This window comes from Nonomuraea sp. WAC 01424 (assembly GCF_003947315.1).
Taxonomy (GTDB): domain Bacteria; phylum Actinomycetota; class Actinomycetes; order Streptosporangiales; family Streptosporangiaceae; genus Nonomuraea; species Nonomuraea spiralis.
This window is the reverse complement of sequence record NZ_QHHZ01000001.1, coordinates 1-57671: the sequence shown is the minus strand read 5'-3', so window position 1 is coordinate 57671 and position 57671 is coordinate 1. Positions and strand designations below refer to the sequence as shown.

General features: G+C 73.1%; 36 protein-coding genes (1 of these 36 running past the window's edge). 27 read left to right on the top strand and 9 right to left on the bottom strand.

Features of this window, described 5'->3' with window-relative positions:
• Window positions 1-1081, bottom strand: the 5' portion of a protein-coding gene (locus tag DMB42_RS00170) for a RiPP maturation radical SAM C-methyltransferase (protein ID WP_125629405.1). The gene continues 809 nt to the left of window position 1, outside the view; the window shows 1081 of its 1890 coding nt (coding positions 1-1081); its start codon is at window positions 1079-1081; its stop codon lies beyond the left edge, outside the window.
• Between the two features lie 516 nt (window positions 1082-1597).
• Between DMB42_RS00170 and DMB42_RS00165 the strand changes: the two genes are divergently transcribed.
• Together DMB42_RS00165 and DMB42_RS00160 are read left to right on the top strand one after the other, a co-directional pair.
• On the top strand, window positions 1598-2782 hold the full coding sequence (locus DMB42_RS00165) for a hypothetical protein (protein ID WP_125629403.1): 1185 nt from the start codon (window positions 1598-1600) through the stop codon (window positions 2780-2782).
• Between the two features lie 71 nt (window positions 2783-2853).
• Window positions 2854-4185 carry an adenylosuccinate lyase family protein gene (locus tag DMB42_RS00160; protein WP_125629401.1) on the top strand — a complete coding sequence of 444 codons (1332 nt, stop codon included), beginning with the start codon at window positions 2854-2856 and terminating at the stop codon, window positions 4183-4185.
• A 461-nt stretch (window positions 4186-4646) separates the two neighbouring features.
• Here DMB42_RS00160 and DMB42_RS00155 read toward each other — a convergent pair whose 3' ends face one another.
• The 5 genes from DMB42_RS00155 to DMB42_RS54020 all read right to left on the bottom strand — a co-directional run bounded on the left by DMB42_RS00155 (window position 4647) and on the right by DMB42_RS54020 (window position 20857).
• On the bottom strand, window positions 4647-4865 hold the full coding sequence (locus DMB42_RS00155) for a hypothetical protein (RefSeq protein ID WP_125629399.1): 219 nt from the start codon (window positions 4863-4865) through the stop codon (window positions 4647-4649).
• Window positions 4866-5056: 191 nt separating this feature from the next.
• Complete coding sequence (locus tag DMB42_RS00150; protein WP_125629397.1) at window positions 5057-6031, bottom strand: threonine/serine dehydratase; 975 nt, start codon at window positions 6029-6031, stop codon at window positions 5057-5059.
• Complete coding sequence (locus DMB42_RS00145) at window positions 6028-14214, bottom strand: non-ribosomal peptide synthetase/MFS transporter (RefSeq protein WP_125629395.1); 8187 nt, start codon at window positions 14212-14214, stop codon at window positions 6028-6030. Before DMB42_RS00145 ends, DMB42_RS00150 begins: the two co-directional genes overlap by 4 nt.
• Window positions 14211-19067, bottom strand: a complete 4857-nt coding sequence (locus DMB42_RS00140; RefSeq protein WP_125629393.1) for a non-ribosomal peptide synthetase — start codon at window positions 19065-19067, stop codon at window positions 14211-14213. Before DMB42_RS00140 ends, DMB42_RS00145 begins: the two co-directional genes overlap by 4 nt.
• A gap of 638 nt (window positions 19068-19705) precedes the next feature.
• Window positions 19706-20857: a DUF4241 domain-containing protein gene (locus DMB42_RS54020; RefSeq protein WP_221761931.1), complete on the bottom strand. Its 1152-nt coding sequence runs from the start codon at window positions 20855-20857 to the stop codon at window positions 19706-19708.
• A gap of 144 nt (window positions 20858-21001) precedes the next feature.
• On the opposite strand from DMB42_RS54020, the gene DMB42_RS00130 reads away from it, so the two are divergent.
• From DMB42_RS00130 to DMB42_RS00095, 8 genes are all read left to right on the top strand, one after another.
• Window positions 21002-21328: a PadR family transcriptional regulator gene (locus tag DMB42_RS00130; RefSeq protein ID WP_125629391.1), complete on the top strand. Its 327-nt coding sequence runs from the start codon at window positions 21002-21004 to the stop codon at window positions 21326-21328.
• Entirely contained in the window at window positions 21325-21681 is a 357-nt protein-coding gene (locus tag DMB42_RS00125) for a DUF1048 domain-containing protein (RefSeq protein WP_125629389.1), read from the top strand. The genes DMB42_RS00130 and DMB42_RS00125 overlap by 4 nt, the downstream gene beginning before the upstream one ends.
• Window position 21682: 1 nt before the next feature.
• On the top strand, window positions 21683-22009 hold the full coding sequence (locus DMB42_RS00120; protein WP_125629387.1) for a DUF1048 domain-containing protein: 327 nt from the start codon (window positions 21683-21685) through the stop codon (window positions 22007-22009).
• A gap of 246 nt (window positions 22010-22255) precedes the next feature.
• The gene (locus DMB42_RS00115; RefSeq protein WP_125629385.1) at window positions 22256-23050 is read left to right on the top strand and encodes an alpha/beta fold hydrolase; all 795 of its coding nucleotides are present in this window, start codon (window positions 22256-22258) and stop codon (window positions 23048-23050) included.
• Between the two features lie 185 nt (window positions 23051-23235).
• Window positions 23236-23916, top strand: coding sequence for an alpha/beta fold hydrolase (locus DMB42_RS00110; RefSeq protein ID WP_125629383.1), 681 nt, complete (start codon window positions 23236-23238; stop codon window positions 23914-23916).
• A gap of 204 nt (window positions 23917-24120) precedes the next feature.
• On the top strand, window positions 24121-26388 hold the full coding sequence (locus DMB42_RS00105) for a helix-turn-helix domain-containing protein (protein WP_125629381.1): 2268 nt from the start codon (window positions 24121-24123) through the stop codon (window positions 26386-26388).
• 83 nt (window positions 26389-26471) lie between these two features.
• The gene (locus DMB42_RS00100; RefSeq protein ID WP_221761930.1) at window positions 26472-29168 is read left to right on the top strand and encodes an AAA family ATPase; all 2697 of its coding nucleotides are present in this window, start codon (window positions 26472-26474) and stop codon (window positions 29166-29168) included.
• 91 nt (window positions 29169-29259) lie between these two features.
• A complete protein-coding gene (locus DMB42_RS00095) occupies window positions 29260-30498 on the top strand; it encodes an XRE family transcriptional regulator (protein ID WP_125629379.1) in 1239 nt (412 codons plus the stop codon).
• Here DMB42_RS00095 and DMB42_RS00090 read toward each other — a convergent pair.
• Entirely contained in the window at window positions 30412-31449 is a 1038-nt protein-coding gene (locus DMB42_RS00090; RefSeq protein ID WP_221761929.1) for a DUF5937 family protein, read from the bottom strand. The two genes, DMB42_RS00095 and DMB42_RS00090, sit on opposite strands and share 87 nt — an antisense overlap.
• Before the next feature lie 56 nt (window positions 31450-31505).
• Here DMB42_RS00090 and DMB42_RS00085 point away from each other — a divergent pair, with 56 nt between their 5' ends.
• Complete coding sequence (locus tag DMB42_RS00085) at window positions 31506-32807, top strand: MFS transporter (protein WP_125629377.1); 1302 nt, start codon at window positions 31506-31508, stop codon at window positions 32805-32807.
• A gap of 115 nt (window positions 32808-32922) precedes the next feature.
• Here the strand turns inward: DMB42_RS00085 and DMB42_RS00080 are convergent, their stop codons facing one another.
• Window positions 32923-33768, bottom strand: a complete 846-nt coding sequence (locus DMB42_RS00080; RefSeq protein ID WP_125629375.1) for a M55 family metallopeptidase — start codon at window positions 33766-33768, stop codon at window positions 32923-32925.
• 96 nt (window positions 33769-33864) lie between these two features.
• Here DMB42_RS00080 and DMB42_RS00075 point away from each other — a divergent pair, with 96 nt between their 5' ends.
• From DMB42_RS00075 to DMB42_RS00065, 3 genes are all read left to right on the top strand, one after another.
• On the top strand, window positions 33865-35082 hold the full coding sequence (locus tag DMB42_RS00075) for a cytochrome P450 (RefSeq protein WP_125629373.1): 1218 nt from the start codon (window positions 33865-33867) through the stop codon (window positions 35080-35082).
• A gap of 86 nt (window positions 35083-35168) precedes the next feature.
• The gene (locus DMB42_RS00070; protein ID WP_125629371.1) at window positions 35169-35744 is read left to right on the top strand and encodes an RNA polymerase sigma factor; all 576 of its coding nucleotides are present in this window, start codon (window positions 35169-35171) and stop codon (window positions 35742-35744) included.
• Window positions 35737-36603 carry a hypothetical protein gene (locus tag DMB42_RS00065; protein WP_125629369.1) on the top strand — a complete coding sequence of 289 codons (867 nt, stop codon included), beginning with the start codon at window positions 35737-35739 and terminating at the stop codon, window positions 36601-36603. The genes DMB42_RS00070 and DMB42_RS00065 overlap by 8 nt, the downstream gene beginning before the upstream one ends.
• 15 nt (window positions 36604-36618) lie before the next feature.
• Here the strand turns inward: DMB42_RS00065 and DMB42_RS00060 are convergent, their stop codons facing one another.
• The gene (locus tag DMB42_RS00060; RefSeq protein WP_260477401.1) at window positions 36619-37209 is read right to left on the bottom strand and encodes a hypothetical protein; all 591 of its coding nucleotides are present in this window, start codon (window positions 37207-37209) and stop codon (window positions 36619-36621) included.
• 376 nt (window positions 37210-37585) lie between these two features.
• On the opposite strand from DMB42_RS00060, the gene DMB42_RS52885 reads away from it, so the two are divergent.
• The 13 genes from DMB42_RS52885 (at window position 37586) to DMB42_RS00005 (ending at window position 57489) form a co-directional block, all read left to right on the top strand.
• Window positions 37586-37726, top strand: coding sequence for an ALQxL family class IV lanthipeptide (locus tag DMB42_RS52885; RefSeq protein ID WP_185844384.1), 141 nt, complete (start codon window positions 37586-37588; stop codon window positions 37724-37726).
• Window positions 37727-38042: 316 nt separating this feature from the next.
• Window positions 38043-40820: a class IV lanthionine synthetase LanL gene (gene lanL, locus DMB42_RS00055; protein ID WP_185844383.1), complete on the top strand. Its 2778-nt coding sequence runs from the start codon at window positions 38043-38045 to the stop codon at window positions 40818-40820.
• Complete coding sequence (locus DMB42_RS00050; RefSeq protein WP_125629363.1) at window positions 40817-42577, top strand: S9 family peptidase; 1761 nt, start codon at window positions 40817-40819, stop codon at window positions 42575-42577. The genes lanL and DMB42_RS00050 overlap by 4 nt, the downstream gene beginning before the upstream one ends.
• A 107-nt stretch (window positions 42578-42684) precedes the next feature.
• Entirely contained in the window at window positions 42685-42837 is a 153-nt protein-coding gene (locus DMB42_RS52880) for an ALQxL family class IV lanthipeptide (RefSeq protein WP_185844382.1), read from the top strand.
• A 156-nt stretch (window positions 42838-42993) separates the two neighbouring features.
• The gene (locus DMB42_RS00045) at window positions 42994-44871 is read left to right on the top strand and encodes an ABC transporter ATP-binding protein (protein ID WP_125629361.1); all 1878 of its coding nucleotides are present in this window, start codon (window positions 42994-42996) and stop codon (window positions 44869-44871) included.
• On the top strand, window positions 44868-46733 hold the full coding sequence (locus DMB42_RS00040) for an ABC transporter ATP-binding protein (protein ID WP_125629359.1): 1866 nt from the start codon (window positions 44868-44870) through the stop codon (window positions 46731-46733). Before DMB42_RS00045 ends, DMB42_RS00040 begins: the two co-directional genes overlap by 4 nt.
• A 203-nt stretch (window positions 46734-46936) precedes the next feature.
• A complete protein-coding gene (locus DMB42_RS00035; RefSeq protein ID WP_125629357.1) occupies window positions 46937-48532 on the top strand; it encodes a hypothetical protein in 1596 nt (531 codons plus the stop codon).
• Between the two features lie 200 nt (window positions 48533-48732).
• A complete protein-coding gene (locus DMB42_RS00030; RefSeq protein ID WP_125629355.1) occupies window positions 48733-50811 on the top strand; it encodes a hydantoinase/oxoprolinase family protein in 2079 nt (692 codons plus the stop codon).
• Complete coding sequence (locus DMB42_RS00025) at window positions 50808-52523, top strand: hydantoinase B/oxoprolinase family protein (protein WP_125629354.1); 1716 nt, start codon at window positions 50808-50810, stop codon at window positions 52521-52523. Before DMB42_RS00030 ends, DMB42_RS00025 begins: the two co-directional genes overlap by 4 nt.
• An 86-nt stretch (window positions 52524-52609) precedes the next feature.
• A complete protein-coding gene (locus tag DMB42_RS00020; RefSeq protein WP_125629351.1) occupies window positions 52610-53965 on the top strand; it encodes an MFS transporter in 1356 nt (451 codons plus the stop codon).
• Window positions 53962-55146, top strand: coding sequence for a glycine C-acetyltransferase (locus DMB42_RS00015; protein WP_125629349.1), 1185 nt, complete (start codon window positions 53962-53964; stop codon window positions 55144-55146). The genes DMB42_RS00020 and DMB42_RS00015 overlap by 4 nt, the downstream gene beginning before the upstream one ends.
• Window positions 55143-55922 (top strand): SDR family NAD(P)-dependent oxidoreductase, encoded by a 780-nt coding sequence (locus DMB42_RS00010; protein ID WP_125629347.1) that lies wholly within the window; start codon window positions 55143-55145, stop codon window positions 55920-55922. Before DMB42_RS00015 ends, DMB42_RS00010 begins: the two co-directional genes overlap by 4 nt.
• A gap of 52 nt (window positions 55923-55974) precedes the next feature.
• Entirely contained in the window at window positions 55975-57489 is a 1515-nt protein-coding gene (locus DMB42_RS00005; RefSeq protein ID WP_125629345.1) for a CoA-acylating methylmalonate-semialdehyde dehydrogenase, read from the top strand.
• The last annotated feature ends 182 nt before the right edge of the window (window positions 57490-57671 follow it).

Below are 57671 nucleotides of genomic sequence, written 5' to 3'. Positions count from 1 at the left end.
ACGTCCTGACCTGCTCGACGGTGAGATTCGCCTTGACCTCGCAATGAATGCGCAGGTCCCAGTCCAGCTCCGCCAGGCGCGGCAGGAACTCGTTGAAATACTTCATGTCCAGGATGTTGTCGGCCAGGGATATGTCCAGCACCCGGTGTCTGCGGACCGCCGCGTCGAGCTCGTCGACGAAGTCTCTCTGTGTCTTGCTGCGGAACTTCATGGCCGAGCCGTTCAGGCCGCAGAAGGTGCAGTGGTGCTTCTCACCCCACCAGCAGCCGCGGGACGACTCCAGCACGAGCTCCGGTTCGACCCAGGCGCCGATGCCGGTCGTGCCGAGCGTTTCGAAATACTCGTCGTACCAGGGGTGTCGTACCGATTTCATGAGCAGCGGCGCGGCCGTGCTGGGATTGGTGACCGACCGGCCGTCTCCGGTGCGCCAGCATAATCCGGGGATCCGCCTGAGCATATTCTCGTCCGCGGCCCGCACAGCCTCGACGAGCTGCCGGAATATATGATCGGATTCGCCTCTGGCGACAATGTCGACGAACGGGAAATTGTTATGGATCGCGGCGCCCTGGGAGCCGTCGCAGTTGGCCCCGCCGAAGATTATCGTGGTTTCCGGCCGGGCCTTCTTGAGAGCGCGGGCGAGGGCCAGGGAAGGCACGTTCTGCATGAACGTGGTGCTGAATCCGATCACGTCGTACGCTTCGGCGGTCAGCCGTTCGCAGAGGTGCTCGACGAAAGCCGGGGCGAGCCGCGCCATCGTGACGAGCAATTCGCCGTCGAGTCCGGAACCGTCGCCGAGATGGGCGAGGAACTCCTGCTCACGCCAGCCCGGGGTCTGGTGCAGCGCGCCGGCGAACACCCACTCGCCGGCTCCGGCGAGGTATCTCTCGGCGACGTCGTTGTAGTCGTCGGGCGTGATCGCACCGCCGGTCTCGGCCAGGAGGAACCGGGCCCACTCCAGATTCGCGTAACACTGCGACATCCGGCATCCGTCGATGTCGCGGCCTATTTGGGTGAGGATCCCCGCGCCGAGGGACGGGCGGTGCAGAGAAGCCCAGGGCATGACGACCAGCAATGCCTTCACGGTATTTCCGCACCACCCTTGCGTCGCACACCCTGGGCCTGTCATCGGCGACCGGCGGTACGGATCAGCCCTGCGCCATGATCGCGTGCGGGGCGACCGTCTCGGTCGTCTCCTGTACCTGGACGATAATGGCGGCGAACTCCGAATTCTGCATGGCTGCCTCCCAAGGCAACTCTGACTGCCATACCACGGGCGTGATTCACCCGGGCATGCTTGAGGTCATCCTGCATGCCATGATCATTGCTGTCAAGGATGTGAAAAGGGAATGTCGAATACTGTGAGTTCGCTCCCCGCTCTGCTACATTACAGCCCGCTCGGGGTTCCAGTCGGTGGAGGTTCGCCATGGACAGCGTCACTGCCGCCTATATCGCAGAGTGTCTCGACCCGGCCGGTCGCCTGCGGCATGTGATGGATCGGGCGCCATTTCCCACTGACCAGATCGCTTTTTATAAAAATAGTCTGCTGGCCCGTCCGCTCTTCGGTGACAAAGCGGAACTCGGCGATTACGCCACAGCGTTGACGGAGTTGCTCAAGCTCCTCACCGAGCTTCCCGACCGGCTCTTCGACGGAGATCTCGACCGTTTCGCCGCGGTCCTGGGAGTGACGGGAGAACTCCGGGAACTCGTACGACGGCTGCCCGGCCCGCCGTCCCTGTACGGCCGCGCCGACCTCTACCACGACGGCACCTCGTTCAAGCTTCTCGAGTTCAACGTCGGCAGCCCGCTCGGCGGCACGCCGAGAGCGGAAACGTGCAGATACCTGCTCAGGGACCGGCACTTCCGCCGGTTCGCCGAAGAGCACGGCCTGACCTACGTCCGCACCGGAGAACACGTGGCCCAGGCACTGCGCGCCGCCGCCGAGCCCGTGACCGGCGCGGCCACCCCCGTGATCGGCATCGTGGAGAGCGCCGGCGGCATCGAGCGGCATTCTGTCAGCTTCCAGGCCATCTCCGGCATGTTGCGGTGGCTCGGGTTCGAGGTGGTGCTCGGGGACGCCGGCCAGGTGACGGAAGACCGCGGTCGAGTACTCCTGCGCGGGAAGCCGATCGACGTGGCGCTGCGCTACTTCACCGGCTACGAGCTGGTCGCCGGCGGGCAGGACGTCGAAGTGCTGCTGCGCGCGCACGAGGAGAAGCGGGTGGTCCTCTGGACGACCATGCTCAGCGACCTGTTCACCAGCAAGGGCTGCCTGGCCCTGCTGAGCGAGGAACGGTGGCGCGGCTCGTTCAGCGAGGAGGAACGGCGGCTGATCGACCGGCTCCTGCCGTGGACCAGGACCCTGTCGTCGGAGCACGTGACGATCGACGGCGCCGAGGTCGATCTCATCGGCCACTGCCTCGCCCACCGGCGGCAGCTCATCGTCAAACCCTTCGCCGAGTACGGCGGGGCCGGCATCGTGCCCGGATGGGAGGTCTCGGCCGGGGAATGGGAACGCTGCCTGAGAGAGTCCCGTGGTGGCGGTTTCGTCGTCCAGCGACGTGTGACCCCCCGTACGGAACCGGTCGTGGACCCGGGAAGCGGCGAGATCCAGGAGTACGAGGCGGTCTGGGGCGTCTTCGTGGCCCCGACCGGCTACGCGGGCACCCAGATCAGGGCGGCGCCCCGGCAGAGCCGGGCCGTCATCAACATGGGCGCCCAGAGAAGCGCGCGGGCCGCCCCCGTGTTCGAGTACCCCGGTGACCGTGAGGGGCAGGCGATGTGAAGGCCCGGCCGACCGCTGCTCCCCCCTCCGATTGCACGCACTCCCGTAGCCACATCACCGATTCCGCCTCCATGGGCTCGTGCTACTCCACCGAGGCCAGCCATCGGATCTTCTGCGACCTGTGCCGCTACCAGCGCTGGCTGGACATCGAGGCGGCCATCGCGAGCACCCAGGCCGAGCTGGGCCTGATCCCGGGCTGGGCCGCCGAGGGCATCGCCCGGCACGCCCGCGTCGACCGCCTCGACCTGGACCGGGTGCACGCCGAACGTCAGCGGACCAGGCACTCGCTCGTCGGCCTGCTGAACGTGTTCGCCGCGTCCTGCCCCGGCGGAGCCGGCGAGTTCGTGCACTACGGCGTCACCACGCAGGACGTCCAGGACACCGGCCAGGCACTGGAGATGCGGGACGTGCTCGACGAACTGGACGGGTTGCTGCGGCTGCTCGTCGACCGGCTGGCGGACCTGGCCGAGCAGCACGCCGACACCGTCGCCCTGGGCAGGACGCACGCTCAGCCGGCGCTGCCCATCGGGTTCGGGCTCAAGGCGGCTTCCTGGGTGGATGAGCTGTTACGGCAGGCCGAACGCCTCGCGGCCCTGCGTACGCGAGTTCTGGCCGTGCAGCTCTTCGGCGCGGTGGGTACCTCGGCCTCCTTCGGTCCCCACGGCCGCGAGCTGGCCCGCGGGCTGGCCGCCCGGCTCGGCCTGGAGACGCCGCTGATGGCCTGGCACGCCGCCCGCGACCGGGTCGCCGAGTACGTCATGACCCTGGCCCTGTGCACGGGCACCGCCGGGCGCATCGCCGACGAGATCCGGATGTTGTCGCGCCCGGAGTTCGGCGAGCTCGAACAGGCGTGGGAGTTCGGCATGGTCGGCAGCAGCACGATGCCGCACAAACGTAACCCCGAGGAGTGCGAGCAGATCGTCGTCATGTCCAGGCTGGCCGCCGGTCAGGCGGTGTCGGCCATGGCGGTCATGGGTGGCGAGCACGAACGGGACTCGCGGGCCTGGCGAGTGGAATGGGCATGCATTCCCGACATTTCGCACTATTGCCTGTGTGCCTTCCAGACCCTGGCAGCGGTCGCCGACGGCATGACCCCCCGTCCCCACGCCATGGCCGCCAACCTCGAACGGGTCAGGGACCAGATCGCCACGGAAGCCCTGATGCTGGCCCTGGCGCCCCACCTGGGCAAGCAGACGGCGTACCGGCGGGTGTACGAGCTCAGCCAGCAGGCGCAGAGCACCGGCCGCGAGCTCCAAGCCGTCCTGCGCACGCAGCCGGACCTGCGATCGCTGGTGAGCCCCGCCGAGCTGGAACGGATCTTCGACCCCCGGTACCACATCGGCGACTCGGCGTCGATGACGCGCGACGTGGTGAAGGCGGCGCGCGACTGGCTGAGCGGGTAGGCCGGTCGTCGTGGAAGCCGACCCGGTGCGTCCTGACACACCTCTTCCCGGCTCGTTCAGGGGCGGCGTGATCAGTGTGCGGGTGTTCCGCTGATGGGTGATGCCGGAGAAGGCCGCAGACGATGAACATGGGGTCGATCGCATGCCGCCACTCCGCCTCGGCTGCCTTGATCCGGGCCTTCGCTTCCTGGCTGCCGTCCGTCGCGCCCTCCAGGATCCGGATCAGCGCGTTCCAGGCTCGCCAGTAGGCGCCGTAGATCGTGCGCCGCTCCTGCCACAACTGCTGGTCGCGCTCGAACCCCCGGGCGTGTTCGGCGTTGCGCGTCTGCCGGCGGTGGGTGAGGGCGGTGGTGGCGATCTTCATGACGGCCGTGGTGGGGCTGGGCGCCCCTGTGCGGACGGCGGTCGGGAACACCCGGCATACGGCGCCTTCGCGGCCTCTTCGGCCAGGTCGGCTGTGGTCAGCGGCGTCTCTCCAGTACGGCAGCCTCGATGCGGAACAGCACGCCGATCACGCAGGCGCCCACCGCCACCACGGCCGGGGACAACGACGGAACGCCGTCTCCGATGAGCGTGGCGAACAGACCGAGCCCGACTCCGAGCGCCAGCGCGGAGTTGCCGAGGACGAGGGCCTGGTCGGCGCGGTTGTGGGACGCGTTCGTTTCCTCTGGCTGTGTCATGGCGGTGAGTGTCGCAGGCGGAAATCAAGATCCGATTGCGGATGAACCTTCTGTCACCCGACTGCCGTTTTGTCGTTCTCATCCCGGGGACATGGCGAAACCCCTGGCGGACAGGGTGATCATCACGATCACGTCCGTCACGACCAGGGGTCTTGCCATGTCGTTCCGTCGGCTGCCGCCGACCGGCGGGATCACGTGCTCCGGGCCAGGGGCTCCTTCCTGGGCTCCGTGGTGATCGCGACGTTGCCGCCGGACAGGATCGCGACCACCGGGCCCGGCGGCAGCTGCGCGTGGTGGGTGAGGTAGGCGGCCGTGGCCACCGCGCCGCTGGGTTCGGCGCGTTCGCCCAGTTCCCGCCGGAGCAGGTCGGCGGCGGCGTCGATGGCGTCCTCGGTCACGGTCACCATGTCGTCCACGTACCGGTTGATGTGCTCCCACGCCAGCGCGCCCAGCACCGGCGCGCGCAGCCCGTCGGCCCGTGTGCGGTAGGTCAGCTCCACCGGCCACGCCGTCCGCGTGCCGGACCGGAAGCTGGCCACGCCGTCGGCGGCCAGCTCGGGCTCGACGCCGATCACCCGGATCGCCGGGTCGGCGGCCTTGACCGCCACCGCGATCCCGGCGAGCAGGCCGCCGTTGCAGACGGGCACCAGGACGGCGCCCGCGTCCGGCAGGTCCGGGCAGATCTCGGCCCCGGCGCTGCCGTGCCCGGCGATGACGTCGAACGCGTCGGAGCCGACCACCGTCGCGCCGAACCGGTCGGCCAGCGCCAGGCATGCCTCCTCCCGCAGGGCGGGCGGCACGATCACCACCTCGGCGCCGAGCCGGCGCGCGGCGCGCACCTTCAGCTCCGGCGCCGTGTCCGGCAGGACGACGGTCGCCCGCAGCCCCTGTTCGGCGGCGGCGTAGGCGATGGCCTGGGCGTGGTTGCCCGACGACTGCGCGATCACGTGCCGGACGCCGTGCCCGGCCAGGCGGCCCACGGCGTTGACCGCGCCGCGCACCTTGAACGAGCGGGTGGGCTGCCGGTTCTCCGGCTTGACCCAGAGCCGTTCGCCGGGCAGTCGCAGCAGCGGCGTGCGCCGCACGTACGGCGCGATGCGGTCGCCGGCCACCCGGATGTCGGCCGCGGTGACGAGCCCCGTACGCGCCGTGTCTTCGGCGTTCATGCGCTCAGCACCCTCTCCTGGATGGCGTCCAGGTCGGCCGCGGCCTCCGACGGCGGCGCGGCGTCCGGGACGAGGTCCTCCAGGTGATGCAGCGGCCGGTGCCGCAGCCCCAGCAGCCCCCACACCAGCAGGAACACGCCGCTGGCGAGCAGCACCGCGCCCGCGCCGCCGCCGGGCCCGCCGGCGAACCCGCCGGCCCAGTCCGCCAGCGGCCCGGCGGCGAGGAAGCCGATGGGCTGCATGGCCGTGGCGATCATGATGTTCACCGCGAGCACCCGCCCCTGCAACTCCGGCCCCACCTTGACCTGGATGATCGACAGCCAGTGCGCGTTGCCGATGCTCATGCACGCCAGCCGGACGAACAACCCGGCCGCGACCAGCCACACGACCGGCCACACGCCCATCAGCACCACGCCGACCCCGGACCCGATCACGAAACCGATCATCCCGGTGGCCCGCCGCCTTGTGCCGCCCCACACCAGCACCACGCCGGTGCCCACTGCCGCGCCGACACCGCCGACGGCGGTCACCAGACCCAGGTCCGCCGAGGTGCCGATGGCCAGGACGACCGGGGTGACGAGCACCCACATCAGCGCGGTGCAGAAGTTCACCACGGCGAAGTAGAGCGCCATCACCAGCAGCGGACGCCGCCTGCGCAGGAACCGCCACCCGCCGGTGAGCGCCGCCGTGAACGTCTCCTCGCGCCGGTGGAACAGCCGGTCGGGGAAGCGCACCAGCAGCAGCGTCAGCACGCCGACCGCGAACGTGGCCACGTCCACGGCCACCACGGCCGACAACCCGAACAGGCCGATCAGCGCGCCGCCCGCGAGCGGCGCGATCACGTTGCCCGCGCCGAAGCCCACGTTCGCCAGCGCGTTGGCCTGCGGCAGGTACGGTTTCGGCACCAGTTGCGCGATCGCCGCCAGCCACGCGGGCTGCTGGAACGCCGACACGACCGAGGTCACGCCCACGATGAGGCAGACGTTCCAGAACTCCAGCCGCTCGGTGGTCAGCAGCAGCACCAGCGCCACCATGGCCAGCCCGGACAGCGCGTCGCAGGCCAGCATGATCCTGCGCCGGTCCACCCGGCCGGCCAGCGCGCCGCCCAGCGGGGTGAGCAGCACGGCCGGGATCTGCGCCAGCATCGTGACCAGCGCCAGATCCAGGATCTCGCCGCTGCGCTGGTAGGCCCACACGCCGAGCGCGAACGAGCTCAGCGCCGTGCCAAGCGCCGAGACGATCTGGCCGCTCGCGACCGTGTAGAAGGGCCGCAACCTGGTGGCTTCGGGCGGGCGTACCGGGTCGGGCAGCGTTCCGGCCGCCCAGCGGGTCAGGTGCGCCAGCACCAGCGCGGCCAGCGGCTCGGCCTGGTGGCGCAGGAAGTAGTGACCGGCCCTCGGCAGCACGGCCCGCTCCACCCGCGGCGCGAACGCCGCCCACTCGGTGTAGCGCTCCTCGTGCAGCTCGGTGGCGCGGTCGCGTTCCCCGACCAGGCTCAGGATCGGGGCGCGCAGCGGCGTCCCCTCGCCGGCCAGCTCGTGGCCGAACCACTCCTGCGCCTGGTCGGCGTCGTGCCGCATGGCGCGTACGGCGGTGCGCTTGGCGGCCTCGTCCATGTCGTCGAGCAGCCCGCCGGAGGCACGCAGCGCGTCGCGGAACATCCGGTCCGACACCCAGCGGTCGCCGCCGAACAGCCGCCTGACCAGCCCGGGAAGCCGGGCCGCCGGGAAGCTCGCGGCGGCGATCACGCCCAGCACGGGAACGCCGTCCGCCTCCAGCCGGCGCGCCAGCGCGACGGCGGGCGCGGAGCCCACGCAGTGGCCGTAGATCGCGACCGGGCCCGACGCGGTCGCCGCCACCTCGGCGGCCAGCACGTCCACCAGCTCCTCCAACGGCAGCGGCAGCTCGTCCGGGCGGGCGGGGTCGTGGCCGGGCAACTCGGCCGACAACACCTCCACCCGGTCGCCCAGCGCCTGGGCCAGCGGCTGGTAGACCGCCGCCGACCCGCCGCCGTACGGCACGCACACCAGCGTGAACTCGGCGGTCCGGCCGCCGCCGAGGCGGTGCAGCAGCCCGCCGGTGTCCTCGCGGCCCAGGAACGCGGCCAGCTCGGCCACGGCGGGCCGGGTGAACAGGTCGATCACCCGCAGCCCGCGGCCGATCTCCTTGACCGCGCGCACCGCGGCGAACGAGTCGCCGCCGAGGGCGAAGAAGTCGTCGCCCGCCCCCACCCGCTGCACGCCGAGCACCCGGGCGAACGCCCCCGCGACCAGCTCCTCGTTCGGCGTCGCGGGCGGCGTGTACGCGGCCTGCTCCGCCACCGGCTCGGGCAGGGCGGCCCGGTCGATCTTCCCGTTCGGGTTGAGCGGCAGCCGGTCGAGGGCCATGACGTGCGCCGGCACCATGTAGTCGGGCAGCCGCTCGCGCAGCGCCGAACGTACGGCCGCGGCCTCCACGGTCGCGGGCGTCACCCATGCGGCGAGCTGCCTGGCCTTCCCCTCGCCGACGGGCAGCACCACGGCCTCGGCGACCTGCGGCAACGCCCGCAGCGCGGTGGTGACCTCGCCCAGCTCGACGCGGTAGCCGCGTACCTTGACCTGGTCGTCCACCCGGCCGCGGAACTCGATCCGCCCGTCGGAGGTGACGCGCAGCAGGTCGCCGCTGCGGTAGCAGCGTCCCTCGGCGGTCAGCGGGTCGGGGACGAACCGCTCGGCGGTCAGCTCGGGCCGGCCGATGTAGCCGCGGGTGACCCCGGGGCCGCCGACGACCAGCTCGCCGGGCACGCCGGGCGGCACCGGCCGCAGGCTCGCGTCCACCAGGTGCCCGTACACGCCGGGCAGCGGGCTGCCCAATGGCACGATGCCGGTCCGCCGGTCGGCGGGGATCTCCTCGGTGTCGCACACCAGGCAGATCATCGTGGACTCGGTGTGGCCGTAGTGGCTCTGGATCCTGAGGCCGGGCCGGGCGGCCCTGGCCCGCTCGACCAGGTCCCACGGGCACGCCTCGCCGGCCAGGATCAGCAGCCCGCGCGGCAGCACGGCGGCCAGGTCGCCGCCCGAGGCCAGCAGCTCCAGATGGCTCGGTACGCACTTGACGACGTCCACCTGGTGCTCGGCCAGGTAACCGGCGAACGCGGCCGGGTCCATCGCGGTCTCGCGCGGCACCAGGTGCACCGTCCCGCCCGTGGTCAGCGCGCCGAACACGCAGGTCAGGCCGAAGTCGGCGGCGGGCGTGGAGACCACCGCGAACGACCCGCCGGGCACGCCGATGCGCGGCAGCATGCCGCCCAGGTAGTTCAGGACGCCGCCGTGCTCGGCCGCCAGCGCCTTGGGCGTGCCGGTGGACCCCGACGTGAAGATCACGTGGTGCAGGTGCTCGGGCCGTACGTCGACCTCCGGACGGGTGTCCGGCAGGGACGGGGGCCGGTCGAGCGCCAGCACCCGCCTGCCGTCCCCGATCAGCGGCGCGAACTCGTTCACCGTCACCACGGCCCGCACCCCGGCGGCCTCCAGCATCGCGGCGATCCGCGCCGCCGGGTACGCCGGGTCCATCGGCAGGTAACCCCCGCCCGACTTCTGGATGCCGAACAACGCGCACGCCAGGTCCGCGCCCGGCTCCAGCAGCACGCCGACCGGCTCGTCGGCCCCCACCCCGGCCGCCAGCAGCCAGTGCGCGATCCGGTTCGCGGCCGACTCCAGCTCCGCGTACGTCAGTGCGCGGTCGGCGCCCACCACGGCCGGCGCGCCGGGGGTCCCGTCCACCCAGCGCTCGATCAGGTGGTGCACCGCCCCGGCGGGCGGCTCGGGCGGCGGCCCGCCGTCCACGGCCGGGCCGGTCACCGGCTCCAGCGGCACCGCGCCCACCGGCGCGTCCAGGTCGGCCAGCAGCCCGTCCAGCAGGGCCGCGTACCAGCGGGTCAGCTTGGCGGCGGTGCCCGGCTCGAACAGGTCGGTCCGGTAGGCGAGCCCGCCGCGCAGCGGCGCGCCCGGCCCGTCGTCCACGACGTGCCAGCTCAGGTCGAACTTGGTGGTCAGCTCCGGCAGGTGGATCTCGGACGCCTCCAGACCGGGCAACTCCGGCCCGGCCCCGCCGGGGATGTAGTTGAGCATCACCTGGAACAGCGGCGTGGCCGCCAGGTTCCGCTCCGGCCGCAGCCGGTCCACCACCCGGTCGAACGGCGTGCCCGCGTGCGCGAGCGCGCCCAGCGCGGACTCCCGCGCGCGGGCCAGCAGGTCGCGCCCGGTCGGGTCGCCGCCCACGTCGGTCCGTACGACCACGGTGTTGAGGAAGCAGCCCACCACGCCTTCGGTGTCCGGGTGGTCGCGGCCGGAGACCGGCACGCCGACCGCGACGTCCGCGCTCGCCGACAGCCGGGCCAGCAGCGCCTGCAACCCGGCCAGCAACACGATGAACGGCGTGGACCGGTAGGCGGCGGCCACCGCCCTGACCCGTTCGCTCAGCCCGGCCGGCAGCTCCAGGTCGAGCGCGGCCCCGCCCGGGTCGGGCACCGCGGGACGCGGCCGGTCGGTGGGCAGGTCGAGCACCGGCGGCAGGCCGTCCAGGTGCCCGGCCCACCAGTCCAGGTCGGCCGGGTCGGGGACCGGCGACACCTCGGCGTACTGCGCCGGGGGCGGGTCGAGCGGGGGGCGCAGGCCGAGGCGGGCGGCGTACAGGGCGGACAGGTCCGACAGCAGCAGCCCGCGCGTCCAGGCGTCGGTGGCGATGTGGTGGAAGGTGAGGGAGAGCACGTGCTCGTCGTCGGCCCCAGGCTCGCCGACGGTGAGCAGCACCGCCCGCATCGGCGGCTCGCGGTCCAGCGCGAACGGCGTCGCCAGGTGCGTGGCCAGCACGTCCTCGACCTCAGGCCGGGTCACGCGCGCGGTGGACACGGGCACCTCGGCGGCGTCCCGTACCACGATCACCGGCTCGGGGCCGGAGTCGTCGACCACGCCGCGCAGCACGTGGTGCCGTTCGGCCAGGTCGCGTACCGCGCCCAGCAGCGCGTCCGCCCGCAGCGGGCCGCGCAGCCGCAACGCCACCGGCACGTTGTAGGCGCTGCTTTCCGGTTCGAGCTGGGCCAGGAACCACAGCCTGGCCTGCACGCCGGACAGCGGCACCGGCCCGTCCACCGGCGCGCGCCGCACACGCGCGGCGGCGGCCGGACGGGGGAGCGCGGCGGCCAGGTCGGCCAGCACCGGGTGCTCGAACAGCAGCCGGACCGGCACCGCCGCGCCCAGCCGCTCCCGCAGCCGCCCGGCCACCCGGGTCGCCGCGAACGAGTGCCCGCCGAGGGCGAAGAAGTCGTCGTCCGCCCACACCTCCGCGAGCCCGAGCACGTCGGCCCAGACCTCGCCCACCAGGCGCTCCCCGGGGGTGCCCAGCGGCACCCGTACGGCGGGCCCCGCCTCGGGCACGGGCAGCGCCGCACGGTCCACCTTGCCGTTCGGGGTGAGCGGCAACGCCTCCAGCACGCCGATGGCGGCCGGCACCATGTAGTCGGGCAGCCGCTCGCGCAACGCCGCCCGCACGTGCGCCACGTCCACCGTGGCAGGCGTCACCCAGGCGGCCAGGCGCCGCTCCAGGCCGTCGCCGACCGGCTGCACGTACGCCTCCGCGACCTGCGGCAGGGCGCGTAACGCCGCAGCGACCTCGCCCAGTTCGACGCGGAAGCCGCGCACCTTCACCTGGTCGTCGATCCGCCCCAGGAACTCGATCAGCCCGTCCCCGGTCATCCGGACCCGGTCGCCGGTGCGGTACCGGCCGCCGGTGAAACGCTCCGCGGTGAGGTCGGGGCGGCCCAGGTAGCCGCGGGCCACGCTGGGGCCGCCGATCCACAACTCCCCGGGCACGCCGGGCGGCAGCGCCCGTCCGGACGGGTCGGCCACCCGGCACACCACGTCGGCCAGCGGCCGGCCCAGCGGCGCCCGGCCCGGGCCCAGCTCGGCCAGAGCCCGGTCCGCGTCGCAGGTCAGCACCGACACCGTGGTCTCGGTGGGGCCGTAGTGGATCTGCACCTCCAGGTCCGGCCGCGCCTCCCGGACCCGCGCCACCAGGTCGGCGGGCACCGCCTCACCGGCCAGGATCAGCAGCTTCCTGGGTAGCGCGGCCGTGCCGAGGAGTTCGAGCTGGCTGGGGACCATCTTGATCGCGTCCACCGGGTGCGCCGCCAGGCGGGCGGCGAACGCGGCCGGGTCGGTGGCCGTCTCGTGGTCGATCAGGTGGAGGGTGGCGCCCGTGGTCAGCGCGCACCACACGTTCGTCATGCCCAGGTCGGCCGCGGCGGTGGAGACCAGCGCGAACGAGCCCATCCCCGCCGGGACGACCTCGGCCACCGCGCCGAGATAGTGCGTGATGTGCCGGTGCTCGACCGCGACGCCCTTCGGCCGCCCGGTCGAGCCCGACGTGTAGATCACGTACGCCAGGTGCTCCGGCCGTACGGCCACGCCGGGACGTTCGCCGGACGCCTCCGCCGCGCCGGCGAGCTCGGCCTCCGTGAGCACGAACCGCGCCCCGGCGTCGGCCGCCACCGCCCGGTTGCGCCGCTCCGGGTAGACCGGGTCGAGCGGCAGGTAGGCCGCGCCCGCCTTGAGCACGCCGAGCATGGCGACCACCAGCTCGGGCCGCCGTTCCAGCAGCACGCCGACCGGCTCCTGCGGGCCTACCCCGCTCGCCAGCAGCCAATGGGCCACCTGGTTGGCGCGGCGGTCCAGCTCCGCGTAGCTGAGCGAGCCGACCGCGAGCGCGTCCGGACGGGTGTCGGCCACCCGCTCGACCAGCGTGTGCAGCGGCACGTCCACCGCCAGGCCGGCGTCCCGGCCGCGCAGGTCGTCGCCGGCCGGCAGCCGTACCGGCGCGTCCGGGGTGGTGAGCAGGCCGTCCAGCAGCTCCAGGTACCAGCCGGCCAGGCGTCGTACGGTGGCCTCGTCGAACAGGTCCGTGCGGTAGCGCAACTCGCCCGAGAACCGGGTGCCGTCGTCGCCGAGCTCCAGGTTCAGGTCGAACTTGGCGGTCGGCGCGGGCGGCGTCCCGGCCACGACCTCCAGACCGGGCAGCGAGACCGGCGTACCGGTGTCGTAGACGTTGAGCATCACCTGGAACAGCGGCGTGACCGCGAGGTTCCGCTCCGGCTGAAGGCGCTCCACGACCCGCTCGAACGGCGTGCCGGCGTGCGCGAACGCGTCCAGCGCCGCCGCCCGCGCCCGCGCCAGCAGCTCCGCGCCGGTCGGGTCGCCCGAGGTGTCGCCGCGCACCACCAGCGTGTTGATGAAACAGCCGACGACCTGCTCGGCGTCAGGGTGGTGGCGGCCCGCGTGCGGCACCCCGACGGCGATGTCGTCGACGCCGGACAGGCGGCTCAGCAACGCCTGCAACCCGGCCAGGAACACCATGAACGGCGACGTCCCCGCCACCGCGCGTACCTTCGCCGACAGTGGCTCGGGCACCTCGATCGCGACCGCCGCCCCCTCCCACGTGGGCACGGACGGGCGCGGGCGGGCGAGCGGCAGGTCGAGCACCGGCGGCAGGCCCGCCAGGTGCCCGGTCCACCAGTCGAGATCGGCGTCCGGCCGCCCGGCCTCCCACGCGGCCACGTCCGCGTACTGCAGGGCCGGGGGAGCGGGGGGCGGTTCCAGGCCGAGGCGGGCGGCGTACAGGCGGGTGAGATCGTCCAGCAGTACGCGTTCCGACCAGGCGTCGGTGGCGATGTGGTGCAGGGTGAGCGCGAGCACGCACTCCTCGTCGCCGAGCCGGAACACCGTGGCCCGCAGGGGCGGCTCGGCGTCCAGCCGGAACGGCCGCCAGGCGTGCGCGGCCAGCTCCCGTTCCAGCTCTGTCCCGTCCACGTCGACCACGGGCACCGGGACGGCGGCGACGGGCCGTACGCGTCCCTCCTCGATGACGCCGCGCAGGATCCAGTGCCGTTCGGCCAGGTCCGCCACCGCGCCGGTGAGGGCGGCGACGTCCACCGGGCCGCGCAGCCGCAGCGTCAGCGGCACGTTGTAGGCGGGCGTGTCCGGTTCCAGCTGGGCCAGGAACCACAGCCGCTCCTGCGCCGGCGACAGCGGCATGTCCGCGGCCGACGTCGCCGGGATGCCAGGGGCGGCGGCCTTCTCCTGCTGCTTCAGCGCGGCGGCGAGCCTGGACCGGACGAGCTCGGCGATCCGGTCCTCACGTACCTCGGTCATCCCTCTCCTCCTTCCATCAGATCGGCGGCCAGCAGCTCCTCCAGCGCGGTGGCGAAGTCGGCGAGCACCGGACGGTCGAACAACAACCGCACGGGCACGGCGACCAGCACCATCTCGCGGAGGCGGCCGGCCACCCTGGTCGCGGCGAACGAGGCTCCCCCCAGGGCGAAGAAGTCGTCGTCGGCCCAGATCTCGGGCCGTTCGAGCACCTCGGCCCAGACGGCGGCCACCAGGAGCTCGGCGTCGGTGGCCGGCGCGACCCGCTCCGGGGCCGGGCCGGTGTCCGGCTCGGGCAGCGCGCCGCGGTCGACCTTGCCGTTGGACAGCGTGGGCAGGGACGGCAGGGCGACCCAGCGGCGCGGCACCATGTGGCCGGGCAGCCGGGAGCGGGCGTGCCGCTCCAGCGCGGCCAGGTCCGCCGTCTCCGGCGCGACGTAGCCGACCAGGTGGGCCTGCGCGTCCGTACCGGCCACGGTCACCGCGGCTTCGGCGAGCTCGCGCAGCACGGCCTCGATCTCGCCCAGCTCGATCCGGTACCCCCGTACCTTCACCTGGTGGTCGCGGCGGCCGTGGAACTCCAGCGTCCCGTCCGGCCGCCAGCGTGCCAGGTCACCGGTGCGGTAGCACCGGCCGCCCGGGGTGAACGGGTCGGCCACGAAGGCGGTTCCCGTCAGGTCCGGCCGCCCCCGGTAGCCGCGGGCCACGCCTGTGCCGCCGAGCAGCAGCTCGCCGACCGCGCCCGGCGGCACCAGCCGCAGCCGCGCGTCGACCACGTACGCCCGCTCGCCCGGCATCGGCGACCCGATCGGCACCCGGTCGCCCTCGTGCGCGCGCACCCGGTGCAGCGTCGAGGTGACGGTGGTCTCGGTGGGCCCGTAGGCGTTCCACAACTCGCCGACGCGCAGCAGGATCTGCTCGGCCAGCGCCGGGTCCAGTGCCTCCCCGCCGGCGACGGCACGCAGCGCCGGGCCGCCCGTCCAACCGGCCGCGATCAGCATCCGGTACGCGGTCGGCACCAGGTCGATCACCGTGGCCGCGCTCGTGCTGATCAGCTCCGCCAGCGCGTGCCCGTCGGTGGCCGTGGCCCGGTCCACCACCACCGACGTGCCGCCGGCGGCCAGGACACTCCACAACTCGGAGGCCGAGGCGTCGAAGCTCAGCGGCGCGACCGCGGGCTGCACATCGGCCGGGCCGAGGCGGAGCGCCGAGATCATCCCGGCCGCGAGGGCGGCCAGGCCGCCGTGGGTGACCTCGACCCCCTTGGGGGCGCCGGTGGAGCCGGAGGTGTAGGTGACGTACGCCAGGTCTCCGGAGCGCACCTCCGGCAGGTCCGCGTGCGGCCCCGCCGCGAGCAGGTCCGCGTCGAGCGTCACCGGCCGGTCGGCGTCGGGTGTCACCGGCCGGTCGGCCTCGGGTGTCACCGGCCGGTCGGCCTCGGGTGTCACCGGTCCGTTCGGGGCGGGGGTCAGCGGTTCGCCGGTGTCGGACGGTGGTGCTGGTTCGAGGGGGGTTTCGCCGCGGGTGAGCACCACGCGGGCGCCCGCGTCCGCGGCCAGCAGGCGCAGCCGTTCGGCCGGGTGCTCCGGGTCCAGCGGCAGGTACGCCGCCCCCGCCCGCCACACACCCAGCAGCACCGCCGGCAACATCCGGTCGCGCGGCACGTGCACGCCGACCACGTCGCCCCGCCGCACCCCGTGCTCCAGCAGCCCGGCCGCGATCCGGTCGGCGCGGTCGTTCAGCTCGGCGTGGCTCAGCGTCGCGCCGTCCGGGCCGACCACCGCGGTGCCCGCCGTGTCCGCTGTGCCTGTCGCGTGTGCCGCGAGCGCCGACGGCACCGGCCGCAGGTCGTCCGGCAGGCGCGGCCCGGCCGCGCGGGCCAGCAACGCGGCGCGTTCGTCCGGGGTGACCGGGTCGAACGCCGCGATCACCAGGTCCGGTTCGGCCAGCGCGCGCCGCAGCAACCACAGCAGCCGGTCCAGGTACGCCCCCGCCGCCTCCCGGCCGAGCAGCGCGACCGCGTACTCCAGGTGCAGCTCGGCACCGGCGGCCGTGCGGTTGACCAGCACGCTGAACTCGTGCACCGCCGCGCCCGAGCCGACCTCGGTCAGCAGTTCGAGGCAGCCGGCGCGGACCGGCACCTCGGCGTGCTGCATGGCCAGCAGCACCGGGGCGCGGGGCAGGTCGGCGGGCGGGACCTCCTGGTGGACCAGCGCCCGCGTGGTGGCCTCCCCGGCCTGCCTGACCAGGTCGCGGAAGGTCGGCGCGGCGTCCGGACGCAGCCGCGCCGGCACCGTGTCGATCAGCGGCCCGACGACCCGGGCCAGCTCCGGCCTGGCGCGCCGCGCCGCGACCACGCCGACCAGCGTGTCCGGCTCCCCGGCGGCCAGGGCGAGCGCGGCCAGGTACACCGCGAACGGGGTCGTGCCGCACGCGCGGGCCAGCGCGGCCACGGCGTCCGTGAACTCCTCCGGCAGCGGCCTGATCACCCGGCACGTCGTCAGGTCGCCGGGCGGCGGCCCCGCCACCGGCGCCCCGGCCAGCTCGCCGCGCCAGAACTCCCGCAGCCGTTCGAGGTCGGGCCGGTCCTCCTGCTCGCGCGCCGCCGCGTCGCCGAGCTGCACCGCCGGCTCGGGTACGGGCTCACCCGCCAGCTCGGCGGCCAGCTCGTCCATCAGCACGCCGACCGAACCGCCGTCGAAGGCGAGGTGGTCGGTCACCAGCACCAGCTCGGCCACGTCGTCCCCGACGGGGCAAAGGCTCGCGCGCAGCAGCGGCACCTCGTTCGTCACGTCGAACACGTGCTCCGCCGCGGCCCTGGCCACCTTCACCGGGTCCGCGCCCGCCGGGTGCTCGACCAGGGGGACGGCGACGGGCGGGTGCACGACCGCGTACGGGACGCCGTCCTCGCCGACGGAGACCGTGCTGCGCAGGGCCTCGTGCCGGCGCAGGACCGCGTCCAGCGCCGGTTGCAGCGGCGCGTTCCCGCTCAGGCCGCGTACGCGCAGCCGGACCGACACGGTGGTGACCGGGCTGTGCGGGTGGAGCTGGCGCAACGTCCAGAGCTCGCGTTGCGCGGCGGTGAGCGGGTGCCGGGTCCGGCCGGTGCGCCGGACCGGCGCCGATCCCGGCTCGCGCAGGCGCGCCGCCAGCCCGGCCGCGGTCGGCTCGATCAGGAACGCCGCCAAGGGCACGGTGTGCCCGAGCCGCCGTGACAACTCGGTCACCACCCGGGCGGCGGCCAGCGAGTGCCCGCCCAGGTCGGCGAACCGGTCGTGCACGCCCACCTCCGGCAGGCCCAGCACGTCCGCGATCACCCCGGCCACCTGGCGTTCGTCGTCCGTGCGCGGCGCGACCGGCGCCGCGCTGCCCGTACGGGCGGCGCCCAGCTTGGGCAGGGCCGCGCGGTCCACCTTGCCCGTGGGGCCGATCGGCAGGTCGCCGGTCACGCCGATCCTGGCCGGAACCAGGTGGTCGGGCAGGCGGTCACGCAGCCAGTCGCGCAGCTCGGGCTCGGTCACGCCGGAGGCGGCCACGTGCGCGGCGAGGTAGGCGATGCCGTCGTCGTCGGCGTGCGCCAGGACGACGGCGCGGCGCACCGCGGGATGGCGGTCCAGCGCCGACTCGACCTCGCCCAGCTCCACCCGGTAGCCGCGGATCTTGACCTGGTCGTCGGCGCGGCCCACGTAACGCAGCTCGCCGTCCACCCATCGGACCAGGTCGCCGCTGCGGTAGACGCGGGTGCCGTCCGGCTCGGCGCCGAACGCCTGTGACTCGTGGCCCAGGTATCCGCGGGTCACGCCGGGCCCGCCGATCCACAACTCGCCCACCTCGCCGTCCGGGACTGGACCGCCGGCGGCGTCGCGCACGCTGAGCAGCGCGCCCGCCATCGCCGCGCCCAGCGGCGGATCGCCCTGCTGGTCGCGGCCCACCTCGAACAGGGTGGAGCCGGTGGTGCACTCGGTGGGGCCGTACATGTTGAGCACGCGGCGCACGCCCGGGTTGGCGTACATGCGCGCGACCAGGGCGGCGGTCAGCCGTTCGCCGCCGGACAACACCATGCGCACGCCGTCCGGCAGCTCGTCGAGGAGCAGCACCGACAGCGCGGACGGGACGCCGAAGACCGTACGCACCTCGTCGCGGGCCGGCAGCGTCGGCAGCGCCAGCACGTTGTCCGCCATGATCACGGTCCCGCCGGCGAACAGCGGCGTGAAGATCTGCGTGATCGAGGCGTCGAAGCAGATGGAGGAGCCGGCCAGCATGCCGCTCAGCTCCTCGGCGGTGTACGCGGACGCCTCCCAGCGCACCAGGTTCAGGGTGTTGCGGTGCTCCACGACCACGCCCTTGGGGCGGCCGGTGGAGCCGGAGGTGTAGATGACGTACGCGGCGTCGCCCGGCTCGGCGAGGGCCTCGGGGCCGTGCGCGGCGGGTGTCACGTCGTCGACGAGCACGGTGCCGGCGCCGGTCAGCGACGCGGTGTCGCGCCTGGTCATGGAGGTGACCACCGCGCTCACGGCGGCGTCCTCGGCCATGAACCGTAATCGCTGGGCCGGGTAGGCCGGGTCCAGCGGCACGTAGGCCGCGCCCGCCTTCAGCACCCCGATCAGCGCGGGCACCAGCCACTCGTCGCGGTCCAGGCAGATCCCCACCAGGTCGCCGCGTCCGACACCCCGCGCGGCCAGGGCCCCGGCGATCCCGTTGGCCCTGCGGTCGAGCTCGGCGTAGGTCAGCCGGTTCGTGCCCGCGACGACGGCGACGCGGTCGGGCGTCCGCCGGCACTGCGCCTCCAACGCCTCGTGGAGGCGTCCGGGCGGGTCTGTGAGAGGGCGGTTCGCGCCCGCCACATCCGTATTCATGTGTCCTCTTTCCAGCAAAGGTCAAACGTGCCCAGGTGGGCGGTCTCGAAGGGGTCCGCTTCCCGGGGCCGGCACACGGGCCCAGGCGAGGTCATCGCTCGGGCACGCGAGGTCGTGCGGGTGGGGGTGTGCGCGCGGGGGTCGTGCGGGGTGGGGGTGTGCGGTGCTTCTGTTCTCTTGGGTCATCTGCTCCCTTCGCCGAAGATCATGGTCGTCCGCTCAACAGCATCGTCGACCCGGCTTGCCACTGACTTGGAACCTGCCATGATCTTGCTTGCACGAGGGGTCGCGGCATCGCCCGATCGACTCGGGACGGAGGAAGACGGCGAGGGAAACGGTCGGGGACGCCCCGGCGCGCAGCGTCGGCCAACGCGCGCAAACCTCCTGGACGGCGACGGGCAGACTCCGGGCTCCGGGCCTTGGGAGAGGCGCGCGCGGACTCCTCACCACTGCCCGGGGGCTCCAGCCCACCATGATCCTCTTCGCCGGTGCCGTCCCGCAAACGTTATCCACGGCGAACTCGCCCGCCTTCCCCGCGCCCCAGCCCTCCACCACCCGCACGCCGCCGTCGAACGACTCACCACCACCACGCCCGAGATCAGGAGACACCGGTCGCCCCCGGTCGCGACGAACTCCCCTCAGCCGCAGCCGTCCGTGACCTGGCTGATCTGGGTCGCCATGAACTCGGCCGTGGCGCCGGGGTTGGTGAACGGTGCCTCGCGTCGGTCGCCGGTCACCGGGGTGAACGGCGGAAGGCAGACGGCCGTCGACGGCACCGTCGGCGGCAGTGCGTCGGCGTCGTTGAGGATGAGCATGTCCGCCACGAACGAGGTGACTTCCCCGTCGGCATCGCGGCCTGTCCACACCGGGTAGCTGCCGTCGCCCAAGCCGCTCGAGTAGGCGATCAGATTGGTGCCGGTCTCCGGGGCGCGGAGCTCAGAGGACGAGAGGTCCTGCCCCGGCAGCAACGCGAGCTCCCAGCTGACGGTCGGCTTGTCGAGGATCCGCACCATCACGGCCGGGGTCTCGCCCTCCCGGTCCGTGCCCTCCCAGCGCATCGAGGCGATCAGTACGGCGTAGTCGCCGGGCGGCACGGTGGCGGTGAAGGAGCGGGCGTCGTCGCGCCCGTCGTCAGAGGCCAGGCGGCTTCCGGGGGTGAAGAGCGCCTCCAAATGCCGGGGGCGCAGCGGCAGCGGGGCCGACCAGGCAGGCGCCGTGCCCGAAGCCGGTCCGTACACCGGGTCCTGGGCCGGGACCAGGGTGATCGAGCCGCTCAGCCCGAGCATCTGCGCATCGACGTAGGCCGTCCACGCACCGAACTCCGCCTTGGCCACCGTACGGTGCTCAACAGGGACGTTCGCCCAGGTGTGACTTGATCCGTCGAGTTCGTGCAGCTCTCGTCTTGCGCGTCCGTCCGGATCGATCGTCATGGTGAAATACCAGCCGCGCTTCGGATGCTCCGGGTACTCCGGGTCGGCGTCGGAGGCGTGGCGCCACTCCTGGTAGCGCATCAGGTGCAGCCGTCCCGGCTCCAGTTGCCGGTATTCCAGCTCCCTGTTGCGCCGTCCGCACTCATCGAACAGGAACAACCCGAGATGGCGGTGATCCCAGTGGATCTGGAACAAGGCCTTCGGCTTCGCCTGGACGGACAGCAGGACGGCGTACTGCTCGCCTGACGCGTCCCTGTCACGGGCCGCCGGCTCGGACATCGGAGCGACGACGGCACGAACCTGCGGATCCCACCCCTCGCAGTACGTGACGTCAACCGCGCGGACGTCCTCCGTCGTCATGCCGTCTCCTGCCCGTGTCCAGCCGCGATCGGATGTTGCCGGGCGCACGCCAGCAACCGGCACCGACAGTCGACGTACTACTCTGTGGTACTGTGTAGCGGTACTTGGTAGTACGAGGTACCTGGCGCGGCGAAGAGGACCACGATGGACGACCTGACGGAGATGCTGAAGGGCACGCTTGAGGGCTGCGTGCTCGAAATCATCGGCAGCGAGGAGACCTACGGGTACGCCATCACGCGCCGGCTGAACGAACTCGGCTTCGCCGACGTCGTCGAGGGGACGGTTTACACCATTCTGCTGCGGCTGGAGAAGAACGGGCTCGTCCAGGTGACGAAACGACCGTCCGGGATGGGCCCGCCGCGCAAGTTCTACGCGCTCAACGACGCGGGGCGCAAAGAACTCGCGACGTTCTGGGCGAAATGGGAGTACGTCACATCGCGCATCGACAAGCTCAAGGAGGGCGGGAGATGAACTTCTGGGAGACGATGACAGGCAGCGATCTCACCAGGGACTGGAAGGCGTTCGAGGTCCGGGCCGCGGCGTTGCCGGCCGACTACCGGGCGGCGTGGGAAGAGATCAAAGGTCACCTTTTTCCGTACGGGGACTTCTCGGGCCGGAACCTGATGCCGATTCTCGACGGCGTTCTGGGGCTGCTGGAGGAGACCGCGGCCGACGGGCAGAGCATTCACGACGTGCTGGGCGACGACATCGGTGGCTTCTGCGCGGCGCTGGCCGGCGGAGAAGGGGCCCGGAACTATCGCGACCGATGGCGCGAGCAGTTGAACAGGAACGTCGCAAGGAAACTGGGCCGGCTGGGAGGCTGACGTGGGCATCCAGGACATCATCGAAGGCAAGAAGCGGTGGCGGGCGCACATGGCGCGGGTCAAGGCGCTGCCGCCGGACTACCAGATCGTCTACAAGGAGATGCAGAGGTACCTCTTCAAGGTCGGACCGGTCGACCTGCTCGGCGGGTCCCTGCTCCCAGGGTTGCTCGACTTCTTCGAGGAGGGCGTCGTGGCGGGCAAGGGGGTTCTGGAACTCATCGGCGACGACGTCGCCGCCTTCTGCGACGACCTGGTCAAGGACTCGCGCACCTACGCGGACCTCTACCAGGAGTCCATCGGCAAGAACCACGGCACGGCCGGGAAGTAACGCCCCAGCCATCACCGCTCGTCCAGCGCCCGTGCAGCCGGGCGCCACGGGACGGATGACGTCCTCGCCCGTCTCGGTCCTCGTGAATCCGCCCCCGACCTCGCGAGACCACCAGCGACATCGCCCTCAAGCGTGCGTACGGCGCGCTCACCGCGAATTCCCCCTCCGGCACCATCCGGCACGGAGAGGTTCTCCTCCATGCCCGGAAGACGCCGAAAGACGCCGAAAGACAGAGGCGAGGAAACCATGACCAATACGAAGTGGACCGGCATGCTGCCGGTCGACGACACGGCGCTGGCCCTGACCGACACCGGCGGCCCCGGCATCCCTGTCGTCTACCTCAACGGCGCCTACGCCGACCGGTCACACTGGCGGCGCGTCATCGCCGACCTCGGCGGCGACTACCGGCACATCACCTACGACGAGCGCGCCCGCGGCAAGTCGAAGCGCTCGGCGGACTACTCGTTCGAGGCGTGCGTCCGTGACCTCGACGAGGTGCTCAAGGCGAGAGGGGTGGACCGGCCGATCCTGGTGGGCTGGTCCTACGGCGGGGTGCTGGGGTGGCACTGGGCCGACCGGCATCCGGACCGTGTCGCCGGCCTGGTCACGGTCGACGCCTTTCCGGTCGGTCTCACCGGCGAGGCCGGCGCGGAGCGGATCCGCAAGCTGTTCCGCCGCATGCGGTTCTTCTTCCCGATCGCCGCCCGGCTGGGCCTGGCCGCGCGGATGAGTGCCGGCCAGCACGCCGAGGTCAACATCGAACTCACCGCCCTGGCCGCCGCCGGCGTGCCGGTCCTCGAACGCCTGACCTGCCCGGTGCGGTTCGTCCTGGCCACGGGTGACAGCCTCGGGAGCGAGAAGGGGGAGATGGAACAGGGACGGACCGTGCTCGACCCGGTGCTCGCCCGCAACCCGAACGTCAAGATCAGCGCGAAGGTCGCGAGCAACCACAGCAAGATCCTGCGCAACGACTCCCACGCGGTCGCCCAGGCCGTACGCGAGCTCGCCGCCATCACGGCCAGGCGGCCGGCCAAGCCGTGACGTACGCCGTCACGATCGACCGCCCGAGCACGGGCCGGGCCGTTCCCGCGACGGGGGACCGCCTGGGCCGCGGTCCCGGCGGACACTTCTGCGTGCTGTTCTGCGTGGCCTGAAGTCACGTCCGCCACTTGGATCGGGCGTACGGGGACAGGCGCCGGGCCTGTCCATCCAGGTCGGGAGTGACCATGACCACCATCAGGAACATCGTGCTCGTGCACGGTGGCTTCGTGGACGGATCCGGCTGGCAGGGCGTCTACGACGAGCTGACCAGGGACGGCTTCCGCGTCCACGTGGTGCAGAATCCGACGTTGTCGCTGGAGGACGACGTCGCGGTGACCCGCCGCGCCCTCGACGCCCTGGACGGGCCCGCCGTACTGGTCGGCCACTCCTACGGCGGCGTCGTCATCAGCGAGTCGGGCACACACCCCAACGTCGCCGCGCTCGCCTACATCGCCGCGTTCGCGCCGGACAAGGGCGAGTCGGTCAGCTCGATCATCGCCGACCCGCCGCCCGGCGCCCCGGTGCCGCCGATCCTGCCGCCCGTGGAGGGGTTCCTGTTCCTCGACCGGGACAAGTTCCACGGCGCGTTCGCCGCGGACCTGCCGGACCGGGCGGCGGCGTTCATGGCCGACTCGCAGGTGCCCTGGGGCGTGGACGCGCTCGGCGGCACGGTCACCGAACCCGCCTGGCGGCACAAGCCCGCCTGGTACCTGGTGGCCACCGAGGACCGCATGATCCCGCCCCCGGCGCAGCGCGCGATGGCCGAACGGGCGGGCGCGACCGTGGTCGAGGTCATCGGCAGTCACGCGGTCTACGTCTCCCAGCCCGCCGCCGTCGCCCAGCTGATCCGCCAGGCCGCGGCCTGACCACGCGCCTCACGGAGTCGGCGGCCTGACCACGTGCCTCACCAGGCCCGCGGCCCAGGCCGCCGGCTGACCGGCGACCTCGCTACGACCAGCCGAAGCCGCGACGACCGGCGGACGGCTCCCAGTGTGTCCGCCCGGCGATGGGCAATCCACGCCGGATTCCTTACGATGAATGATCATTCGGGGTGAGAGAGGGTGACTCGCATGGTCGCTCCGGCCAGCTTCGCAGAGGTGCTGCGCAGCCACCGGCGCGCCGCCCGGATGACCCTGGAACAACTCGCCGAGGCCTCCGGGGTCAGCGACCGGACGCTGTCGGACATGGAACGAGGCCGGAGCACAGGACCCCAGCATCGAACCGTCACCGCACTGGCCGACGCTCTCGATCTCACGGGCGACGACCGCGACCGGTTCCTCGAACTGGCTCGCGAAGGCCGCCTGCGCGACCACTGGACCCGTCCGGCCGGTCCGCGCGACCACCCGGCCCGGGGCCTGTGCGAGCTGCCCTCGCCGGTCGACGACTTCACCGGCAGGGCCGCCGAGCTGACCTGGACCGCCGAACTGGTCCGTCCCCGGCAGGCGCCCGGCGCCGCGGGCGTGGGACTCATCACCGGAGCCGCCGGACTGGGCAAGACGACGTTCGCCGTTCGCGCCGCGCACGATCTGCGGCCGGACTTCCCCGGCGGCGTGTTGTTCCTCAACCTGTTCGGCATGTCGTCCCACCCCGTGCCCGCGGCGGAGGCCCTGGCGCTGCTGCTGCGCGCCCTCGGCGTCGTCGAGCAGAAGATCCCCGCCGACGTCGCCGGGCGCGCGTCCCTGTACCGGTCGTTGCTGCGGGAGCGGCGCGTGCTCGTCGTGCTCGACAACGCGGCCTCCGAGGGACAGGTGCGGCCGTTGCTGCCCGGCGACGGCGTGGGCCGCGTGCTGGTGACGAGCCGCCGGCTGCTCGCCGGGCTGGAGGGCGTACGCAGGCTCAGCCTCGGCCCGCTGCCCCTGCTGGAGGGCACCGAACTGCTGACCGGGATCCTGAAAGGACGCGACGCCTCCGACGACGGTACGGCGATCTCCAGGCTCGTCGAGCTGTGCGGCGGCCTGCCGCTCGCGCTGCGCATCATCGGCAACCGGCTGGTCAGCAGGCCCGGCTGGAAGGCCGCCGAGCTCGCCGCCCGCCTCGGGAACGAGCAAGAACGCCTGGAACAGCTCAAGGCCGGCAACCTGCGGATCGCCAACGCGTTCGCCATGTCGTACGAGCAGCTCACCCCCTCCTCGCGGCAGGTCTTCCGGCGGCTGTCCCTCATCCCCGGACGGGACTTCGACGCCACGCTCGCCGCCGTCGTGGGCGGGGTCGGCATAGAGGACGCCTGGGACGTGCTGGACGAGCTGGTCGATCTCGGCCTGCTCCAGGACAGCGCGGGAAGCCGCTACCGCTTCCACGACCTGGTCCGCCTGTTCGCCGACGACCGCCTCCGGCAGGAGGACACGGTGGCGGGCCGGGAGGCGTTCACCGAGGCGGTGACGTCATGGCTGCTGCGGACGGCCACCGCCGCCGGGAGGTGGTTCGAGTCCGCCGACGGACAGGCCGCCGACGGACAGGTGGCCGGTGGCCTGTCCTCCCCGGAGGAGGCCGACCGCTGGCTGCGCGTGAACGTGGACAACTGGATGGGCGCGTTGCGCACCGCGGCGGGCACGGGCCGGCACGCGGAGGTCCTGGACTGCGCCGAGTCGCTGGACTGGTACTCCGACCGTTGGATGCACGCGCCCCACTGGCGCGAGGTCTTCACCCTCGGCGCCGAGGCCGCCGCCGCCCTGGGCGACCAGGCCCGGCAGGCCAACCAGCTGAACCTGCTCGCCTGGGTCCATCTGGTCCCGCGCGACGACCCGGAGACCGCGCTGCGGTATACAGCCCGGGCGCTGGACCTCGCCGTGCGAAAAGGCGCGCTGAACGAGACGGCCTCGGCCCACCACAACGCCGGAGGCGCGCTCCGCCGTCTCGGACGGCTCGGCGAGGCCGTCGAGGCGGAGACCCGGGCGGCGGAGATGTTCAAAGCCGATGGCGACATCGATTCCTACAGCCAGTGCCTGGGCGCCCTCGGCACCTGCCTGCGCGACGCCGGACGCCACACCGAGGCACTGGAGCAGTACCGCGTCCTGTGGGAGCTGCTGGACGACGACCGGTCGGGGATGAGGCCCGGCGTGGTGGCGTTCACCCGGACCATCGCACTGGCCCGCATCGGCGAATGCCTGGCGCTGCTCGGCCACCGGGCCGAAGCCGTCCTGAAGCTCACCGAGGCCATCGGGCTCATGGAACAGGCCAGGCTGCCGTCCCAGCAGGCCCGTTCCCTGGAGACGCTGGCGGCCCTGCTGGCCGAGGAGGGCCGGAACGACGAGAGCCGCGCCGCGTACGCGCGGGCCGCCGAGGCGTACGAGGAAGTCGGGGACGCCGAGGCGAGCAGGCGTTGCCGCGACCTCACCTGACGGTTCCGCAGGCTCCGGCATCCCGGACGCCACCTGGGGGCCGGCACGCCGGCCCGGGCGAAACCCGGGCGTAAGGTCGGTACGTGGTTGCGATCACAGGTGGTCCGCTGATCGGTCGTGAACGGGATCTCGCCAGGATCGCCGACGCCGTCGGCCAAGGCGGCGCGTTCGTCCTGCTGGGCGAGGCGGGGGTGGGCAAGTCCGCGCTGCTGGAGGCCGCCGCGGGGCGGGCGCTGGCCGCCGGTCACCGCGTGCTGCGCGGCTCGGGCTCCCAGTTCGAGGCCGAGGTGAGCTTCGCCGGGCTCCACCAGGTCCTCTACCCGCTCTTCGACGACCTGCCGCGCCTGGGCCCGGCACACGAGAGAGCGCTCAGCGTCGCACTCGGGCTGGGCGAGGGAGCGCCGCCGGGCCGGCTCCTGGTCGCCAACGCGGCCCTGCTGCTCCTGCGCCAGGCCGCCGCCTCCCGGCCGTTGCTGGTGGTGGTCGACGACATCGCCTGGGTGGACCGTGCCAGCGCCATGGTCCTGGGCTTCGTGGCGCGCCGCCTCGCCGGCAGCCGCGCCGGGCTGCTCGCCGCGTCCCGCTCGGGCGAGGCGGGCTTCTTCGAGTACGGCGGGCTGCCCGGCCACGAACTGCGGCCGCTCGCCGCCGCGGTCGCCGCCGCCCTGCTGAACGCCCGATTCCCCGCGCTCGCCCCACGGGCCTGCCGGCGGCTGCTGGCCGACGCCAGGGGCAACCCGCTGGCCCTGCTGGAGCTGCCGGTCGCCCTGGGCGACTCGCCCCCCAGTGTGCTGCCGCAGGTTCTGCCGCTCAGCGGTCGCCTCCAGGCCGTGTTCGCCGCCCGGATCAGGAACCTGCCGGCCGCCTCCTACGACCAGCTTCTGCTGGCCGTACTGGAGGGCGGCGGTGACGTGGGCGTCCTCGACAGAGCGGCGCTGGCTCCCGCCGAACGGGTGGGTCTGGTCCGGATCGAGGGAAGGCTGCTGTTCCGCCACCCCTTGATCGGCTCGGCGGTGGTGGAGCTGGCCACGGGCGAACAGCGCCGCCACGCGCACCAGGCGCTGGCCGTACTGCTGGCCGACCGGCCCGAACGGCGGGCCTGGCACCTGGCGGAAGCGGCCGAGGGACCCGACGAGGAGGTCGCCGCGCTGCTGCAGGCGGCGGCGCACGCCAACCTGCTACGCGGCGACGGCGTACGCGCCATCACCCTGCTGCTGCGCGCGGCCGAGCTGAGCCCGGACGGCATCGGCCGGGCCGGGCGGCTGGGGGAGGCCGCCTACCTCGGCTCGGTCGTGAACGGCGACCTGCGCGACGCGCCGCGCCTGCTGGAACAGGCCCGCCACGCCGACCGGCGGGGCGAGTCGCTGCCCACCGCGGTCGCGGGCACGTACCACCTGCTCAACGGCGACGGGGACGTGGACAGCGCGCACCGCCTGATGACGGGCGCGATCGGGACCCTGGCCGACGCCCGTGACAAGCCGCTCATCGAGGGCCTGTACACCCTGCTCATGGTGTGCTTCTTCGGCGGCCGCGCCGAGTTGTGGGAGACCTTCCACGCGGTGATCGACCGGCTGACGCCACGCCCTCCCGAACTGCTGGACCTGCTCGGCCGGACCTTCTCCGACCCGGCGCGCCTGGCCCCGCCGGCGCTCGACCGCCTGGACGCCGTCGTCTCCGGGCTGGAACGGGAGATCATCCCGGCGCGCATCTCCCGCGTCGGCATCGCCTGCGCCTACGTCGACCGGCTCGGGCAGTGCCGCGAGGCGCTGTGGCGGGTCGTCCACCACGGCCGGGACGGCGGGGCCGTCACCTCGGCGATCGAGGCGCTGTTCCTGCTCGGCAACGACGCCTTCCTGACGGGCGAGTGGGACGAGCTCCGGCAGGTCGTGGACGAGGGCCTCGCGCTGTGCGACCGGCACGGCTACCGGCTGCTGGCCTGGCCGGGAATCTACCTGAAGGGCATGCTGGCCGCCGCCCGCGGCGACGACGGCACCGCCACGGCGCTGGCCGACCGGATGACACGATGGGCGGGCCCGCGCCGGGCCCGCGCGATCCAGTACTACGCCTGGCAGGTCGGCGCGCTGGCGGCGCTGGGCAGGGGCGACTACGAGGAGGCCCACCGGCAGGCGTCCGCCGTCAGCCCGGCAGGCGAGCTGGCGCCGTACGTCCCCCATGCGCTGTGGACCGTCATCGACCTGGTCGAGGCCGCCTGGCGCAGTGGCCGCCACGCCGCGGTGGCCGCCCACGCCGCCGCCGTACGGCCGCTCGCCGGGGTCTCACCGCGGCTCGCCATGGTCGCCGACGCCACCGCGGCCCTGGCGTCCGGCGACAACCGGCTGTTCGAGGCGGCCGTGGCCACCCCTGGCGCGGAACGCTGGCCGTTCGAACGGGCCCGCCTGCAGCTCATGTACGGCGAACGGCTGCGCCGCACCCGGACCGGCGGCGACGCCCGCGTCCACCTGGTGGCGGCGCTCGGCACCTTCCGCGGCCTCGACGCCCGGCCCTGGCTGGCACGGGCGAGCGCCGAACTACGCGCCACCGGCCGCCCCGCCGGGCCGGGCTCGGCCGAGCTGACCCCCCAGCAGTGGGAGATCGCCGCGCTCGCCGCCACGGGACTGACCAACCGGCAGATCGGCGAGCGGCTGCTCCTGTCGCCGCGTACCGTCTCCAACCACCTGTACCAGGTCTTCCCCAAGCTCGGCGTCACCTCCCGGGCGGCGCTGCGCGACGCGCTGGACAGGAATCCGAGTCAGATGACTCAAGAGAGTCCCCCGCCCTGAGCTCTAGCGTGCTTGGCATGACCACACCTTCCCTCGTCCAGCCCGGCCTGGTGGGGCGCGGTGGCGGGCGTGATCCCCAGGCGGCCGCGCGTTGACCAGTTTCGCGGAGCTGCTGCGCGGCCACCGGCACGCGGCCCGGCTGACCCTCGAACAGCTCGCGGCGGCCTCGGGGGTCAGCGCCCGTACCCTGTCCGACATGGAGCGCGGGCGCAGCACCGGACCCCAGCACCGTACGGTCACCGCCCTGGCTGACGCGCTCGCACTCGACGGCCACGCCCGCACGCGGCTCGGCGAGCTGGCCAGGGAAGGCCGCCTGCGTGACCACGGCACCCGCTCGAACGGCCTGTGCGAGCTGCCCCGGTCCGTCGGCGACTTCACCGGCCGTACCGCCGAGCTGGCCTGGACCAGCCGCGTCGCCCAGGCCGAGGCGAGCCTCATCACCGGCCCGGCGGGCCTGGGCAAGACCACGCTCGCCGTACGCGCCGCGCACGTCCTGCGGCCCGGCTTTCCCGACGGCGTGTACTTCCTGGACCTGCACGGCATGTCCGCCCGGCCCGTCAGCGCCGGTGACGCCCTGGCGCGGCTGCTTCGCGCGTTCCGCGGCGCCGACCGCTCCGCGCCACGGGACGTGGCCGCGCGCGCATCGCGGTACCGGTCGCTGCTGCGGGAGCGGCGGGTGCTGGTCGTGCTGGACAACGCCGGGTCGGAGGACCAGTTACGCCCCCTGCTCACGGACGGGGGACCCAGCAGGGTGCTGGCCACCAGCCGGCGGTTGCTGGCCGGACTGGACGGCCTCCACAGGTTGAGGCTCGGCCCCCTGCCGCCGGCGGAAGCCGTGCTGCTGCTGACCGGGATCCTGGGCGGGCGCGGCCCCTCGGAGAGCGGACCGGCGATCGCGGAGCTCGCCAGGTTGTGCGGCGGCCTGCCGCTGGCCCTGCGCATCGCCGGGAACCGGCTGGTCAGCAGGCCGGGGTGGACCGCCGCCGACCTCGTCGCCCGGCTGTCCGGCGAGGAGCGCCGCCTCGACCAGCTCAGGGCCGGCGACCTCAGGATCGCCAACGCCTTCGGCGTCTCCTACGAGCAACTGGGGGAGGCGGGACGACGGGTCTTCCGGAGACTGTCGTCGGTCCCCGGCAAGGACTTCGACGCCTCCGTCGCCGCCGTCGTCGGCGACACGTCGATGGAGGAGGCATGGCGGGTGCTCGACGAGCTCGTCGATCTGGGATTGCTCCAGGAGGGGCCGTCAGGGCGTTACCACTTCCACGACCTGGTCCGGCTCTTCGCCCGGGACCGGCTCCGGGACGAGTCCGCTGCCGGACCGGAGCCCTGATCCGGTGACGAGGGCGTCGCCGAGTTCCGAGCGCAGATAGAGGACCGAGCGGCCGTGGCGGGCGCTGGCGAGGAGGCCGGCGGCGCGGAGGGTACGGAGGTGCTGGTTGACGGCCGAGGGGGTGACGCCCAGGCGGCCGGAGAGCTCGGTCGTCGAGGCGGGCGTCTCCAGCATGGTGAGCAGGCCCGCCCGGGTGGCACCCAGAAGGTCGGTGAGCACCCCGGGGGAGCGGCGGGGCTCCGATTGCCAGAGCGTGCCGGCGCCGCGGGTGCCGTACATGATCAAAGGGGGCTCGGACGGTGAGATGGGGACGGTCGCGGCCCGGCTGAAGAGGGTCGGGACCAGGGTGAGGCCCTCGCCGCTGGTGGCGCGCCGGTAGCGGGCGTCGCTGATCAGCCGCATGCGTACGACGCCGTCCTTCAGCTGGACGCGATCGCTGAGGTCGCCGAACATCGCGGCCAGCCCGTGGGCCGAGATGACCTGGCCGCGGTGGACCACGTCGGCTTGCAGGACCGCGCGCATCCTCGGCCACCAGGGCGCGAAGCAGGTGCGCCAGTACTCCCGCAGGGCGTCCAGAATGCGGGCCGACGGGTCGCCGCGCAGCGGCTCGGGGAGCCGGGGGTGGACGGCGCGCAGGTCGTCGAGCATGCGGTCCACGGGTACGCGGGCGACCGCGGCGAGTTCGTCGTCGATGCGGGTGAGCGGGGCGTGGGGGCGGGGGTTCAGGAAGTCCGGCGTCCACATGTCGTCGTTGGTGAGCGCCAGCAGCAGGGGCACGTCCAGCGCGGACCGGGCCCGCTCCGTACGGCGCAGCCAGGGCAGGTGCACGGGATAGCGCCCGGGGTCACGGAACGTGCGCAACGACAACGTGAGCTCGTTGAGCGGCGAGATGGCGAAGCGGACGTCGGCCACGTCCATCCCCGCGAGCTCGTACTCGATCAGCCCCGGCATGAAGCCATACGCTACATCAATTGGCCCTAAAGGCCCCGTCGCGGGATAAAGGCCCCGTGATCGAGACCTTTCTTCCGACGGACCGCGTCGCCCGCTCACTGACCGTCAGCACGATGGCGTTCGCGCTCTCCAGCGGCGTCTTCTACGCCGTCAGCACGCTGTACTTCACGCTCGTCGTCGGGCTCGGCACGACGACGGTGGGTCTCGGGCTGGGCATCGCGGGCGGCACCGGGGTGCTGGCCTCGTACGCGGGAGGGTGGCTGGCCGACCGGGTCGGGGCGCACCACGTCCAGACGGTGGCGACCGGGCTCAACGGGGTCGCGCTGCTGGCGTACTCGTTCGTCTCCGACGCCGTCGCGTTCACGCTGATCGCCTGCCTGGCCGTGATCATGCGTTCGGCGGGCTCCGCGTCGAAGCAGGCGATGCTGGCGCGGTGGTACACCGGTCCGGAGCGCGTCGAGGTCCGGGCCCGGATGCGCGTGGTCACGAACGTCTTCATCGGCCTCGGCACGCTGGCCGCCGCGGCGGCGCTGCTGATCGGCACCGCGCAGGCGTACCGGGTGGCGGTGGTCGTCGCCGGGGTCCTGCTGCTGGCGGCCACCGTGCCGCTGGCCGGGCTCGGACGCCGGGTGCCGGAGCTCGCCGACAAGATGACCACAGCCAGGATGACCACAGCCAGGATGACCACAGCCAGGACGGCCGCCGCCGGGGAGGGCGCTGCCGGGGAGGGCGCTGCCGGGGAGGGCGCCGCGTCTGCCGGGCCTTCGCCGCTGCGGGACCGTACGTACCTCGCGAGCGTGGCGTGCAACGCCGTGGTGGCCACGCAGTTCGGGCTGCTGACCGTCGGCATGCCGCTCTGGGTGGCCACCACCGGCGCGCCCACCGCGATCATCTCCGCGCTGCTCGTCCTCAACACCGTGCTCGTGGCCGCGCTCCAGGTGCGCGCCTCGCGCGGCACCGGCGACGTACGCGCGGCCGGCCGTACGGTCAGGCGCGCGTCCTGGCTGCTCGCGACGGCATGCGGCCTGTACGCCCTGGCCGGCTACGGAAGCGTGATCGTCGCCTGCGTCCTGTTCGTCCTGGCCGCGTCGGCCCACACCATGGGGGAGATCCTGGGCGAGGCGGGCGGCTGGGGCATGGCCTTCGAGCTGGCCGACCAGCGCAGCGCCGGCGCCTACCAGGGCCTCAGCCAGGCCGGTTACGCGATCGCCTCCATGCTCTCCCCGATCCTCGCCACCCCCGCCGTCGAACACGGCACCCCGGGCTGGGCGGGCCTGGCCGCCCTCTTCGTCCTGGCCGGGACGGGCGCCGCCGCGGTGACCCGCCGCGCGGCCCCGCTGGTCCCCGCCGGCCGGTGAGGGGACGAAGCCGCTGTCGTACCGGCACCCTTCGCCACCTCGGAGCCGGAACCCCGGGGCCCAGCGTCAGCGGTATCGTGCCGAAGGCGTAGGAGGTTCTTCTGGCCCTGAGGGGTCAGCGCCTTGCCGCCACCGCGGCCGTTTCTCTCGTCGCCTGCGCCGACAGGTGGAGGCAGGCGGAGATCAGCCTGATCAGGTCCGTCGCGTTGCCGACCTCGCGCACCAGGCCCTGGCCGCCGGCGCGTCGCGCCTCGGGTACGTACATGGCGTAGTCGCAGGCCAGCGGTGTGGTGAAGTCGATCTCGACGTGCAGGGTGTCCTCGACCGGCGGGCACTCCAGCCTGGCGTGGCCCGACACGGCGTCGCGGGCGGCGCCCCTGATGCGCTCGGTCGCCACCGAGGGATGCACAGAGGTCGCCGCATGAAAGCCCACCGCCCGCTTGACCGGCACGGTCAGTACTCCGGGCAGCGTCTTCGAGGCCGCGGCGCACACCAGGTCGTCTCCCGTGACCAGGCCCACCGGTACGCCGAGCGACGCCGCGTAGAGCGCGTTGACCTCCAACTCGCCGACAGGCCTGCCGTTCACGCGGATCTGGCGGAAGGTGCCGGAGAAGCTGTGCGCCAGTACGCCCTGCTCGCCCGCCGCCGCGTGGTAGCCGACGAACAGCGCGACCGCGTCCCCCTCGGAGACGCCCTGCATCATGGCCAGCGGCTTGGGCGAGCCGGTCACCACCTGGGCCCGCGGGTCCAGCCCGGCGTGCAGGAGGTTGTCCATGGTGCCGTGACTGTCGTTGACCACGACCTCGTCGGCGCCCGCGTCGAAGGCACCCCGTACGGCGGCGTCGGCCTCGGCGGTCATCAGCTCCTGGGCCCGGGGGTAGCCGGTGCCGCCGCGCACGGCCTGGTCGAGGGTCGCGACACCCGCGACCCCTTCCATGTCGATCGAAACGAATACTCGCATGCCGCCACCGTAGTGACCGCCCGCTCCGGGCCTATGGGCAAGCGGCCTGACGGGAACCACGATGGAGGCGACACCGGGCCGATGCTGAGGAGCACGATGATCGACAGCGTCTTCGACCAGAACTATCTGCGCGACCCGCACCAGGTGTACGCCCACCTGCGGCAGCGGAGCCCGGTGGCCCGGACCGCCACGTCCCAGGCGGTCAAGGTCTGGCTGATCACCCGGTTCGAGGACGTCAGGGCCGCGATGACCGACCCCCGGATCAGCAAGGCGTTCGCCGACCATCCCGAGGTGTTCAAGGCCAACGAGCTGGAGGGCGGTGACAGCAGGGGAGCCGCGGCCGTCGCGCCCGACAACATGTTGTTCTCCGATCCGCCCGACCACGCACGGCTGCGCCGGATCGTCGTCAAGGCCTTCACCGCGGGCCGGATCCGTGCTCTGCGCCCGCGGATCGAGCAGATCAGCGCGAGCCTCCTCGACGCCCTGCCGCCGGACGAGTTCGACCTGCTCAAGGACTACGCCGTCCCGCTGCCTGCGATGGTGATCGGCGTGCTGCTCGGCGTGCCCGAGCCCGACTGGCCGCGCATGATCCGCCTGTCCAGCACCACCATCGAAGGCTCGGCCCGCGACCCTAAGGCGGTGCTGGCGGCGGCGGAGGAGACGCTGGCGTACCTGACGGACCTGTGCGCGGCCAAGCGGGCCGACCCGGCCGACGACCTGATCAGCGCCATGGTGCACGTTCACGACGAGGACGGCCGGATCAGCGACGTCGAGCTCGTGAGCACGTCCTGGTTGCTGCTCGTCGCCGGGCACGAGACGACGGTCCACCTGATCGGCAACGGCATGCGCGCGCTGCTCGGCCACCCCGACCAGCTGGCCCGCCTCCGGGCCGCGGCCGGGCTGCTGCCCGACGCCATCGAGGAGTTCCTCCGCTACGACGGCCCGATCAGCACCGCCACCTTCCGCTACACCACCGAGCCCGTGACGATCGGCGGCGTGGACATCCCCGCCGGGCAGCTCATCCTGGTCTCCCTCCTGTCCGCCAACCGCGACGCCGGACAGTACGACGACCCGGACCGTTTCGACATCACCCGCAAACCCGCCCAGCACGTGGCCTTCGGTCACGGCATCCACTACTGCCTGGGCGCCCCCCTGGCCCGCGTCGAGGGCGAGATCGCCTTCCGGCAACTGCTGGAACGTTTCCCCGCGCTCGAACTGGCCGTGCCGGCGGACCGGCTCGCCTGGCGGGAGGGAATGCTCATGCACGGCCTGACGGCCCTGCCGGTACGCACCCGTCCGGCGACCGATGGCTGAGCGGTTCAGGCGGCGAAATCTGCGAACTTCTGACGCCGTATCGGGCTAGTAAACGATGTGACCCCGAAAACGGCGATTGGACATCCATGGGACCACCTGACCTGCTCGGTGAAGAGCGGGACGACGCGCTGCTGGTCGCCCGGTCGGTGGAGGATCCCGACTGCTTCGAAGAGGTGTTCCGCAGGCACGCCCCGCCGCTGCACCGTTACGCCGCCCGCCGCCTCGGCGGCGACCTCGCCGACGACATCGTGGCGGAGACGTTCCACCTGGCCTTCAGGACCCGCGCCCGTTACGACCCCGCACGGGGTGAGGTGCGGCCGTGGTTGTGGCGGATCGCCACCAACCTGATCAGGCGGCACTACCGCTCGGAGCTGCGCATGTTGCGCGCGCTGACGCGTACCGGCGTGGACCCGGTGCTGGACGGCCACGCCGACCGGGTGGCCGAGCAGGTCAGCGCGGCCGCGCAGAGCCCCCGCCTGGCCGCCGCGTTGGCCGCTCTGCGCAAGGGCGACCGCGACGTGCTGCTGCTCACCGCGTGGGGAGAGCTGAGTTACCAGCAGGTCGCCGACGTGCTGGACATCCCCGTGGGCACCGTGCGCTCGCGGCTGAACAGAGCCCGTACGAAGGTGCGCCAAGCGCTTGGAGGAACCGCCGATGCATGAGATCGAGCTGGTCGAGCGGATGAGAGCGCAGATCCCGCTGCCCGACCCCGGCGAACTGGCCGCCCGCATCGACTGGCGGCCCGAGCGGCGCCCGCCCAGGCGGCGGGCACGCGTACGGCTGCTGGTGCTCGCGCCGGTGACGGCGGCCCTCGCGGCCGTGGTGCTGACGGCCCTGTCGGCGCTGCCGCCGGGAGCGGCGACGTCGTACGCCAACGCGGCCATCGCGGTCACCCAGGAGGACGGCGAATGGGTGGCCAGGATCAAGGACCCGCTCGCCGAGTCCGCGAAGTACACCGAGGCGTTCGGCGCCGTGGGCCTGGACGTCGGGATCCAGCTCGTACCGGCCTCGCCCGCGCGGGTGGGCGACCTCGTCCTCGTCGAGGGAGTCCGGCCGTCCGGCGACTTCCGCGGCGGCCTCGAACCCGAGGGCTGCCGGGTCGGCCAGGCGGGTTGCCACCTCACGTTCCGCGTCCCCGCCGGTTTCAAGGGCCCGGTACGGGCACAACTCGGCAGACCCGCCGCCCCCGGCGAGCCCTATCAGGCGGCGGCCCGGGCGACCGACCCCGGCGAGATGCTCGAAGGCGTCACGGTGGAGGGTCGCCCCGTGGGGGAGCTGCTCGCCGAGATCCGCGAGCGCGGCCTGACGGTGGTCTACCAGCGGGTCCGCGACGATCCCGCAAGTACGGACATCAACTTCGCCGACGGCCGGAGGGGGGAGTTCCATCTGACGTACGAGCCTGTCGGGGCCGCCGACGTGGGCGAGGACTGGCTCGTGTGGAACGCCCTGCCGGACCGTGAGGGCGTGGTGAGGTTGCAGGTCACGCCGTACCCGCTGCGTCCGGGCAACCGCCGGAGGTGACCGGCCCCCAGATGGTCAGTCCGGAGCGGCGGCCGGTGCGATCTGCAGGGGTGTCGCCGTGCCGCCGCCGGTGAGCTCGCGCCCCTGGTTCAGGGTGTGGTCGAGCTGCCTGGCCAGGATCGGAAGGGTCGCCGGCGGCAGGTACGCGTCGGCGCCGGCGTCCAGCAGGCGCCGGATCGGGCCGTCGTACCGGACGCCGAGCTCGGGGTCCTCGATCTCGGTGACGACGACGCGGGCCTTCGGGAACATCGACCGGAGCCCCGCGATCAGCTGCGGACTGCCCGCAGGCACCAGCAGCACATCGGCCGTCACGGGCGCCGCGTGCAGGTCGAGCACGACGTAGTCCGCCCCGAGCTGTGTCGACAGGGCGACCCGGGCCGCGGCCGACAACTCCATCGCGGTGGCCACGACCGTCACGCTCTCGTAGTCGACCGGTGGCTGGTCCTCGGTCTCGTCCGGCGCGGCGCGATCGACGACGGCGCCTTGGACCACGGCGACGGTGCTGGAGATCGTCGCGATCGAGGCGCCGTTCCGGGTGAGGATCACGTTCTCGCCGGGCTCAAGGGCGTCGATGATCGCCACGACGTCGTCGGGCAGGCGAGTCACGTCGATCTGCTGTGGGGAGCGCGGGGCGCGCCTGCGGGTCATCGTGCCCTGGGCGCGCTCACGGTGGCGCGCGCGTTCCGGGCCGTGGGCGGACGCCCTGCTGTGGGCCTGCTCGTGGTGGTGGTGTGGTCGCCGCTGCGGAGGCGCCGGTCCCGGCAGATGATCACGTGGGTCCCCTTCCCAAGCTGTGATCTTGTTGGATGCCGCCGCGCGACGGTTGGTTCGCGGCCGCCCCGGAGTTTCTTCCCGGCCGACGGCCGGACAGCGGGGCGTCACGGGTGGCTTGTGGCCGGCTTGTGAACGCGCTTCGGCGTCCTCGCCGGGTGGGCAGGCGGCCACAGGTGAGTCACAAGGCCGGCAGTGAACAGTCGGCCGCATGGAACTCGATATCTCCGCCCTCGACATGCTTCCCGCCCACGAGGAAGCCCAGCTCTCCGGCTGCATGATGTCCTGCGGGTTCACCGGCTGCGGCAGGACGGTCGTGGAAGGTCTGGGTGATGTGACTGACCTGCTCTGAACTGCTCTGACCTGCTCTGAAGTCAACCGGCCCGCGTGTCCGCCCCCGGCGCGCGGGCTTGACTCGTTCGAGGCGTCATACGGCGCCGGACGAGCCGGGCGAGCGCGTCGCCGTTCGGAGGTGGCGTGCGGAACCTTGCGGCCGAATTGCGGCACCGATCACCCGGCGCACCCCCCGACTTCAAGCGGCGGAGTTCGGCCACATGTCGGCCACAAGTCGCCGCCGTACCGTCGTCGCAGGCCGAGTGCCCGGACGTCGCAGGCGACGCCGGGACCGGTCATCTTTCGGGCACGGATGTGAGGACGGAAGTGAGTCCATGGACAACGGTGAGCGCCGCGAGGGGGATCGTCCCCTGCTCCAGGACGTCGCCAGGGCGGCGCTGGCGCGGGCGACCGGACAGCGGGTGACCGGACAACCGGCGACCGGGCAGCCGGCGACGGTCGCCGGCTGGGAGATCCGCACCGGCACCCCGTGGACGTACGTGACGCCGGTGGACTCCGCCGGGCGGCCGCAGGGCTGGAAGCTGCACGTCTCGGCCACGCCGCTGTCGGCACCCTTGGTGCTGGCCCGGGTCGTCGACGTGCTGGGCCGCCACAGGTGCGCGTTCAAGTTCGCCTCCGACCTCCAGGAGGTGGCCAGGCTCCTGTCCCGGGAGACGCCGCGCGGCTCGGTCGGCAAGTTCGTCACCGTGTACCCGCCGGACGACCGGGCCGCCGTGGCGATCGCCGCGGAGCTGGACGCGGCCACGTACGCGCTGAGCGGGCCGCCGATCCTGTCCGATCGCGCGTACCGGGCGGGAAGTCTCGTGCACTACCGGTACGGGGTGTTCTCCGCCCCGAGCGAACTCGGCCACGACGGCACCTACGAGTCCCGGCTGACCGCGCCCGACGGCACGAAGGAGATCGACCGGCGCGACCCGTGGTACTCGCCGCCGGCGTGGGCGGTGTGCCCGTTCGAGCCGGAGCCGCCGAAGGCGGGCCGCCCGGAGCAGGTGCTGCTGGCCGGCCGGTTCGTGGTGCGCAAGGCGATCCGGCACAGCGCGAAGGGCGGGGTGTTCCTGGCCGAGGACCGGCGCGAGGGGGGAGAGGTGGTCGTCAAGCAGGCCCGCCCCCACCTCGGCGCCTCGATCGACGGGCGCGACATGCGTGACCTGCTGCGCCATGAGGCCCACATGCTCGACCTGTTCGCCCCGCTGGGCGTCACGGCGCGCAAGGTGGCCCTCTTCGAGCAGGACGACAACCTGTTCCTGGCCCAGGAACTGCTGCCCGGGACCGCGCTGAGCACCTGGGCCGGCGAGCACCGCCGCGCCGGTCGCGGCGCGGCGTGGCCGGAGACCGTCCTGCGCCTGTTCAGAAGCCTGCTGGCCCTGGTCTCCACCGTGCACGGGCAGGGGTACGTGCTGCGCGACCTGACGCCGAACAACGTCATGATCACTCCCGGGCTCGACCTCCGGCTGATCGACCTGGAGCTGGCCGCCGTACCCGGTGAACCCGTACAGCGGAGCTTCACCCCGGGGTACGCGGCCCCTGAGCAGCGTGCCGCGGCCGGGCACGCGCCCGCGCCCGGCCACGCCGCCGACCTGTACGCGCTGGGCGCGACGCTGTACCACCTGGCCACCGCCTCCACGCCGATGTTGCTGGACGACGAGCCCCCCGGCGGGCGGTCACGCGACGCGCGGCTGTCCACGCTGGCCGGCGTCGCCGCCGCCGGTGATCCGACGACGACCGCGATGACCCCCCTGCTGCTGGGCCTGATGGCCGAGGACCCCGGGGAACGCTGGGACCTGCGCCGGGCGGCGAACTTCCTGGACGAGCTGTCCACCCGAGGTGTGCCGTCCGTGGCCCCCGGCGCGAGCCGGCTGAGCACGGCCGAACAGGACCGCCTCCTCCAGGACGGCCTCGCCTACCTCCGGCACGCCATGTCGCCGGATGCGCTCGCCGCCGCCGACCCCACGGGCGCCCTGTGGCCCGCCCCCGGATTCGGCGCGACGGCCGATCCGTGCGCCGTCCAGTACGGCTCGGCGGGGGTGCTCCACCTGCTCGCGTCGATGTCGCGGACGGACCCCGGCCACGCGCTCACCCCGGAGGCGCGGGCCGACGCCGTCACGGTCCTGCGAGAGGCCACGGCCTGGACGATCCGTCGCCTGAAGGGTGAGCACCGGCCCTCCCCGGGCCTGTACTTCGGCCGGGCCGGGATCGCCTGGGGCCTGTTCGAGGCGGGACGCCTGCTCGGCGACGAGCCGGTACGGGCCGCCGGCGTCGAGATGGCGCTCACCCTGCCGGTCACCTGGCCCAACCCGGACGTGTGCCACGGCCTCGCCGGAACCGGGTCGGCGCTGCTGCACTTCTGGCGGGAGACGGGCGACGCCCGGTTCGGCGACCGCGCGGGCGAGTGCGCCGACGCCCTGCTCAAGGCGGCCCGGCACACCGACGGCGAGGTGTTGTGGCCCGTTCCCGCCGACTTCGACTCCACGCTGGCCGGCGTCGTGCACTACGGCTTCGCCCACGGGGTCGCGGGGATCGCGTCGTTCCTGCTGGCCGCCGGTGCCGCGCTGGATCGTACGGACTGTCTGGAGACCGCCGTGGCGGCGGGGGAGACGCTGCTGGCCGCGGCCGAACACCACGACGGGACGGCCTGGTGGCCGGAGTCACCCGGCGGCGGCGGCAGGCTCCCGCACTGGTGCAGCGGGTCGTCGGGGATCGGGACGTTCCTCGTCCGGCTGCACGCGGCCACCGGCGACCCGCGTTTCCGGCAGGCCGCCGAGGGCGCCGCCGCCGCCGTGTACGAACGCCGCCTGGTCTCGGGCACCTCAGCCTGCCACGGTCTGGCCGGTGACGGTCATTACCTTCTCGACCTGGCCGATCTCCTGGACGAACCCGGCTACCGGGCGCAGGCGGAGGAGCTGGCCGCGGTCCTGTGGAGCCGTGCCGTCGTCCGCGCCGGGTCGCTGGTGACGCCGGACGAAGGCGGGACCGCGATCGGCGTCGGCTGGAACACCGGGCTGGCGGGCGTCCTGAGCTTCCTGCACCGCCTCCGTCACGGCGGCCCGCGCCCCTGGACGGCGGACGGCACTTCCGGGCGGTACGCCCGATGAGCCCGAGCATCACCACCACGACGGACCGCCTGCCGGACGTCACCCGTATCAACTTCCGCTTCTCCGGGCACGGCCGGTATGCCGCCTGCCTGGCCCGGCGCGGACGCGGCCACCTCGTACCGGAGACGTGGGACCTCGCCGGCGCCCGGCCGCGGGTCCTGCGCACCCGCGCCGGCGAGACCCTGACGAGCGTGCCGACGCCCACGGACGGCGGCGACGTGCTGCTGTGCCGCTTCGGGGCCGGCGCGCACCGCCTGACCCTGGTCACCGCGCCGCCACACGAGGACGAGCACGCCGAGGAGCACGAGCTGGCCGTCTTCCACGGCGGCGTGGTCAGGGTCGTGGCGGGCGCGGCCCCGGGGATCGCCGCCCTGGCGCTGGCCACCGGCCCCGAGGGGCGTACGGCGGTGTGGCGGTTGTCCGGCGGGCCGGAGCGGCCCGAGCGGATCGCCACGCTGCCCGGCCCGGTCAGGGGCGGGACCTGGCTCGACGAGACCGGCCGCCGGCTCGCCCTGACCAGGGCCGGGACGGGACCGGCCACCGTGGTCCTGGACACGTCGGACGGCTCCCTCACCCCGCTGGCCGGCCCGGCGGACGACGAGTACGTGTTGCTGGCGGCGCCCCGCGCGGGCGTGCTGCTGACGGCCGTGCTCCGCGAGGGCGCGTACCGGCTGGGCGTACGCGACCGCGACGACGACGGCCCCACCCGCCATCCCGAGCGGCTGAACGCCTTCGAAGGCGAGGTGACCCCGCTGGCGCTGAACCCCTCGGGACGGCGGCTGGCCCTCGCGGTGAACCGCCGTACCCGCTCCCACCTCGTCCTGCACGACCTGGCGGAGGACGCCGGCGCCGAGGTCGGCCTGCCCGCCGGGGCGATCTTCCCGGTCGCCCGCTGGGGCACCGGCGGCCTGCACCTCGTCCACAGCACGCCCGACCGCCCGCCCGGCCTGGTCGACATCGCCGGTTGCTCCGTGTCCCGCCCCACGGCCGGAGACGGTGCTCCGGCCCGCGTACTGACCTATCCGGGCGCGGCGGGACCGATCGAGGCGATCGTGTACGGCGACCCCGCGACCAGCTGTCAGGTGGCGGTCGCGCTGCACGGCGGCCCCGAGTCCGCCTGGCGGTTCGCCCACGATCCGTTCTTCCAGCGCCTCTCCAGGGCGGGCGTCGCCGTCGTCGCGCCCAACCAGCGCGGCAGCACCGGCTACGGGGACGCCCACCGCGACGCCATCCGCGACGCCTGGGGCGGCCCCGACCTCGCCGACCTCCTCGCCCTGGGCCGCGCCCTGACCGCCACCCGCAGGCCCGGCGCACCGCGGCCGATGTTGTACGGCGCCAGCTACGGCGCGTACCTCGCCCTGCTGGCCTGCGCCGCGCGGGCGGACCTGTGGTCCCGCGCCGCGGTCGTCGCGCCCTTCCTGTCCGGGCGGGCGCTGTACCGCGACGGCCCGCCCCCGGTACGCGCCCTGCTGGACCGGCCCGGCGGGCACACCGACATAGACGACGACCTCGGCCCGCGCGACCTGCTGCGACTGGCCGGACGCCTGCGATCGCCGCTGCTCATCGTGCACGGCGACGACGACCCGATCATCCCCGTCGCGCACTCCCGACGGCTGTACGCGCGACTGCGCCTGGCCCGAGGGCCGATGGACGCCGAACTGACCTACATGGAGGTCCCCGGCGGCGGCCACGACCTCCAGCACGGCGTCCGCGACGCCGCCGTCCTGGACCGCGTCGTCGCCTTCCTCCGCGCCTGACCGGGCGCGGAGCTCACCAGCTCGGCCGGTACGGGCATCCGGCACCGGCCGTGAAAGGGGCGCCGCGAAAGGCGGTCGCCCGCTCAACCCCCAGAGGAAGGAATGCCATGGAGCTGAACGTCTCCGCCCTGGACATGCTGCCGACCACCGAGGAGGCCGGGCTCATGTACTGCGACATGACCTGCTTCGACGTGAGCGTCAACTGCGGTGGTTCCACCATGAACACCCAGACCATCACCACGACCGGTGGCTGGTACTGAGCCGTCCGGACGCCTCCGCGTTCCCGGTGAGAACCGGATGACACCTTGAGCGAGGCCCGGGGCGCCCGCCCCGGGCCTCACCGCACATCGGCGCGCTCACGGCCTGTGGGTGAGCCGGCCCCCCGATCACGAAGCGAGATGTCCGGAAGGGAGACGATGTCGGAGCAGGTAGCGGGCGCGCCGCGGGATCAGGCGACGTACCGGCACGCCGACGGCATTCTGCGGTCCGCCGACGGCATTCTTTGGTCCGCAGACGGGGTTCTGTGGTTAGCCGCGCGGGGAGCGTGGGGGCCGTTGGGGGTGACGGCGCTGTCCGCCGTCGTGTGCTCGGCCGCCGCGCTGGCCTCGCCCGCCGTGCTCGCCGCGGCCGTGGACGGCGTACTCGCCGGTGAGGGCGGGCGGGCCGCCTGGCTCCTGGCGTCCCTCCTGGCGGTCACGGTGTGCGCGGACCTCGTGCTGGCCCTGGCCGGTGCGGCCACCGCCGCGTCCGCCACGTCGGCCCTGCGCCTGCGGTACGTCACGCACGTCCTCACGCTCGGAGCCTCCGGCGCCCGGGCCCATCCCGTCGGCGAACTGACGAACCGCCTGGTGAACAACACCGCCACCGTCGCCTCCGTCCCGCTGACGCTGCTGTCCCTGGCGACGGGTCTCCTCACCTCGGCGGGCGGGATCGTCGCGCTGCTGGTGACCGACTGGTGGACGGGCGTCGCGTTCCTGGCCGCCGTGCCCGTCGCGGCGATCATCACGCGGGTGTTCGTGACCCGCCTGTCCGGGCTGTACGGCCGCTACCAGGAGGCCCAGGGCCGGCTCGCCGCACGGCTCACCGAGGCTCTGGCGGGCATCCGTACGATCCGGGCGTCGGGGACCGCCGAGCGTGAGATCACCCGGGTCCTCGCGCCGCTGGCCGACCTGTCCGGCGCCGGGCACGGGCTGTGGCGGGCCCAGGCGCGCGGCGTGTGGCAGCTCGCCCTGCTGCTGCCGCTGGTGGAGGTGCTGGTCCTCGCCGTGGCGGGGCTCGGCCTCCTGGACGGCCGGCTGGAGCCGGGACAACTGCTGTCCGTGGCCGGTTACACCGCCCTCGGCCTGGGGCTCCTCGGCCAGATCGACGGGCTGACGGGCCTGGCCAACGCCCGTTCGGCGGCACGGCGGGTGGCGGAGGTGCTGGCGCTGCCGTCCCCGGCGCCCGGGACCCGCCTGTTGCCGGCCGGTCCCGGGGCGCTGTCGTTCCGCGGCGTCACCGTCACCCGTGCGGACGCCGTCCTGCTGGACGGCATCGACCTCGAGATCCCCGCCGGGGCGCTGACCGCCGTCGTCGGCCGGTCCGGGGCGGGCAAGACCACGCTGGCCCTGCTGGCCGGACGGCTGACGGACCCCGACCGGGGAACGGTGCTGCTCGACGGGCACGACCTGGCCGACGTACACCCGGACGCGCTGCGGGACGCGGTCGCCTACGCCTTCGAACGGCCCGTCCTCCTCGGCGGCGACCTCGCCTCGGCCATCGGCTACGGCGACCCGGGGCTCGACCGCGAGGCCGTCCGGCGGGCCGCCCGTGCCGCGTACGTCGATGAGGTCGTCCTCCGCCTCCCGCACGGCTACGAGACCCCCGCCGACGCCGCGCCGCTGTCCGGAGGCGAGCTCCAACGCCTGGGCCTGGCCCGCGCGCTGGTACGGCGCCCCCGCCTGACCGTCCTGGACGACGCCACCTCCAGCCTCGACACCGTGACCGAGGCGCAGGTGACCCGCACGCTGGTGGCGGGCATGCGCGGCTCCACCCGGCTCGTCGTCGCCCACCGCGCCACCACCGCCGCCCGCGCCGACCTGGTCGTCTGGCTCGACAGCGGCCGGATCCGCGCCCAGGGCACCCACCAGGAACTCTGGCATCACCCCGACTACCGCACCCTCTTCACCCCCACCCCCGAACCAGCAGCCCCCGAACCCCCCGCCCCTGAACGACCCGCCGCCGAACCCCCCGCCCCCGAAGCATCCGACCCCGAGGCGATCAGCGGTGGTGCGGCGGGGATGGAGGACCCATGACCGGCCCGTCCCTGACCCGCCACCGGCGTGCGGCCCGCGGCCGTCCCGCGCCGGACGGGTCCACCCCGTGCACCCAGGCCACCGCGAGCGGACGCGGGCTTCTGCTCACCCTGCTGCGCCGCCGCAGGCGTCCGCTCGTCATGGCGACGGCCTGGTCCCTGGTCGAAGCCGGTCCGGCATGGTTGTCCGGGCTGCTCATCGCCCAGGCCATCGACCAGGGCTTCCTGACCGGGAGCGCGGGCACGGGGCTGGCCTGGCTCGCCCTCCTCGGGCTCGCGATGCTGGGCAAGGCCGTGGCCACCCGGCTGATGTTCCCGCATCTGGCCGCCGTCGTGGAGCCGCTGCGCGACGACCTCGTACGCGCCGTGGTCACCGCCGCCGTCACCCGCGCCGCCCGTACGGCCGAACCTCCCGACGCGGCCGCCGCCACCCGGCTCACCGAGCAGGTGGACACGCTGCGCAACCTCGTGTCCGCGCTGCTGCGCAGCAGCCGCGCGCTGGGCATCGCCCTGATCGCCGCGCTCGGCGGACTGCTGGCGCTCTCGCCGCTGGTCGCGGCCATGACCGCCGGGCCCGTGCTGGTGGCGCTGGCCGTGTTCGCCAGGCTGCTCCCGGTGCTCATGGCCCGGCAGCGCGAGCTGATCCTCGCCGACGAGGCGCTCACCGCCCGGGCCACCCCGATCCTCACCGGGCTGCGCGACATCGCCGCCTGCGGGGCGGGAAGCCAGGCGTACGCGGACGTGGAGCCGACGGTCACCGCCCAGGCGGTGGCTGCCAGGGCGCTCGCGCGGGCGGCGCTCGGCCGGCGTCTGGTCGTCGCCCTCGGCGCGCACGTTCCGCTGCTCGGCCTGCTGATCGTCGCCCGGCCGCTGATCCAGGACGGCCGGCTCAGCGCCGGGGAGGTCGTCGGAGCCGTCACCTATCTGGCCACCGGGCTGGATCCCGCCATGCGGGCGCTGGTCGGCACGGTGGGCGGCTGGGGGGTGGCGCTCGCCGTCACCGCGCGCCGGATCGCCGAGACCGTCACCGTCCCTGACGTCCCGGTCCCGCCCGGCGGGCATCTCTTCCCGAACGGCCACGAACTACGGGCCGAACGGCTGAGCTTCGCCTACGCGCCGCAGGCGACACCCGTCGTACGCGACCTCGACCTGACGATCCGGGAAGGCGAGCACCTGACCCTGGTGGGCCCCAGCGGCATCGGCAAGTCCACGTTGTCCATGCTGCTCACCGGGCTCCGGCGGCCCACCGGCGGCGAGATCCGGCTCGGCGGCGTCCCGCTGGCCTCGATCGCCGAACACGAAGCGCGGACCATGATGGCGCTCGTCCCCCAGGAGGCGTACGTGTTCAGCGGGACGGTCCGCGAGAACCTCGCCTACCTCGTCCCGGACGACACCGAGAACGACACCGAGAACGACGCCGAGAACGACGCCGAGGACGACGCCTCTGACGACGCCCGGGACGAGCGGTTGCGGGAGGCGGCGGAACGGGTCGGGGCCGGGCCGCTGCTCGAACGGCTCGGCGGCCTGGACGCCGTGATCGCCGAACCGTCCGCGCTGTCGGCCGGCGAGAAGCAGCTCGTCGCCCTGGCCAGGACGTACGCCTCCCCGGCCCGGCTGGTCGTCCTCGACGAGGCGACCTGCAACCTGGACCCGGTCGCCGAGGCGCGGGCCGAGCTGGCCTTCGCCGCCCGGCCCGGCACGCTCATCGTGATCGCGCACCGGATCAGCTCCGCGCGCAGGGCGCGGCGGATCGTGCTGATGGACGGCACCGCGGTGCTCACCGGCTCCCACGACGACCTGATGGTCAGCTCGCCCCTGTACGCCGACATGGTCGGCCGCTGGCAGCCCGAGGGCTCCACCTGAGGAAGGGCCACCACGGCCAGGGCCCGCGAGCCATGTGCCGTCGATCTGCCGGCTTCCTGAGGGTTCACTGACTGTGGGGGAGCGACCACTTTCGGACATGGCGCGGCCGCGAACACGCGATTACGCTCCTTCGGTGAGTGCCGTCGCGTCGACGGCGGCCTTGCCCAGCACATCCGGATTCCGGTGCGAGGAGCGGCGGCGCGATGAAGAACAGATCCAGAAGCGGCTCCCGCAAGTCCTCCAGGCGGGCCGGCCAATCCGAGTCCGACAGCATGGACGACGAGATCGCGAACCTGCTGAGCGGGCTGATCGAGATCGACCCGGACGCGCCGATCATCACCAAGACGAAGCAGCGGACCAGCATCACCCTCAGCGAGTTCTCCCCTTCACCGCCTGTCGAGATGGACAGCGAGAGCAGACCGCAGAGGGTCGCGCTGGCCGCCCGCCTCGTCGACGCGCTGGCGAAACGAGATCCCAAGCTCGACCTCAGTCTCATCGAGACGGATGATCGCACGTCGCGCACCGTCAAGGACGACCCCTTGAGCGCCTTCATGATCGACAACGAGTGGATCCGGCTGCAAAAGCCGCTGATCGAGGCCACGGAGCTGATGTACACACACCCGTTGCAGCGGCGTACCGTCCTCGACGGGCTGACCAGGTTCGTCACGATGGACACCGACCAGGACTACCCGGCGCTGCTGAAAGACCTCGCCGAACAGGGCGCGCTGAAGGGGAAGGAAGCCATCAGGCGCGTCCTCGACAGCAAGCCGGAAGAGCTGCGGGCGCTCTCCCTCGAAGCCAAGCGCGACCTGGTCCGCGACATCGTCGCCTCCGCGTCGACCGCCGACCACGACGACTACCGCGCGGCCCTCGCCGCCCTCTATCCGCACATCGAGCTCGATCCGGACTTCGCGCAGCGGGACGCCGCCATCCGGCGCAGGGTCGAGAACCGGATCCGTGACGCCCTGCGCGCGGACATCGGTCGCTGGATCAATCTGAAGCACGAGGAGCGGCAGGTCCTGCTCGAAAAAGCCCTGAAGATCCACGCCGAGGAATACGGCATGGGCGACCGGATACCGAAGATCACCCTCAGCAACCTGAACCAGCCGGGTGTGAAGTCGTGCGGCATGTTCGACCGCATAGAGAACGAGATAAAGATCAACCACGAGTACCAGAAGAAGTGGGACGACCTCGACGAGGCGCTCGACACGGTCATCCACGAGAACACGCACAACTACCAGAACCAGCTCGCCACGAAGCTGGCGGACGGGAGCATCGAGCCCGGTGACCCGGATTACCTTCAGGCGTCCCTGTTCGCCCTGAACGACGGCTACGGGTACGTCCAGAACGGGGTGCCCCACAAGACCTACAAGAGCCAGCCGATGGAACGTCACGCCTGGCTCGCCGGCGGCGACATACGGAACCTGTGGTTGGCGGACGCGCGGGCCGAGGCCCAGGCCGTACTGAAGGAGCTCGAGGAGGCGAAGCTCCAGGATCGGTATCCGCAGTTCGAGCGGCTGCTGAACGCCGCGACGGGCGAGAACACCACGTCGATCTTCACCCTGATCGAGGGCACCAGGGAGTACATCGTCGCCACGAAGAAGGAGGACGAGGAAGAGGCGGCGCGCGAGCGGTACATGCGACAGCTGCGGAACCTGCAGTCTCATGCCACTTCGGAGAGCGAGGCTGCCGCGATCAGCCTGCTGATCACGGAAATCCGGACACAGGACATGGCGATGACGACCATCCAGCAGAGGGTCGAGAAGTTCCAGCAGGATGCGGACCGCGCCCGGAAGTGACGGCGGCGGACCCCGGCCCGGCCTGGCCCGGCCGGCATAGGCGTGCGGCGCCGCGCTTTGGCGTGCCCGGGATGGATCCCGGCCTGCTCAACGAAGGGTAGTCACATCACCTGACTCGATAAAAATGACAGCGAGGCATTGCTGATATCTTAACTCGCTCGTACTGTGATCCCAGTCGCTCGTTGAACGAAGGAGATCCAGTGCCCCCCAGTCACGACCCTCGACCGGCCGGTTGGCGAGTCGGCGCCGACATCGGCGGCACGTTCACCGACGTCATCGCGCTGGGGCCGGGCGGGGAGGTCGTCCCGATGAAGGTCCTGTCCACCCCGCCCGACTACGGTGCCGGCGTGGTGGCGGCGACCACCGGCGTGCTCGCCCTGGCCGGTGCCCAGCCGGAGGCCGTGGTCGCGATGCTGCACGGCACGACCGTGGCCACCAACGCGATCCTGTCGATGAACGGCGTCCGCACAGCCGTGGTCACGACCCGCGGCTTCCGCGACGTGCTGGAGATCGGGCGCCTGCGCCGGCCGGTGCTGTACGACCTGTCCTGGTCCAAGCCCGAGCCCCTGGCCCGGCGGCGGCACCGGTACGAACTCGGCCAGCGGATCACGGCCGACGGACGCCTCGACCCGCCGGCCGGCGAGGAGGAGATCCGCACGCTGGCCGCGCGGCTGCGCGCGGACGGGATCGAAGCGGTGGCCGTCTGCCTGCTCAACTCCTACGTCCGCCCCGACGAGGAACGCCGGGTCGCCGAGCTGCTGCGCGCCGAACTGCCCGGCGTGTACGTCACGGCGTCGGTGGACGTCTCCCCGCAGCCGCACGAGTTCGAGCGCATGAGCACCGCGACGGTCAACGCCTACGTCGGCCCCACCGTGCACGGCTACCTCACCCGCCTGGAAGCGGGGCTGCGGGCCGAGAGGGTGAGCGCGCCCCTGCTGGTCATGCAGTCCAGCGGAGGGCTGCTCGACGCGGCCTCCGTCGGGCAGCGGCCGGTGCAGATCATCGAATCCGGTCCCGCGGCCGGCGTCACCGCCGTGCAGAAGCTCGCCCAGCTGATCGGCCTGTCCACGGTGGTCGCGTTCGACATGGGAGGGACGACGGCGAAGGCGTCCCTGATCGAGCACGGCGAACCGTTCGTCTCGGCCGACTACGAGGTCGGCGGCGGCATGAACGGCGCCCGCGGCCTCAGCTCCGGCGCCGGGTACCCGGTGCGGGCGCCGTCGATCGACATCGCCGAGGTCGGCTCGGGCGGCGGCAGCATCATCTCCGTCGACGCGGCGGGCGCGCTGCACGTGGGACCCGTCAGCGCGGGCTCGCGGCCCGGCCCGGCCTGCTACGGCCAGGGCGGCGAGCTGCCGACCCTGACCGACGCGAACGTGACGCTCGGCTACCTCAGCCGGGTCGCCCTGGCCGGCGGCCGCGTGGCGATCCACCCGCAGCTGGCCGTGAAGGCGTTGTCGCCGGTGGCCGAACGGCTCGGCGACGACGTGGCGGGCACCGCGCGCGGCGCGTACCAGGTGGCGGTGTCGAGCATGACGACCGCGGTCAAGGCGGTGACCAGCGAACGCGGCCGCGACCCGCGGGAGGCCACCATGGTCGCCTTCGGCGGCGCGGGCCCGCTCTACGCCGCCGCGCTGGCCCGCGAGCTGGGCATCTCCACCGTGATCGTGCCCGTGTACCCGGGCCTGTTCAGCAGCCTGGGCCTGCTCGTGGCCGACACCGAACGCCAGGAGCTCACCCCGTACCGGCCGGGCTTCGCCGACGTGGGCGCGCTGGCCGCCGAGTTCGCGCGGCTGTCCGACAAGGTACGCGACGACCTGGGCACGGACGCCGTCGTGGACCGGCTCCTGGACATGCGCTACCGCGGCCAGCGTTTCGAGCTGCGCATCCGGGTGCCCGACGGCGACCTCACCGAGGACCTGCTCGCCGAGACGCGGGCCCGCTTCCACGCCGAGCACCAGCGCACCTACGGCCGGGCCGGCATGGACGAACTGGTCGAACTGGTCAACCTCCGGGTACGCGGCCGGCTGCCCACCCCCGTGTCCATCGCGGACGTGCTGAGCCTCCCCCTCGCCGCCGGCGGCGAGCCCGCCACCCGCGAGTGCCGGTTCGCCGAGACCGTGCCCACGCCCGTCGTCGGACGGTCCGACCTCGGCCCCGAGCCCGTCGAGGGCCCGATGGTCATCGAGGACATGGACGCCACCACCCTCGTCCCGCCCGGCGCCCGGGTGCACCGCGACCGGCTCAACAACATCGTCATCACCTGGAGCGCCTCATGATCCGCGACGCCGTGACCTTCGAGGTCTTCCGCAACGCCGTCACCGGGATCGCCGACGAGATGGCGATCACGATCCTGCGTACGGCCCACTCGCAGCTCGTCGCGTCCAGCATGGACTTCTCCGCCGCCCTGTGCGACGCCCGGGGACGGGTGATCGCCCAGGCCAACACCCTGCCGGTGCACCTGGGGTCCATCCCGGACGCGATGGAGGCGATCCTCGACGAGTTCGGCGACCAGGTCCGGCCGGGAGACGTCTACCTGCTCAACGACCCGTCCCTGGGCGGCATGCACCTGCCCGACATCTTCGCCGTCGCCCCGGTGTTCGCCGGCGAGGATCTCCTGGGATTCGCGGTCACGGTCGTCAACCACACCGACGTCGGCGGCTGGGCGGCCGGTTCGATGGCCGTGCAGTCGACGAGCATCTTCGCCGAAGGGGTGCAGATCCCGCCGTCGCGCCTGGTCGAGGCCGGGACCCTGAACGAGACGTTCCTACGGCTGATCCTGCGCAACGTGCGCGAACCCGAGCTGCTGCGCGGCGACCTGGAATCCCAGCTCGCGGCCTGCCACACCGGGGCTGAGGGCCTGCGCGCCCTCGCGGCGCGGCACGGCGTCGAACGACTCGCCACCCTCATCGACGAGCTGCTCGACTACGCCGAGACCCTGCTGCGCGCCGCGCTCGCCGAGGCCGTCCCCGGCACCTACGAGTTCCTCGACCACATCGACGACGACGGCCTCGGGTCCGGGCCGATCCCGATCCGCGTCAAGGTCACGCTGTCCGGATCGGGGATCGAGCTCGACTTCACCGGCTCCTCGCCGCAGGTCGGCTCCGCGCTCAACGCGACGGCCTCCTTCACCCGCTCGGCCGCCTACGCCGCGCTGCAGGGTGTCCTCGCCTCCGACATCCCGGCCAACAGCGGCTTCTACCGGCCGTTCAGCTTCGTCATCCCGGAAGCCTCCATCCTCAGCGGGCGGCGCCCCGCCGCGCGCGGCGCCCGCGGGCTCGTCGGCTTCCGGATCATCGACGCGGTGCTCGGGGCGCTCGCCCCGGTGTTCCCGGCCCGGGTGCCGGCCGCCGGGGAGGGCGGACCCGACGGCATCGCGATCGGCCTCGTCGGGCCGGACGGCGAATCCATGGTGTTGTGGGACCCCCTGGCCGGAGCGTGGGGAGCCCGTCCCGACCGCGACGGCGTGGACGGGATCAGCTCCCTGGGCGCGAACCTGACCAACACGCCGGTCGAGGAGCTGGAACGCTCCGGCCACATCCGCATCGACGGCTACGGCTACCTGCCCGACAGCGGGGGAGCGGGCCGCTGGCGCGGCGGCCTGGCGACCTTCCGGGACATGACGCTCCTGGCGCCCGAGGCACAGGTGCAGATCAGGTCCGACCGGCGCACGTTCCTGCCGTACGGGCTGGACGGTGGCGCAGAGGGTACGCCCTCGCTCAACGTGCTCGACCCCGGCGGGCCCGGCGAGCGCGTGCTGGAGTCCAAACCGCACTTCGTGATGACCGCCGGAACCCGCCACCGGCACGTGACCGCCGGCGGCGGCGGGCACGGCGACCCCTTCGAACGCGCCCCTGAACGGGTGCTCGAAGACGTCCTCGACGGCAAGGTCACCCACGAGGGAGCCGAACGGGACTACGGCGTCGCGATCACCCCGGACGGCCTGATCGACACGGCCGCCACCGCCGGGCTAGGCGACCGGGCGCACTAGGCCGGACGAAGAACGCGCGCCCGGCACCTGGTCGAGCTCGGGCACCGCGCGACGATCCCACCCCCCTGACCGATTGGAACCCCCCCATGAGTTCGAACCTCGCCACCACCCACGACACCGTCACCCCACGCACCTGGCGCAAGGTCGGCATCCGGATCATGCCGCTGGTCGGCCTCGCCTACGTGGCGAGCTACATCGACCGCGCCAACGTCGGCTACATCGCCGCCCCCATGTCGCGTGACCTGCACCTCGGCAGCAGCCAGATCGGCCTGGCCGCCGGACTGTTCTTCATCGGCTACGTCCTGTTCGAAGTGCCGAGCAACATGATGCTGAGCCGGTTCGGCGCCCGGAAGTGGATCGCCCGGATCATGATCACGTGGGGGCTGGTCACGGCGGCGACCGCCGCCGTGAACTCTCCTGCCACCCTGTTCGCCGCCCGGCTCCTGCTCGGGTTCGCCGAAGCCGGTCTGGCCGCCGGGATCCTGCTCTACCTGACGTTCTGGTTCCCGCGCCGCCAGCGTTCCTGGGCGTTGTCGGCGTTCATCGTGATGATCCCGCTGTCCTCGATCATCGGTTCTCCGCTGGCCGCCGCGCTGCTGGGGTGGGGCCAGGACCTGTTCGGCATCGCGGGCTGGCGGGCGCTGTTCCTCGTCGAGGGCGTCCTTACGGTCGTCGTCAGCGTCCTGATCTTCGTCTTCCTGCCCAACCGCCCGGCCGACGCGCGCTGGCTCGACGACCAGGAGAAGGCCGCCATCGAGAACATCCTCGCCGCCGAGGCCGCCGAACAGCGTGCCCACGGGGCCCTGACCGGGCTGCGCCAGGCGCTGACCAGCGGCCGGGTGTGGGCGATGGCCGTGACGTGGTTCGCGATCGCGTTCGGGCTCTACCCGCTGCAGTTCTTCCTGCCCACGATGATCAGGTCCATCACGAACAGCGTCGGTGACGCCGCCGACGTCAGCAGCGTGCTGCTGTCCGCGATCCCGTACGTGGTGGCCGCGGTCGCGCTGCTCGGCTGGGCCCGCTTCGCCGCCCGCCGGACGGCGGTCACGGCCACGGCCGTGCCGATGGCCCTCGGGGCGGCCGGTCTGCTCCTGGCGACCGTCACCAGCAGCGGCACGCTGTTCGTGCTCGCGGTCTGCCTGAGCGTCGCCGGGATCATCACCGCGATGCCGCAGTTCTGGCGCATCCCGGCGATCGGCCTGACCGAGGCGGCCGCCGCCTCCGGCATCGCCCTGATCAACTCCGTCAGCAACGTCAGCGGGTTCATCGGTCCGTACTTCACCGGGAGCATCGCCGCCGCGACCGGCAGCTTCACCTACGCGCTGCTGGCCATCGCGATCATCATGGCCGCCGGACTGGTCGTCCTGCTCACCGCGGGACGCCGGATGGAAGGGCTGGACGGAAGCCTGCCCACCGCCGACCGGCACGGAGGAACAGCGTGAACGCCGCCCTGCTGGACCGGCTCCGGACGGAACTCGACGAACGCCGGACGACCACCGGGCCGCGCGGCGACCTCGTGGTATCGGGCGCCCAGGGGCCGACGCTCGATGTGGGCGGCCGGACCCTGGTGAACCTCGCCTCCAACGACTACCTCGGCCTCGCCGGCGACCCGGAGGTCCTCGACGCGGCGCGGCGGGCGCTGCGCGACCTGGGCCTCGGGGTGGCCGCCGGTCGGGTGCTCTGCGGCACGCGGGCGGTCCACGGCGAGCTGGAGGCGCGCATCGCCGAGCTGGTCGGCGCCGAGGACGCCGTCCTGCACACCTCGTGCTTCGACGCGAACCTCGGCGTCTTCGACGCCCTGCTCGGCCCGGAGGACGTCGTACTCAGCGACGCGCTCAACCACGCCAGCCTGATCGACGGCATCCGCCTGACGCGGGCCCGGCGGCGCGTCTTCGCCCACGCCGACCTCGACGAGCTCGAACGCCACCTCGCCGAGAACGCGCACGCCCGCCACCGGCTCATCGTCACCGACGGCGTCTTCAGCATGGACGGCGACGTCGCCGCGCTGCCCCGGCTCTGCGAGCTGGCCGAGCGCCACGACGCGGTGCTCATGGTCGACGACTCCCACGCCACCGGCGTCCTGGGCGCGACCGGCGCGGGCACCGCCGAGCACTTCGGCCTGGAAGGCCGCGTCGACGTGCTGACGGGGACGCTCGGCAAGGCGCTGGGCGGCGGGGGAGGGGGCTTCGTCGCCGGCCCCCGCGCGGTCGTGGACACGCTGCGCCAGGTCTCGCGGCCCTACATCTTCACCAACGCCATGGCGCCCGCGCTGGCCGTCGCCGCGCTGACGGCGATCCGCATCGCACGGGAACGTCCCGAGCTGCGGGAACGCCTGGCCGCCAACACCGCCTGGCTCCGCGGTACGCTGCGCGACCTCGGCTACGAGGTGCCGCCCGGAGAGCATCCGATCATCCCCGTGATGTTGCGCGGCGGCACGCTGGCCGCCGACGTCGCGGCGGCGCTCCGCCGCGAGGGCGTGCTGGTCTTCGCGCTCTCCCATCCGGTCGTCCCGGCCGGCGAGGAGCGCATCCGGGTGCAGGTCTCCGCCGCGCACACGGCCGGCCAGCTCGAACGCACGGCGGCCGCCTTCGGCCGGGCGCGTGCCGTCCTGGCGGGCTCATGAACGCCGCCGAGGGGCTGCGGGCGCCCACCAGCGCCGACGCCCACGAGCTGGAGGGCCGGGTCGCGGTCGTCACCGGCGGGGCCCGCGGCATGGGCCTGGCGACGGCCCACGCGCTGGCCCGCCGCGGCGCGACCGTCGTGGTGTTCGACCCGGCCGCCCCCGGTCCCGGCCTGCCGGAGGCGGAGGGCCGCGTCCGGGCGGTCGCGGTGGACGTCGCGGACGGCGACCAGGTCGAACGGGCGTTCGCGGCGCTGCTGGCGGCCCACTCGCGGCTCGACATCCTGGTCAACGCCGCGGGCATCGCGCCGCCGACCGCGTTCGAGTCCATCACCCAGGCCGAGTGGGACCGCGTGCTCGCGGTCAACCTGCTCGGCACGTTCCTCTGCTGCCAGCAGGCGCTTCCCGCGATGCGCGGCGGCGGCTGGGGCCGCATCGTGAACTTCTCCTCCACCGCCGGCAAGACCGTCAGCACCGCCGGCGGCGCCCACTACACGACGGCGAAGCACGGCGTCCTCGGGCTCACCCGCCACCTGGCGAAGGACTGCGGAGCCGACGGGATCACGGTGAACGCCGTCTGCCCGGGGCTCATCGACACGCCCATGGCCCGCGCCCTGCTGCCCGGCGAGGCGCTCGAACGCGCCACCCGGTCCTTCCCGGTGCCCCGCGTCGGGCAGCCGTGGGAGGTCGCCGAGCTCGTCGCGTTCCTCGCCTCGGACCGCGCGGCGTACATCACCGGCGCGGCCATCGACATCAACGGCGGCGACCTGATCGTCTGACGCGGCGCCGCCGGACACACAACCAGTAACCCCACGAAAAGGTGAACCTTCTGTGAGCACAGGGACAGTCAGGACGATCCGGCACCGGATCGACGGCCGCGACACCGCCGGAGCGTCGACCCGTACCGCCCCGGTGTGGAACCCGGCGACCGGCCAGCACCAGGCCGACGTGCTGCTGGCCGAGCCCGCCGACGTCGACGCCGCGGTACGGGCGGCGCGGGCCGCCCTGCCGGGCTGGGCCGACACCTCCGTCATACGGCGGTCGCGGTTGATGTTCGCCTTCCGCAACCTGGTCGAGAAACACCTGGACGACCTCGCCCGGCTGGTCTCCGCCGAGCACGGCAAGGTCCTGGACGACGCCAGGGGCGAGCTCGTCCGCGGTCTCGAGGTGATCGACTTCGCCTGCGGGATCCCGCACCTGCTCAAGGGCGAGTACTCCGACCAGGTCTCGACCGACGTCGACCTCTTCACGTTCCGGCAGCCGCTCGGCGTGTGCGCCGGGATCACGCCGTTCAACTTCCCGGCGATGGTCCCGATGTGGATGCACCCGATCGCGATCGCGACCGGCAACACGTTCGTGCTCAAGCCCTCCGAACGCGACCCGTCGGCGTCCAACCTCGTCGCCGAGCTCTACGCCGAGGCCGGGCTGCCGGACGGCGTCTTCAACGTCGTCCACGGCGACAAGGTCGCGGTGGACGCGATCCTCGACCACCCGGACATCGCCGCGGTGTCGTTCGTCGGCTCGACGCCGATCGCGCGGTACGTCCACGAGCGCGCGAGCGCCGCCGGCAAACGCGTGCAGGCGCTCGGCGGCGCCAAGAACCACGCCGTCGTGCTGCCCGACGCCGACCTCGACCACGCCGCCGACCACCTGATCGCGGCCGGGTACGGCTCGTCGGGCCAGCGCTGCATGGCGATCTCGGTCGCCGTCGCGGTCGGCGACGTGGCCGGGCCGCTGGTCGAGCTCATGCGCGAGAAGGCGCAGGCGATCAAGGTCGGGCCGGGTCTGGACGCCGGGTCCGAGATGGGCCCGGTCGTCTCGCCCGAGGCGCTCGACCGGATCAGGGGCTACATCGCCTCCGGCGTCGCGGCGGGCGCGGCCCTCGTGGTCGACGGGCGCGAGCTCGACATCGAGGGCGACGGCTTCTTCGTCGGCCCGACGCTGCTCGACCACGTCACACCCGAGATGGACGTCTACCGCGACGAGATCTTCGGCCCCGTGCTCGTCGTCGTGCGCGTCGGCTCGCTCGCGGAGGCGATCGACCTCATCAACGGCAACAACCTGGCCAACGGTACGGCGATCTTCACCTCCGGCGGCCACGCGGCCCGCCTGTTCCAGCGTTCCGTGCAGGTCGGGATGATCGGTGTGAACGTGCCGGTCCCGGTGCCCATGGCGTTCCACTCGTTCGGGGGCTGGAAGGAGTCGTTGTTCGGCGCCCACCACATGCACGGTCCCGAGGGCGTCGCGTTCTACACGCGCGCGAAGGCCGTCACCACGCGGTGGCCGGAGGAGACGGAGGACGGCCCGCGCGACCGCGGCGACCTCTCCTTCCCGACGGCGGTCTGACCGGCCGGGCCCCCGGACGGTCTCGCGCCGGGGGCCGCTCAGCCGTCGCCGCCTAGATCGCTGATGTGAATATGGGTCAGTGGTCGTAGGCAGCCAGGGACCGTTTCACGGGTGCGCCGGTGTTCCAGTTGTGCCAGATCGCGGCGTTGAGCGCGAGGATGCGTTGGCTGATGCGTGCCCAG

What these genes read in the sequence shown, in the direction of transcription:
- DMB42_RS00160 (WP_125629401.1), top strand. Translation starts at nt 2,854, where the DNA reads ATGGGCTCGTGCTACTCCACCGAGGCCAGCCATCGGATCTTCTGCGAC.
- DMB42_RS00155 (WP_125629399.1), bottom strand. Translation starts at nt 4,865, where the DNA reads ATGACACAGCCAGAGGAAACGAACGCGTCCCACAACCGCGCCGACCAG.
- DMB42_RS00150 (WP_125629397.1), bottom strand. Translation starts at nt 6,031, where the DNA reads ATGAACGCCGAAGACACGGCGCGTACGGGGCTCGTCACCGCGGCCGAC.
- DMB42_RS00145 (WP_125629395.1), bottom strand. Translation starts at nt 14,214, where the DNA reads ATGACCGAGGTACGTGAGGACCGGATCGCCGAGCTCGTCCGGTCCAGG.
- DMB42_RS00140 (WP_125629393.1), bottom strand. Translation starts at nt 19,067, where the DNA reads ATGAATACGGATGTGGCGGGCGCGAACCGCCCTCTCACAGACCCGCCC.
- DMB42_RS54020 (WP_221761931.1), bottom strand. Translation starts at nt 20,857, where the DNA reads ATGACGACGGAGGACGTCCGCGCGGTTGACGTCACGTACTGCGAGGGG.
- DMB42_RS00130 (WP_125629391.1), top strand. Translation starts at nt 21,002, where the DNA reads ATGGACGACCTGACGGAGATGCTGAAGGGCACGCTTGAGGGCTGCGTG.
- DMB42_RS00125 (WP_125629389.1), top strand. Translation starts at nt 21,325, where the DNA reads ATGAACTTCTGGGAGACGATGACAGGCAGCGATCTCACCAGGGACTGG.
- DMB42_RS00115 (WP_125629385.1), top strand. Translation starts at nt 22,256, where the DNA reads ATGACCAATACGAAGTGGACCGGCATGCTGCCGGTCGACGACACGGCG.
- DMB42_RS00110 (WP_125629383.1), top strand. Translation starts at nt 23,236, where the DNA reads ATGACCACCATCAGGAACATCGTGCTCGTGCACGGTGGCTTCGTGGAC.
- DMB42_RS00105 (WP_125629381.1), top strand. Translation starts at nt 24,121, where the DNA reads ATGGTCGCTCCGGCCAGCTTCGCAGAGGTGCTGCGCAGCCACCGGCGC.
- DMB42_RS00090 (WP_221761929.1), bottom strand. Translation starts at nt 31,449, where the DNA reads ATGCCGGGGCTGATCGAGTACGAGCTCGCGGGGATGGACGTGGCCGAC.
- DMB42_RS00080 (WP_125629375.1), bottom strand. Translation starts at nt 33,768, where the DNA reads ATGCGAGTATTCGTTTCGATCGACATGGAAGGGGTCGCGGGTGTCGCG.
- DMB42_RS00075 (WP_125629373.1), top strand. Translation starts at nt 33,865, where the DNA reads ATGATCGACAGCGTCTTCGACCAGAACTATCTGCGCGACCCGCACCAG.
- DMB42_RS00070 (WP_125629371.1), top strand. Translation starts at nt 35,169, where the DNA reads ATGGGACCACCTGACCTGCTCGGTGAAGAGCGGGACGACGCGCTGCTG.
- DMB42_RS00065 (WP_125629369.1), top strand. Translation starts at nt 35,737, where the DNA reads ATGCATGAGATCGAGCTGGTCGAGCGGATGAGAGCGCAGATCCCGCTG.
- DMB42_RS52885 (WP_185844384.1), top strand. Translation starts at nt 37,586, where the DNA reads ATGGAACTCGATATCTCCGCCCTCGACATGCTTCCCGCCCACGAGGAA.
- lanL (WP_185844383.1), top strand. Translation starts at nt 38,043, where the DNA reads ATGGACAACGGTGAGCGCCGCGAGGGGGATCGTCCCCTGCTCCAGGAC.
- DMB42_RS00050 (WP_125629363.1), top strand. Translation starts at nt 40,817, where the DNA reads ATGAGCCCGAGCATCACCACCACGACGGACCGCCTGCCGGACGTCACC.
- DMB42_RS52880 (WP_185844382.1), top strand. Translation starts at nt 42,685, where the DNA reads ATGGAGCTGAACGTCTCCGCCCTGGACATGCTGCCGACCACCGAGGAG.
- DMB42_RS00045 (WP_125629361.1), top strand. Translation starts at nt 42,994, where the DNA reads ATGTCGGAGCAGGTAGCGGGCGCGCCGCGGGATCAGGCGACGTACCGG.
- DMB42_RS00040 (WP_125629359.1), top strand. Translation starts at nt 44,868, where the DNA reads ATGACCGGCCCGTCCCTGACCCGCCACCGGCGTGCGGCCCGCGGCCGT.
- DMB42_RS00035 (WP_125629357.1), top strand. Translation starts at nt 46,937, where the DNA reads ATGAAGAACAGATCCAGAAGCGGCTCCCGCAAGTCCTCCAGGCGGGCC.
- DMB42_RS00025 (WP_125629354.1), top strand. Translation starts at nt 50,808, where the DNA reads ATGATCCGCGACGCCGTGACCTTCGAGGTCTTCCGCAACGCCGTCACC.
- DMB42_RS00020 (WP_125629351.1), top strand. Translation starts at nt 52,610, where the DNA reads ATGAGTTCGAACCTCGCCACCACCCACGACACCGTCACCCCACGCACC.
- DMB42_RS00010 (WP_125629347.1), top strand. Translation starts at nt 55,143, where the DNA reads ATGAACGCCGCCGAGGGGCTGCGGGCGCCCACCAGCGCCGACGCCCAC.